The organism is Pseudoduganella sp. UC29_71, assembly GCF_042693265.1.
Classification (GTDB): Bacteria; Pseudomonadota; Gammaproteobacteria; order Burkholderiales; family Burkholderiaceae_D; genus Rugamonas.
In genome coordinates this window covers 2,732,878-2,790,548 of the sequence record NZ_CP170549.1, presented here as the reverse complement: position 1 = coordinate 2,790,548, position 57,671 = coordinate 2,732,878, and the positions used below count along the sequence as shown (strand labels likewise).

Sequence of the window (57,671 nt, the reverse complement as noted above, 5' to 3'; positions counted from 1 at the left end):
CGACGGCCTGATCATCAACATCGCTTCCGTGCTCGGCCTGCACACCCTGCCGTTCAGCGCCGTCTACAGCGGCACCAAGGCCTTCGTCCTGGCGTTCAGCCGCGGCCTGCAGCAGGAACTGGCCGACACCGGCGTGAAGGTACAAGTGGTGCTCCCGGCCGCGACGGCCACCGAAGTGTGGGACCAGTCCGGCGTGCCGCTGTCCGCGCTCGATCCGGCAACCGTCATGACAACGGACGCCATGGTGGACGCCGCGCTGGCCGGCCTGGACCAGGGCGAGCAGCTGACCTGGCCGTCCGTGGCCGACGCGGAAACGATCGCGCGCTACGAAGCGGCGCGCCTGGCGCTGTTCTCCGCCACGCAAACCGGCCAGGCCGCAGCGCGCCTGTCGCCGCTCTGATGCCCTGACCGACACCACACAAGGACAAGCACCATGCTATTCGACACCTTCTCCCTGCGCGGCACCCGCCTTGCCAACCGCGCCGTGATGTCCCCGCTGACGCGCAGCCGCGCCGTCGAGAACAACACCCCCAACAGCCTGATGGCCACGTACTACGGCCAGCGCGCCTCGGCCGGCCTCATCATTACCGAAGGCACGTCGCCGTCGCCCAACGGCCTGGGCTACGCGCGCATCCCCGGCCTGTTCAACGAGGGCCACGTGCAAGGCTGGAAAGCGGTGACTGAAGCCGTCCACGCCAAGGGCGGCAAGATCGTGGTGCAGCTGATGCATACCGGCCGCGTGAGCCACCTGGCCAACTTGCCGGCCGGCGCGGAGGTGCTGGGGCCAAGCTCCGTGGTGTGCCCGGGGGAGATGTGGACCGACAGCCAGGGCAGCCAGCCGCATACGCCGCCGCGCGCCATGACACAGACCGACATCGCGGCAGCGGTTGACGAATACGCCATCTCCGCCCACCTTGCCATCAAGGCCGGTTTCGACGGTGTGGAGCTGCACGCGGCCAATGGCTACCTGCTCGAACAGTTCCTGAACGCGAACGTCAATACCCGCACCGACGGCTACGGCGGCACGCCGGAAGCGCGCAACCGCTTCGTGCTGGAGGTGGCGCGCGCCGTGGCGGAGGAAATCGGCGCCGGGCGTGTCGGCATCCGCCTGTCGCCGTACGGCGTGTTCAACGCCACCGGCGGCTTTGCGGACGCGGCGCAGCAGTACGTTGCGCTGGTGCAGGAACTGTCGGCGCTCGGCCTCATGTACGTGCACGTGCTGGACCACTCGCCGCTGGGCGCGCCGCCCGTCCCGGCGCAATTGAAGGCCGACTTGCGCGCCGCGTTCGACGGTCCCTTCATCCTGGCCGGCGGCTACGACAGGGCCAGCGCCCAGCAGGCGCTGGGCGCTGGCCAGGCCGACCTGATTGCCATGGGCCGGCCTTTCCTCGCCAACCCCGACCTGGTGGAGCGCATGCGCGCGGACCGGCCCCTGAACGCGCCCGACACCAGCACTTTCTACACGCCCGGCGCCAAGGGCTACACCGACTATCCGACCCTGGCGGCATAAGTCCGGCGCTCACGAAAACAAAGAAGACATATCAAAGAAGACATATGAAAGCACTTGTCCTGAAAAGCTACGGCGGGGCCGACGGCCTGGTCATGACCGACGTGGCCCGCCCGGTCATCAAGCCGGATGAAATCCTGGTGCGCGTGCACGCCGCCGGCCTCAATCCGGTCGACAACATGATCGCGAAGGGCGAGTTCAAGCCGCTCATCAAGCTGCGCCTGCCCGCCGTCATGGGTAGCGACCTGGCCGGCGTGGTGGTGGAAACCGGTAGCCGCGTGAGCCGCTTCAAGGTCGGCGACGCCGTCTTCGCCAGCGTATTCGACACGCCGGCCGGCTCGCTGGCCGAATTCGTCGCCGTGCCCGAGCACGTCGCCGCGCCCAAGCCCGCCAACCTGGACTTCGTGCAGGCCGCGTCGGTGCCCATGGTCGGGCTGACGTCCTGGCAGGCGCTGACGGAGCGCATCAAGGTCAGGCCCGGGCAGAAGGTGTTCGTGCCGGCCGGTTCCGGCGGCATCGGCACCTTCGCCATCCAGCTGGCCAAGCACCTCGGCGCCAGCGTGGGCACCACCACCAGCACCGGCAACGTGGAGCTGGTGCGCAGCCTGGGTGCCGACGAGATCATCGACTACAAGAAGGAAGCATTCGAGCAGGCGCTGCACGGCTACGATGCGGTGCTGGGCACCGTCCGGGGCGACGGGCTGGAAAAGGCCCTGCACATCGTCAAGCCGGACAGCGCCGTCGTATCGCTGGTTGGCCCGCCTGACGCCGCCTTCGCCCGCGCGCGCGGCATGAACTGGCTGATGCGCTTTGTGTTCAGCCTGTTGAGCCGCAAGATCATCGGCCTGGCCGGGAAGCGCGGCGCCAGCTATGCCTTCCTGTTCGTGCGCCCGGACGGCCGCCAGCTCGCCAGCATCGGCGCGCTGCTGGAAAGCGCGCGCATCCGGCCCGTGATCGACCGGGTATTCCCCTTCAGCCAGGCCAAGGAAGGCCTGGCTTACCTGGAACAGGGCAGGTCCAGGGGCAAGGTCGTGGTGCAGATGGTAACGGACAACCCTGACAACTAAGGAGACGATGCAATGCATGCTTTGCAACGACGCGGCGCCTCCACGGCGCTGCTAGGGACGTTGGCTATGGCGCTGGCCACGGCGCTGGCGGCGCCCGCCCGGGCCGACGACGGCTCGCCGGCCGGCCTATGGAAAAACATCGACGACAGCACCGGCAAGCCCCGGGCGCTGATCCGCATCACCGAGTCGAACGGCACCTTGCAGGGCACGATCGAAAAGGTGTTTCCCGGCCCGAACGAGAGCCAGAACCCGAAGTGCGAAAAGTGCGAAGGAGCCAACAGGGGCGCGCCCATCGTCGGCTTGGTGATCCTGAGCGGCCTGAGGAAGGACGGCGAGGACTACGCGGGCGGACAAATCCTCGATCCTGACAACGGCAAGACCTACTCCAGCAAAGTGCGCCTGACCGACGCCGGCAAGAAGCTCAGCGTGCGCGGCTACCTCGGCGTGCCCATGCTGGGGCGCTCGCAGACCTGGCTGCGCCAGGAGTAGGGGGAACGGGAGGCGGGGGCAGGGAGACGTGCTACTATAACGCTGTTATAGACCTCCCGTTCTCCCGATGACCGCCGACATCTCCCTGCAGGACCCGCGCACCCGCCTGGTCGAAGCCACCCTCCGGCTGCTGGCCAGGCACGGGCCTTCCGAAGTGAAAGCCCGTTCCGTGGCCACCGAAGCGCAGCTGTCCACCATGGGTGTGTACACCTACTTCGGCGGCGTGCCCGAGCTGCTGCAAGCGGTGGCCGACGAAGGCTTCAGCCGGCAGGCCGCCGTCTTCGGCAGCTTGCCGGACAGCGGAGATCCGATGGCGGACCTGTGCCTGATGGCGCTGGCCTGCCACGATTTCGCGCGCCGCAATCCCCATCTGTACGATCTCATGTTCGGCCTGTCCATCCACGGCCGCTACAGCCCTTCGCGCGGCACCGCCGAGCCCCTGCTGAGCGGCCAGTCGCCGTCCTTCCGTGCCGCCTACGGCTTCCTGCTGCAGGGCTGCGCGCGGCTGGTCGAAGGCAAATGCGTGCGCAAGGCCGATCCGGACCTGATTGCGCTGCAGTTCTGGAGCGCCCTGCACGGTTTCATCATGCTGGACCTGGCCAGCCACTTCGCGCACACGCTGTCGCCGGCCGTGGACGTGCTGGTGCCGATCTGCGTGAACATGGTGGCCGGTATGGGCGCTAGGCGTGAACGCGCCGAGGCTTCCTCGTCCGCCGCGGTAGCCACCTGGACCAGCGCCCAAAACAGCAAGTCCGCCACGCCTCGCAAAAAATAAGCACCGCCGTTCCGATCTTTTCTTGAAATCGGTAAATAACAGTGTTATGGTTTGGAATAACACTGTTATTTATCCGCGTTAAACCAAGAGGAGACGAAGCATGAAGAACACACGAATACGGCCGGGAGGACTGGAAGTGGAGGATTGCGGCCCGGTACTGATAGTGCGCCTGGACGGCGGCGCGCAGGGCGTGATGGGGCTGGCCATGGCGGACGCGCTGGCCGGCCTGGTGGGCGAGCTGGAAAGCGATCCTCGCGTCAAGGCGGTGGTGCTGACCGGCACCCACCCGGGCCGCTTCATCGGCCACGCCGACGTGCGCTGGCTGCAAGAGGGCGGCACCACCATACCGGCCATGGCGCGCGGCATGACGTCGGCCGTGGCGCACACCGCAGCCACGGTGCGGAACATGCCGCTGGTGGCGCCGGTGGCAGCCTTGACGCCGCTGGGCGGCGCCATGCAGCTCGACAAGCTGCATGCCACGTTCATGCGCATGAACCGCTGCGGCGTGCTGTTCATCGCTGCACTGAACGGTTCGGCGCTGGGCCTGGGCAGCGAGCTGGCGCAAGCGTGCGACGTGCGCCTGATGGCGGACGGCGACTTCTTCATCGGCCAGCCCGAGGTCCTGCTGGGCATTCCGCCCGGCGGCGGCGGCACGCAGCGGCTGACCCGCCTGGTCGGCGCCCACCGCGCGCTGATGATGATGCTGGAAGGGCGTCCGGCCACGCCGGCCAAGGCCCTCGAGATCGGCCTGGTGGACGAAGTGGTGGCGCCGGAACAGCTGATCGAGCGCGCGCTGGAGCTGGCCCGCTACCTGGGCGCCCGCCCGCGCGAAGCCATCCGCGCCATCAAGCGCGCGGTGTACGTGGGCGGCTCCATGCCGCTGGAAGACGGGCTGCACTTGGAGCGCACCGAATTCATGGCGGCGCTGTCGGGCGCTGCCTCGCAGGCGCTGATGATCCAATACATGGCGCGCACCGAGCGCGACGGCGACCTGCCGCTATACCAGCCCGGCGTGTTCGCCGACAGCCTGAGCAACGGCCACTTCCCCCTTAACGGCAACCGCACGGTGGGATAAGCTATGGCACAAACCCCCTACAAATTCCTCCGCCGCGACGTCAGTTTCCGCTCCGGCGAAGCGTTCTGCTCGGCGTGGCTGTACCTGCCGGTGGGCGTGCGGCGCCCGCCGGTGGTGGTGCTCGGGCATGGCCTGGGCGCGGTGCGCGAAATGGGCCTGGACGCCTATTCCGAGCGCTTCGCGGCAGCCGGCATGGCCACGCTGGCGTTCACCTACCGCTATTTCGGCGACAGCGGCGGCATGCCGCGCCAGCTGATGTCGGTGCGGCGCCAGCTGGCGGACTGGGAGGCGGCGCTCGGCTTCGTCCAGCAGCTGCCCGAAGTCGATGGCGGCCGCGTCGCCATCTGGGGCAGCTCCTTCGGCGGCGGCCATGCCATCGAGGTGGCCAGCCGCCATCCGGAACTGAAGGCGGCCGTCAGCCAGTGCCCCTTCACCGATGGCTGGGAGTCGGCCACCGCGCTGGGCGTGCGCGCCACCCTGCAGATCGCGCCGGTGGTGTTGCGCGACTTCGCCGCGCGCCTGTTCGGCAGGCCGCCTGTCATGGTGCCGATAGCGGCGCGACCCGGCCAGCCCGCGCTGATGAACGCGCACGACGCCTTGCCGGGCTACCTGGCGCTGATGCCCAAGGGGCTGGCCTTCGTCAACCGCGTGGCGGCGCGCGTGATACCCGAAATCGTCGGCTACCGGCCCGGCCGCAGCGCGGCCGGGGTCAAGCTGCCCATCCTGTTTTGCGTGAGCCGCACCGACACCGTCACGCCGCCGGAACGCACCATCGCCATGGCCGGGCGCGCCCCGCACGGCGAGATCAAGCTGTACGACTGCGGCCACTTCGATTTCTACCTGGGCCAGCACTTCGAACGGGCGGTATCGGACCAGACCAACTTCCTGGCGCGGCACCTGCTCGCTCCTTCTGCATTCCATTAAGAGACACATCATGCGATTTTCCAAACTTCCCGACCTGCGCGCCGCGCGGGCGCCTGAAGGCCCTTGCATCGCCGACGCTGAGGCGTCCCTGTCCAACAGCGAATTTTATTCCCGCGTGCTGGTGGCGGCCGGACTGTTCGACGAGCTGGGCATACGGCAGGGCGACGTGGTGGCCCTCATGCTGCCCAACCGCACCGAATTCGTGGTGGCCATGTTTGCCGCGTGGCGCCTGGGCGCGGCGGTCACGCCGCTCAACCCCAGCCTGACGCCGCAGGAGGCGATCCACCAGCTGGACGACTCCGGCGCCAGGTTGCTGGTCAACACGGGCGGCGAGGCGGTGAGCGCGCGCGTGCCGTCGCTGCCGGTGGCCGCGCTGCACGGCGGCGTGCAGTACGGGGCGCGCTATGCGGCGCCGCCGGCTGACGACCCGGCCGCACTGGCCCTGCTGATCTACACCAGCGGCACCACCGGCCTGCCCAAGGGCGTGATGCTGGACCACGCCAATATCGAAGCCATGGCCGCCATGTCGCGCCAGGCCATGCAGATGACGCGCGCGGACCACTGCCTGCTGGTGCTGCCGCTGTTCCACGTCAATGGCATCGTGGCCAGCATCCTCACGCCGCTGTCGGCCGGCAGCCGGGTGACCATCCGCGCCCGCTTCGACATCGACACCTTCTTTGCCGATGTCGAAGCCCTGCGGCCGAGCTATTTTTCGGCCGTGCCCACCATCTACGCCATGCTGAACGCCTTGCCGCCGCAGGTGCAGCCGGACACCTCCAGCCTGCGCTTCGGCGTGTGCGGCGCCGCGCCCGCGCCGGCCGACCTGCTGGCCAGCTTCGAGGCGCGCTACGGCTTTGCGCTGATCGAGGGCTACGGCCTGTCGGAGGGCACCTGCGCCTCCACCCTCAACCCGCTCGGCGGCCCGCGCAAGGCCGGCACGGTGGGCTTGCCGCTGCCCGGCCAGCGCATCGCGATCGCCGACGCCGCCGGGCGCCACCTGGCGGCGGGCGAAACCGGCGAGGTGCTGGTGCAGGGGCCGACCGTGATGCGCGGCTACCTGGGCAAGCCGGAGGAGACCGCCCGCACCATCGTCAACGGCTGGCTGCGCACGGGCGACCTGGGGCGCATCGACGCCGACGGCTACCTCTCCATTGTCGGCCGGCTCAAGGAAATGATCATACGCGGCGGCGAGAACATCTACCCCAAGGAGATTGAAGACGCGCTGTCCTCCTTCCCGGCCGTGCTGGAGGCGGCCGTGGTCGGCGCGCCGCATGCAACGCTGGGCGAGATCGTCGTCGCCTATGTGGCCTGCCGCCCCGGCCAGAGCGCCGCGCCGGAACAGCTCGACGCGCACTGCGCGGCGCGGCTCACGCGCTACAAGCGGCCCGCGGCCATCCATGTGCTGGCCAGCCTGCCCAAGAACGCAGTCGGCAAGATCGACAAGCTCAAGCTGCGGGCACTGGAGAACCGGCATGCATGAGGCGCCGCAGGGCAGACCGGCCATTTTCATCACCGGCGCCGCATCGGGAATCGGCAGGGCCTGCGCCGAGCTGTTCGCGCAGCGCGGCTGGTACGTCGGCCTGTACGACGTGGACGCGGCCGGCGCGGCAGCGGCCGCCGCCGCGCTGGGGCAGGGCAATGCCGTCAGCGGCGCGCTTGACGTCGGCAACCCCGACGCGTGGCAGCCGGCGCTGGCGCACTTCTGGGCGCACAGCGGGCAGCGGCTCGACGTGCTGCTCAATAACGCCGGCATCCTGACGGCGGGGCCGTTCGAGACCGTGCCGCTGGCCCGGCACCGCGCCATGCTCGATGTGAACGTGGCGGGCGTCGTCATCGGCTGCCACCAGGCCTTCCGCTACCTGCGGCGTACGCCGGGCGCGCGCGTGATCAACATGGCGTCGGCCACCGCGATCTACGGCCAACCCGAACTGGTGACCTATTCGGCAAGCAAATTCGCGGTGCGCGGATTCACCGAGGGGCTGGACCTGGAGTGGAGCGGCTTCGGCATCCGCGTGAGCGCCGTCTGGCCGAGCTTTGTCAGCAGCGCCATGGCTGCCGGCTTCGAACGCATCGCCAGCGCCAGGTCGCTCGGCATCCGCCTGGCGCCGGCCGACGTGGCGGCCACCGTCTGGCGCTGCGCGACGACGCGGCGGCGCTTCCACAGGACGCACTGGACGGTGGGACAGCAGGCCGGCCTGCTGTCGCTTGGGACACGCCTCGCGCCGGCGCCGCTCACGCGCTGGATCGTGCGCAAGCTGGCGCGGTAGGCACATAAAAAACTACATAAAGAACTACACAAGGAGACAGAAATGAAAACCAAACAACGCGCCGGCACCATGGCCTTTGCCTTGCCGCTAGCCTTGCCGCTGGCCTGCATGCTGCCCCGCGCCGCCCATGCCGAGGAGCTTCCGGGCAACGTCGTCAGGGTGGGCTACGCCAAGATCCGCTTCCATCTCCAGTCCGGAGACCTGACCGGGCCACCCGGCACCACGCCGCCCGGCCTGCAAATCGACGCCAGGGACCAGGGCCTGCTGGCCATCAGCTATGAGCGCCGGCTTTCCGCCAACTGGGCGGCGCAATTCCAGGGCGGCATTCCGCCCACGCTCACCGCCGTGGGCGCCGGGCTGGCCGCGCCCGTGGGCACGGTCGCCAGGGCGCGCATCTGGTTCCCCACCGCCCTGATGCAATATACCTTCGACGGCTTCCACGGCTTCCGTCCGCACGCCGGTCTCGGCGTGGTGTATACCTTCTTCACCAACCAGGAAGTGAGCAGCACCTATACCAGCCTGCTCCAGGGCAGCAGCAGCGCCATTGACCTGAACAGTTCCTGGTCCCCCTACGGCAGGCTGGGCTTCTCCTACGCGATAGACAAGCAATGGGGCGTGAGCATGGAGGCCGGCCTGTTCCGCCTGAAGACCTCGGCCTCGGTGGTCACGCACACGCCCGGCTTCGGCGCCATTCCGCGCAGCGTGTCGCTGAAAGACAGGCCGCAGATCTTCGGCCTCACCCTTGGCTACACGTTCTGACATGGGCGCCGCAGCTTTCGACTTCGACTGGCTGGTGGTCGGTTCGGGCTTCGGCGGCAGCGTTTCGGCGCTGCGCCTGGCCGAGAAGGGCTACCGGGTGGGCGTGCTGGAGCGCGGCCGGCGCTACCGGGACGACGACCTGCCCAAATCGGCCTGGCAGCTGAACCGCTTCCTGTGGGCGCCCGCCATCGGCCTTCAGGGCGTGATGCGCATGAAGGTGTTCCGCCACGTGTTCTTCCCCAGCCAGTCGGGCGTCGGCGGCGGCAGCACGGTGTATGGCGGGGTGCTGTACCGCGCCCGCCCCGAATTCTTCAGCCATGAGCAATGGCGCGGCCTGGCCGACTGGCGCGCACTGCTCCTGCCGCACTACCAGACCGCCGAACGCATGCTGGGCGTGAGTACCGTGCCGTTCGACTCGGCCAACCAGCGGCTGGCGCGCGAAATGGCCAGGCACTTCGGCGGGGAAGACCGCTTCACCCGCTCGCCCACCGGCGTGTTTTTCGGCGAACCGGGCAAGACGGTGCCCGATCCCTACTTCGGCGGCGCGGGGCCGGCGCGCACCGGCTGCACGCGCTGCGGCGCCTGCATGGTAGGCTGCCGCGTCGGCGCCGTCAATTCGCTGTCCAAGAACTACCTGTGGTTCGCCGAGCAGCGCGGAGCGGCGATCCTGGCCGGGCGCGAAGTGGTGGAGGTACGTCCGATCGGCGCCGCCGACGGCGCGGACGGCTACGTCGTGACCACGCAGCGCCCCGGCGCGTGGTTCGCCAGGGACCGCCGGCGTCACACCGCGCGCGGCGTGGTGTTCGCCGGCGGCGCGCTGGGCACCAACGAGCTGCTGGCCAACTGCCGGCTGGCGGGTGCGCTGCCGCGCCTGAGCAGCCGGCTCGGTGAACTGGTGCGCACCAACAGCGAATCGGTGCTGAACGTGCGCCTGCCCAGGGACATGGAAACCTGGAAGGATGTGACCGCCAGCAGCAGCGTGCACGTCGACCGGAACACCCACATCGAATTCCTTACCTACGGCCGCCACGCCGATGCCATGGGCCTGATGTACACGGTGCTGGTGGGCGCCGGCAGCCGCTGGACCCGGCCCCTGAAATGGCTGGCGCGCATCGCGCTGCACCCGCTGGACTGGCTCAAGACCCTCTGGCCGGCGGGCTGGAGCAGGCGCATGGTGACGCTGCTGGTGATGCAGACGTTGGACAATGCCATCGCGCTGCGGCCGCGCAAGCGCTGGCTGGGCCGGGGCTACCGCCTGGTGACGGAGCAGGACCGCGACAAGCCGAATCCCACCTACATCGAGGTGGCGAACCAGGCCGCGCAGTGGCTGGCGCAGCGCACCGGCGGCATTGCGCAAAGCAATGTGCTGGAAGCGCTGGCCGACATTCCGACCACCGCCCATGTGCTGGGCGGCGCCGTCATCGGCACCGATGCGGCAAGCGGCGTGATCGACCGCCACCTGCGCGTGTTCGGCTACCGCAACATGCTGGTTTGTGACGGCGCCGCCATGCCCGCCAATCCGGGCGTGAACCCGGCGCTGACGATTACCGCCCTGGCGGAATACGCCATGGCGCACATCCCGCAAGCCGGCTGAACGGCCCGGTGCGTCGTTGCGGTGGCGCACCAGGTATAGAATAGGCTGATCCGTAGTGCGCGGAGCCCAGCAAATGGACCATCCAACTGACCCTTCCGGCGGCGGCACGGGAACTGGCGCGTATCAACCGTGCGCTGCGCACGCTGAGCGCCGGCAACCGGACCTTGCTGCGGGCGGCCGACGACGCGACGCTATTGCACGATATGTGCCGGGTGATCGTGGAGCTGGGCGGCTTTCGGCTCGCTGCGGTCGGCTACGCCGGGCACGACGACGAGAAGAGCATGCGCTGGATGACCAGCGTGGGCGCCGACCTGGACTTTCTTCGCGCGCAGCGGCTCGCCTGGGCCGACCATGGTACAGGCATGGGCAATGGCACGCTCGCCACGGCCATCCGTTCGGGCCGGCCCAGCGTCGCCCGCAACCTGCTCACCGATCCCGGCTATGCCGGGCCGGAATACGCCTGGCAGGAGGCGGGGCTGGAGCGCGTGCTGGCGGTCAACCTGTCGGCCCACGACTTGTACGACCCCGGCTCTATCGACCGCATCGGCGGCATGTATTCAACCTGGGGCATCGCGCCGGGGCGAATCGAGTTCGAGCTGACCGAAAGCGGCCTGATGGAAGACCCGGCCGCCGCGCTGGCGACCTTGCGGCGCCTGAAGGAATTCGATGTCGAGCTGTATATCGACGACTACGGCACCGGCTACTCAAGCTTGAGTTACCTGCAGAAACTGCCGGTGGACGCGCTGAAGATAGACCAGTCCTTCGTGCTGCCCCTGCGGCGCGACAGCGCCCCAGCCCAGCCGCGCTCGTGCGGCGGCCAATGAGCGGGCCAGGCCTGCTCAGGTTCCGGCGGCCCTGGTGCCGCGACAGCGCGCCCGGCCGGCGGGCGTAGCAACGCCGGTTTGGCGGCGGAACGGGGATGGGCATCACCAGCCCTGGAGGCGCGGCCATACGGCCTGGATGCGCGAGTCGGCGCCATTGATTACGACATACTTGTCGTGCCGGGCGGCCGTGGCGCAGGCATGGTTGTGCAAGATGCGCACGAGCGCGCCGACCGGCAGGCGCGGCATGCGGCCGGGGGCGCCGGAGCGGTGGGCGACGATGCCGTGTTCCTGGTTGGCGTCGATCACGATAATGTCGTCCAGCGGCTCGCCGAGCGCGTCGCAAACCATGCCGTAGCCCTGGTCCAGTGCTTGCCGGGCGGTGCCGCGGTCGCGCGACAGCGCCATCCAGCCGGCGTCGATGATGGTCCATCCCTTGTCGTGCTGGTGTCCCACCACGGTGGCCAGCACCGAGAGGGCGATCCGGCCGGGCTGCGTCACGCCGATGCCGCTCATCACCAGGTCGCCGAAGGCGAACACGCCGGCGCGCACCTCCGTCACGCCGCCCAGGTCCTCGGCGAACTGGGCGGTGGGGGTGGAACCGACCGACACTTCCGGACAAACGTGGCCCAGCGCCCGCAGTTGCAGCGCACATTCCACGGCCGCGTCGCGTTCCTGCCGTGCCACGCGGACAATCTCTTCCGGCGAGCGGCAGTCATAGGAACTGCCGGCGTGCGTGGGCACGCCCCTGAGCGCAATGCCACCGCCGCGCAGGCGGCCGGCGATGCCGCCCAGCGCCGGCGAGCCAGGCGGCACGCCGGAACGGTGGCCGTCCGAATCGATCTCGATCATGGCGGAGGGCAGGGCGGCCTGATCGGCCCGCGCGGCGCGTCCAGCATCCGGCGCACGACGTCGACCGACTTGCTGGTTTTGTCGTGAGGCCTGAACGTCACGCGGTGCCTGCCCAACTGGGCGCGCATGCGGGCGATGTTGGCCTCCATTTTGTTCGCGTCCAGGATCAGCGCCGGGGTTTCCAACGCGGTCCCGGCGGCGGTCGCTGTCGATTGCATCATGAGACTGCTCCTTGTCTGGATGGCTTGTGTTTTCTGCGGAGAATTATGGCGTTTCAAGTGTTTAATATGGTTAAATAGGACTAAGACTTAATTTAAGCTGCACTTAATGATTGATCTGGATGACATCCGCTTTGTCCAGCACCTCGTAAAGGCCGGCAGCATGGCGGCCACGGCGCGCGGCATGAACGTCACGCCTTCGGCGGTGACCCAGCGCCTGCAGCAGATGGAGAAGCGCTACGGCGTGGTGCTGGTGGACCGCTCCTACCGCCAGTTGCGGCTGACCGGCGAGGGCGAGCTGCTGCACGAGAAAGGCGCTGCCATCTGCGCCGACACCGACGAGTTATTCGACCTGCTGAAAGCGCGCAGCGGGCAGATTGCCGGCCATTTGCAGGTGGAGGCGCCTTTTGGATTCGGGCGGCGTTACCTGGCGCCGCTGATCGGCGAGTTCCATGCGGCCCATCCGGGCCTGAAGGTATCCTTGTCCTTGTTCGACAGGCTGCAGGCGCAAGGCCGCAATGCCTCGGACATCGTGTTCTTCATTGGCGAGCTGCGCGATTCGAGCATGGTCAGGCATCCGATTGCGTCCAACCGCAGGCTGCTGTGCGCATCGCCGGCATACCTGCGCGCACGCGGCGTCCCCGCCGATCCGGATGATCTTGCCCATCACGACTGCATTACGCTGAACGAAAGCAATGAGGACGTCAGCCTTTGGCGGCTAACGCGCGGCAAGGCGGCGCGCTGCGTGCGGATTGCACCGGCGCTCAGTTGCAACGACGGCGAGGTGGTGCGCGATTGGGCCATAGGCGGCAAGGGGATCGCCATGCGCTCGGAGTGGGATGTCGCCGATTTCATTCGGTCCGGCAAACTGGTCCAGGTATTGCCCGCGTGGTCGATGCCGCCGGCCGACATCGTGGCCCTGGTGCCGCAGCGCAAGCGTGTGCCGGCGCGGGCGCGCGCCTTCCTCGACTTTGTCCGGGCGCGCTTCGCCCCGCTCCCGCCCTGGCGCGCCGACCGCGGCGCTGGCGTGTCTCCCGGGCCCGCGTAAGCGAGGCCGAACACCAATGGAATCGAAGAATTGAAACGCCCAATTTGCTCGCTTATAGTGTCTCTATAAGGGGCGCATGGATGCGCGAGTGTACTGTCGAGAGCAAAAGGAGGTGATATGCAGACGCCTGCAAGCATTGCCAAGCATCCGGTTCATCCGATGCTCGTTACAATCCCGATCGGTCTGTGGATCTTTTCATTGATTTGCGACTTGGTTTACGTTTTCGGCGGGCAGGGAGAGACCTGGTCCGTCGTGGCGTTCTACACCTTGGCGGGCGGCCTGGCGGGCGCCCTGGTGGCGGCCATTCCCGGGTTTATCGATCTGCTGTCGCTGCCCCCGGCCTTGAAGCGCTTGGCGATTACGCATATGAGCATCAACCTGTGCGTGCTGGTGGTGTTTGGCGTGAGCCTGTGGCTGCGCACGCGCTCGACCGCTGACTTCACGCCACAGTGGCTGTCCGTCGTGGCGGTGGGCTTGCTCGGCGTGTCCGGCTGGCTGGGCGGAAAAATGGTGCACGTGCATGGGGTAGGGGTGGTGAATCCGCCTGAACCCGTGACCGCCCCGACGCGCTCGCCGGAACGGCGCCATGCGGAACGCCGCGTGAGCGTTTAGGAGGCGCGTACCATGAGGTAGCGAAAAACGTAAGCCGGGATGGTATTTTTTATTATCGGATTGGACTGTTCCAGGGATGAAAATGCGGCACACTTCTTCCTCGCGAATATTCTTTGATCCGGTACGCAATGAAAACTTCCTCTCCCGGCCCGCTTGCCGGCATGGCAGCCTTGCTGTTTGCCTCGTCTTTCCCCGCGCCGGTGCTCGCGCAGCCGGCGGCGCCGGCTTTTGCGGCCATCTTCAGCGACCATGCCGTCCTGCAGCGCGGCGAGCCGCTGAGCGTGTGGGGCACTGCCAGCCCCGGTCAGGTCGTGACGGTGCGCCTGGCCGGCAAGGCGGTCGAGGGCCGCGCCGATGCCGATGGCCGATGGCGCGCGGCGCTGCCCGCGATGGCGGCCGGCGGGCCGCATACCTTGTCCGTTGCCGCTGCCGGCAGCGGCGCCGCAGCGGAAAGCACGCGCAGCGACATCATGATCGGCGACGTCTACCTGTGCAGCGGCCAGTCGAACATGGCCTACCCGGCCCGGCTCTCGACCGGCGCCTGGTCCGACTTCCCCGCCAATCCGGACCTGCGCTTCGTCAATGTGCAGCTTGTCAGCGAGGCGGCCGTCCAGCACGACCTGAAGCGCCCGGTGGAATGGAAAGTGATCTCGCCGAAGACCGCCGGCGAAGCGTCGGCGGCCTGCTACTACATGGCGCGCGCGCTGCAGCAGCGCCAGAAGGTGGCGGTCGGCTTCATCAGCTCGAGCTGGGGCGGCACCACCATACAGGGCTGGATCGGCGCTTCGTCGCTGAAAACGCTGCCCGCCTACGCCAAGGGCATCGCGGCGCTGGCGGACATGGCGTCCACGCCGTCCCGGGCGATGGCGGACGAAGCGCGCCGCCACGAACAGTGGTGGGACGCGCACGATCCGCAGGCCAAGGCGCAGCGCGCCTGGAGTTCACCGGCGTTCGACGACTCGGCATGGCCAAGCATGACACCGAAGGGATCGTGGAAAGACGCCGGCATCGCCGCGCTGGCGGACTTCGACGGCGCCGCCTGGTTCCGCACCAGCGTCGTGCTGGGCGAGGCGCAGGCGCAGGCAGCCAATGCGGTCCAGCTCGGCCCCATCGACACGTATGACAGCACATGGGTCAACGGCGTGCGCGTCGGCGGCGGCAGCACCGCCTGGGTGTGGCGGGACTACGCCGTGCCGCGCGGCGTGTTCAAGGCCGGCCGCAATGTCATCGCCGTGCATGTGCTTGGCGGCGGCGCCGGCGGCGGGCTCACCGGCCAGCCGGAGCAGCGCGGCATCAGGACCGCCGACGGCCAGGTCATCGCCTTGTCCGGACCATGGAAGTACCAGCCGGGCCTGCGCGCCAGGGGCTTGTCGATTCTGCCGGCGCCATGGGACGTTCCGACCAGCCTGGCTAACCTCCACAACGCAATGATCGCGCCGCTGGCCGGCTACAAATTCAAGCTGGCGGCGTGGTACCAGGGCGAGTCCAACACCGGCGCGCCGCAAGAGTACGAGACGCTGCTGGCGCTGCTGATGGCGGACTGGCGCAAGACCTTCGGGCAGCCGGAATTGCCTTTCCTGGTAGTGCAGCTGTCCGCGTTCGGATCGGTCGCCACCAATCCCGGTCCGTCCAACTGGGCGCAGCTGCGGGAAGCACAGGCCAGGGTCGTGCGCAACGACCGTCACGCGGCGCTGGTGGTCTCCATCGACGTGGGCGACCGCACCGACGTCCACCCCGCCCAGAAGGCGGTGGTCGGCGAGCGGCTGGCCCGCGCGGCCCGCGCGCTGGCCTACGGCGAAGCGATTGCGCCAGGCGGGCCGGAGGCTGCGGAGGTGACGCGCGCGGGGGACGACCTGGTGGTCAAGTTCAGGAATGCCGGCGGCGGCTTGCGCAGCTATAGCGCCGGCCAGGCGATCGGTTTTGAAACCTGCACCGGCGCGCTTTGCCAGTACGCGCCGGCGCTGGCGCAAGGCGACACGGTGACGCTGAAGGGCGCCAACCAGCCCGGCGCCACGCATGTGCGTTATGCCTGGGCGGACGCGCCCTACGTGAACCTCTTCAGCGCCGAAGACCTGCCTGCGGCACCGTTCGAGATGGCCATCAAATAGGCTGGCGCTACGAGGCTGGCGTGCTACGGCGGCGTTGGTGCGTTTCAGGCACCATAGTGAGCCCCTGCGCATGCCTACCGCCTCGCCCCCTTCATCTCTACGATGAGACCTACCACTTGCTGCCAGTCGCCCGACTGGTTCGGCCCGGGCGACCGGGCAGTCTTTTTTGGAGGTCTCAATATGTTTGCCATCGATAACACCCTGGCCCAGGGTACGCAGAAGCCCAGCGAACTGGTGCCGTCCCGGTACGCCCTGCAGCTCGGCGAGCTCGACGTGCTGGTCGTCAGCGACGGCGTGCTGCCGCTGCCTACCTCGACCATGGCCACCAATGCCGCGCCGGCCGACTTGTCGGCCTGGCTGGACCATATGTTCATGCCGCAGGAAGCATTCGACTGGCCGCTGAACGTGCTGGTGGTGCGCAGCGGCGAGCAGACCATCCTGGTGGACGCAGGCCTGGGCGGACAGTACGCCGGCTTCCCCCGCGCCGGCCAGTTCCCGCAGCGCCTGGAGTCGGCCGGCATCAGCCTGGCCTCGGTGACCGACGTGATCATCACCCACATGCACATGGACCATGTGGGCGGGCTGCTGGTGGAGGACGTGAAGCAGCGCCTCAATCCCAACGTGCGCATCCACGTGGCCGCTGCCGAAGTCGAGTTCTGGGGCACGCCCGACTTCTCCCGCACGACCATGCCTACGCCGGTACCGAACGTGCTGCGCACCACGGCCACGCGCTTCCTGGAGGAATACCGCGACAAGCTGCGCATCTTCAAGGACAAGTATGAGGTTGCGCCGGGCGTGGTGGTCCGCCTCACCGGCGGCCACACCCCGGGCCATAGCGTGGTGGACCTGGCATCCGGAGGCGAGCGCCTGATGTTCGCCGGCGACGCCATGTTCCCGGTCGGCTTCGACCATCCCGACTGGCACAACGGTTTCGAGCACGACCCGGTGGAATCGGCCAAGGTGCGCCTGGGCCTGTTCCGCGAACTGGCGGAGACCGGCGGCTTGCTGGTCGCCAGCCACCTGCCGTTCCCCTCGGTCGGCCGCGTGGCAGCCGACGGCGACGCCTTCCGCTGGGTGCCGGTCATCTGGGATTTCTGACCGCCATTCCGCAAGTTGGGCCATGGCTCCGTTAGGGAGCCATGGCCCTTTGGAGCGTGAGAAAAAAGGCCTACTCCTGACAGGTCAGGCCTGGCGGTCCACGATGACGTAATGCTTCTTCACCGGTTCGAGCACCTCGAACACGCCCTGGAAGCCGGCCGGTATCACCAGCGCCGAGCCGGGGCCGGCTTCGACCGCGTGGCCGTGCTCGTCGATCAGGCGGCAGCGGCCTTCCGTGACGAAGAAGAACTCGTCCTTGCCCTCGCTGAAGGCGATGCGCCAGCTGCCCACTTCGCAGGCCCAGACGCCGGCGCACATGTCGCCGCCCGCGCTGGTGAAGTGGTTCCAGGTGGTGCGCGCGGGGTTGCCGTTCAGGCGGCGCTCCGCGCGCGGGTGGTCGTATTCGGGCAGCGGGCTCTGGGCGCTGAAGTCGGTAATGGCAGGCTTGGCGGGCGTGGCAGGCATGGCGGACAGGCGGAAATTGGGAGGATGCATGATTTTACATGCGCAGCCCGGCCCGCGCCTCAGGAGGCCGGGCTGGCGACCCGGATCTCGTTCCCGTCTACCTTTACGTTCAGTCCAAAGCCGGCGTGCAGCAGGCGCGTGAAGGCTTCCACATTGTCCGCGTCGAACACCCCGCCGATCACGATGCGCGCGGCGGCGTCGTCCTCGATCACCAGCTGCTTGCGGCCATAGCGGTTGAACTGCCGCGCCGCCTCGGCCAGGCTCACCTGGTCGAATACCAGTTTGCCCTGCAGCCAGCCCAGGCTGGCGTTCAGCTGCTGCGGGGACTTCTTCGTCACCAGCACGTTGCCGGCGTCCGCCAAAGCGGCGTCGTCGCGGGTCAGCACGGTCGGGGTGCCGCGCGGGGCCTTTACCTGCACCCGGCCTTCCAGCACGGCCACGCGCAGCTTGTCGCCTTCGCGGTACAGCGAAAACTTGGTACCCAGTACCGTCACCGTCTGCCGTCCGGCGTGCACCACGAAAGGCCGCCGCGCGTCGTGGGCGATGTCGAAAAACGCCTCGCCCTGGTCCAGCCATACTTCGCGCGCCTGCGGCGTGACGGCCGTGCGCAGCTGGGTGGCGGTGTTGAGCGTCAGGCGCGAGCCGTCGGCCAGGGCCACCATCTCGCGCTGGCCGCGCGCGGTGGCGTGGTTCTGCGTCGCTTGCGGCTGCCGGAAATCCGTCACCAGTACCGCCGCCAGCACGGCCAGGCTGATGCCGGCGGCCGCACGGTAGACTGCGGGGCGCGCCAGCCACGCCAGGCAGCTGCGCCGTGGCGGCTGCGGCGCCTGGGCGGCGCGCGGGACGTGCAGCGCCTGCAGGCGGTCGGCACGGCGCCAGGCGTTATCCAGGCGCAGGAAGGCGACGCGGTGCGCGGTCGAGGCGTCCAGCCACGCGTCCAGCGCTTGCTGGCGCTCGGGGGGCAGAGTGCCGTCGCTGCGGTCGCGTTCGGCGATCCAGTCGGCAGCCAGTGCTTCGGTATGCGTCAATTCATTTCTCTTCATTGTAAAGTTCCTCCCTTGCGCGGGCCGCTGCCGGCGCGCGGCGCGGCGGCAGTGCCGCCCAGTCCGGCCGCCTGCAGCGCCAGCGCCAGCGCGCGCACGCCCTTGGAGACCTGGCGCTCCACCGTGTCTTCGGTAATGCCCATGCGCGAGGCCACCTCGCGCTGCGACAGGCCCTCGATCTTGCGCAGCTCCACCACCTCCCGGCAGCGGGCGGGCAGCAGGTTCAGGGCCAGCTGCAGCAGGCGCAGTTCGCTGCGCGCGCTCAGGTGGCGTTCGGGACTCAGTTCGTCGATGGTGGGGGCCAGCGTGTCCATGTCGGCGAAGGTTTCGATCGACACGATCTGCGCGCGGCGGGCGCGGTCGATCAGCAGGTTGCGCGCCGTCGACAGCACGAAGGCCTGCGCCGATTCGGGGCGGCGCTGGGCGCAGCCGTCGTACACGCGCGCATAGACCTCCTGCCGCAGGTCCGCGATCTCGCCCGCATCGCGCCAATTGCGGCGCAGATAGCGTTCCAGCACGCCTTCCAGCGGAAGGACCTGCTCCACGAACCAGGCGCTCAATTCATCGTCATGTCTCAATCGGACCCCTCGTCTATTACTTCTCAGCCAACTCCCTATATCGTAAGACGAAGCCGCGCGGCAAATCCGGTATGCGCAGGAAAAAAATATTTTCGTGATAAAAAACGGCATTCCCGTACCGGATCGGCCTACCGCCTTCGTCTTAGTTTGGCAGAGACACCAAAAACCAGAAAGAGAACAATGAACCCGAAAACCAGTCTGAAAGTTTTGGCCGTGGGGATGGCGATGGCATGGAGCGCCGGCGTGCAGGCCCAGGTCCGCAGTTTCGATATTGCCGGCGGCGAGCTGAAAGGCGCGCTGGATGCCTACGCCGCGCAGTCCGGCACGCAGCTGATCTACAAGGTGGACGACGTGAAGGGCCGCAGCACCAAGGGACTCAAGCGCGCCGCGTCCTCCGAAGAGGCCTTGCGCCAGCTGCTGGATGGCACGCCGCTGTCGGTGCGGCGCGACGTGTCCGGCGCACTGGTGATTTTTATCGAGACGCCGCCCCCGCCGCCCAAGCCGGACAAAAGCGCCGACAATGAGGCACCGGCCATGGGCACCGTGGTGGTGAGCGCCACCCGGCGCCGCGAGCCGGCGCGCGAAGTGCCGATGCAGGTGGCCAGCCTGCCGACCGAGAAGCTGAGCCGCGCCGGAGCCAAGACCTTGCAGGACTACCTGGGCAACGAGGCCGGGGTCGACGTGAAAAGCACCGGCGGCCCCGGCATCGGCACGCTCACCATACGGGGCGTGAGCACGGGCACGCAGACCATCTCCACCGTCGGCGTCTACATCGACGAGGTGGCCTTCGGCTCCAGCACGGCCACGGCCAACGGCGCGCAGATGGCGCTGGACATGGCCCTGCTGGACCTGAACCGCATCGAGCTGCTGCGCGGGCCGCAGGGTACGCTGTACGGCGCCAGCGCCATGGGCGGCCTGCTCAAATACGTCACCAATGAACCGGACACCCACGAGTTTTCCGGCAAGGTGGCCTTCAATGGCGCCGGCACGCGGGGCGGCGCTGCCAGCCACACCGTCAGCGGCGTGGTGAACGTGCCCCTGAGCGAGGACGTGGCAGGCTTGCGCTTCTCCGGCTTCAGCGACCGCACCGGCGGCAGCGTCGACAGCGTCGGCCCCGCCGCGGGGCGCGACACGGACGGCGGCAAGACCAACGGCGCCCGCATGGCGCTGCTGCTCACGCCGGGCCACCAGCTCCGGCTGCGGCTGACCGGTACCGCCCAGGAAATCGCCCGCAAGGGCACCGACTTTGTGGACTACAGCGCGGCCAGCGGCCAGCCGCTCGAAGGCGGGACGGGCCGCCGCTTGTATGCGGCCGAACCCTACAGCGTCAGGATAGGGCTGCTGTCGGCCGACCTGGAATACGATTTCGGCTGGGCGCGGCTCAATGCCATCGCCTCGCGCCAGCGGGTGCGCTCCAGCGCCGTCACGGACGCCACTGCCGGCTACGTGCCGCTGCTGGCGGACTTCGGCATGGACATCGGCAGCACGGCCGGCACGGTCAGGGTGTCGCTGGACAAGAGCACCCAGGAGCTGCGCCTGACCTCGAAGGCGGACCGGCAGTTCGAATGGCTGGCCGGCGTGTACGTCAACCGGGAAAAGAGCAACAACCGCCAGCTGCTGGCCAGCACCTTGCCGGCCGGCGGCCCCGGCCCGGACCTGCTGACCACGGCCATCCCCGCCGAGTACCGCGAGGCGGCCGCCTTCGGCGACCTGACCTGGAAGCTGGCCAAGCACTTGTCCCTCACCGGCGGCCTGCGCGTGGCGCACAACAAGCAGCACTACGCGCAGCAGTCCGACGGGCTGCTGGCGGGCGGCCCGCAAGTGATCGACGCGCGTTCCAGCGACACCAGCCGCACCTGGCTGCTCACGGCGCGCTACAACCTGACGCCGGCCAGCGCCGTCTACCTGCGCGGCGCCACCGGCTACCGGCCCGGCGGACCGAACGCGGTGCTGCGCGACCCGAACGGCGGCGCGCCCGTCGCCCCGCCGTCGTTCCGGCCCGATACGCTCACCAGCTATGAGCTCGGCTACAAGGCCGACCTGCTGGGCAAGCGCTTTTCCATCCAGACCGCCGCGTTCCACCTGAACTGGAAGGACCTGCAGCAGTACCGTCCCGTCAACGGCATCTCGGCCATCGTCAACGCGGGCGCGGCGCGCGTGCGCGGCGCCGAACTGACGCTCGGCTACCGGCCGGACGCGCACTGGACCTTAGGCGGCAACGCCGCCTATATCGACGCCGCCCTTACCGAGGACGCGCCCGGCCTGGGCGCCGCCGCCGGCGCGCGCCTGCCCAGCAGCGCGCGCCTGTCGGGCAGCGTCAGCGCCAGCTATGCCTTCGAGCTGGCCGGCTACGCCAGCTACGCGGGCCTGACGCAGCGCTACGTCGGCGCGCGCAACGCCGGCTTCGCGGGCAGCGCAGCGCTGCCGCTGTATCGCCTGCCGGCCTACGCGCTGACCGATCTCCAGGCCGGCATCGACTTCAAGTACGCGAGCCTGGCGCTGTTCGCGCGCAATCTGTTCGACCGGCGCGCCCAGCTCGCGGCCGACAGCACCGTGCAGGCGCTGGGCGGGCCGGTCTGGGTGTCCCTGGCGCGCTCGCGCACGCTGGGCGCCACGCTGACCGTGCCGTTCTAGGCCGGGCCCCGCACCGGCCGGCGCGCCGCCATCCGCGCGTCCGGCGGCCAGCGCGCCGCCGGCTCCATTTTCCATTTCTTCTAAGGGCTACGCTCATGGACACTCACGTCTTGCATTTCGCTGCGCCGCCGCAGCCCAAGGCCACCTCCGCACACAGCCTGCTGGCCGGCTACGGCCTGCTGGTGCTGGTGGTCGCCACCATTTTCAGCGCATTGGACCGGCAGATCCTGACCCTGCTGGCCGAACCCATGCGGCACAGCCTGGGGCTGTCCGACACCAGGCTGGGCCTGTTGCAGGGCGTCGGCATCACGCTGTTCGCCGGGGTGGCCGCCGTGCCCCTGGGCTGGCTGGCGGACCGCTACGGCCGCCGCACCTTGCTGGCCGTGTGCGTGCTGGTCTGGACGGCGGCCACCGCCGCCTGTGGCCTGGCTACCGACTTCACGGCCCTGTTCCTGGCCGCCATCGGCCTGGGCATAGGCGAGGCCGGGCTGGCCCCCATCGTCTACGGCCTGATACCCGAAATCGTGCCGGAACGCCGCCGCGTGCTCGCCAACGGCATCTACACGCTGGCCGCCATCCTGGGCTCTGGCTTGGGCATGTCGCTCAGCGGCGCGCTGGTGGAGGCGCTGGACAGCGTGCGGCCGGTGCTGCCGCCCGTGCTGCAGGCCATGGAGTCCTGGCGCCTGGCCTTCCTCGCCGTGGCCGTGCCAGGCCCGCTGGTGGCGCTGGCGGTGCTGCTGATACGCCTGCACCCGCAGCGCGGCGGCGCCGATGCGCCGGCGGCGCAAGGGGAGGCCGCGCTGTCGTCCTATTTCCAGGCCCACGGCCGCACCATGCTGTGCGTGTTCGGCGGCTCCGGCCTGATGGCGCTGGGCATCGCCGCCAGCGTCAACTGGGCGCCCATCGTGGCGGCGCGCGTGTTCGGCGCCAGCACGGCGGAGGTGGGGCAGGGCATCGGCCTGGCCTATTTGCTGGGCACGGCGGCCGGCGCGGTGCTGGGCGCGGCCGGCGTGAAGGCCCTGCGCCGCCGCGCCGGCATGGCCACGCCGGTGCGCGTGGTCGGCATCGGCGCCGTGCTGGCCGCGCTGGCCTCGCTGCTCATGCTCACCGCCCACAGCGCCAACGCCCTGTATCTGTTGTTCGGCATGCAGGTGGTGGCGCTGATCGCCGGCAGCGTGCTGATGCCGACGCTGCTGCAGGACATGACGCCGGCGCTGCTGCGTTCCAGGCTGATCGCCGTCGGCACCGGCGTCACCGTGGGCCTGTCCGCACTCAGCCCGGTGCTGGTGGGGGCGCTGTCCGACCTGCTGCACGGCAGCGCCCATGGCTTGCTGGCATCCATGGCCGGCGTGGGCGCCGCGGCGTTCGCACTGTCCGCCGTGGTGATGCGCTGGGCCGAAAAGCCCTTTGTGCACACCGTCCGCCACATTCACCCCGGCCTCGCCCAGCGCGAGGCCTGATACACCACAGGAGATAGATATGAACCAAGCAAATGCCGCTGAAGAACCGGCCGGCGCCGCCGCGCTGGACGCATTGTTCCAGCCCTTTAACCGCAGCGACGCCCCCGGCCTGGTGGTGGGCGTGGCGCAGCACGGCCGCCCCTTGTACCGGCGCGGCTTCGGCCTGGCCAGCATCGAACTGGGCGTGGCCAACACGCCATGGACCCGCATGCGCATCGGCTCCACCAGCAAGCATTTCACCTGCCTGGCGGCGCTGCTGCTTGCCGAGGAGGGCAAACTGGACATCGACACCGGCGTGCGGCGCTACTTCCCCGGCCTGCAAACGCCGCTCGGCGAGCCCACGCTGCGCCAGTTCATGACGCATACCAGCGGCTACCGCTGCTATATGGACATCGCGTCGCTGGCCGACGGCATGGCTATCCAGCCGCCGGGGCAGGCCTTGTCCGCGCAGCTGCGCCAGGGCTCGGCCAATTTCGCGCCCGGCGAGAAAATGATCTACTGTAACGGCGGCTACCACCTGCTGTCGCTGGCGATAGAGCAGGCGGCCGGCATGCCGTTCGAGCAGTTCCTCAAGGAGCGCATCTTCGCGCCGCTGGGCATGAACGACACGGCCTCGGTGCCGAACGACTTCGAAATCCATCCCGGCATGGCCACCCTGCACGTGCCGGCCCCGCCCGGGCAAGGCAGCGGCTGGCGGCGCGGCATTTTCCCGACCGAGGAGATACGCGGCGAAGGCGCCATGATTTCCACGCTGGCCGACATGCTGGCCTGGCTGGCGCATCTGCGTTCACCCGGCAAGGTAGTGGGCAGCGAAGCGGCGTGGCGCCAGATGCTCACGCCGGCCACGCTGAACAACGGCATGGTCAATCCCTACGGGCTGGGGCTGATGCTGCACGGCTATCGTGGCGTGGACGTGGTGCACCATGCGGGCGGCGTGGTCGGCGGCACCTGCCAGATGATCACCGTGCCAAGCCAAGCGCTGGACATCGTCATCATCACCAACGGCGCGCCGGCCAATCCCATCGAGCTGGGGTACAGGATCATCGACGCCATGCTGGGCGACGAGGTGCTGGGCGCGGCCAGCGAGAAGCCGGCTGCGGAGCGCTACCGGCCCTTGCTGGGGGCACGCTACCACGCGGGCGGCTCGGGGCTGGTGTTCGGCTTTGCCGAGGCGGCCGAGGGCCGGCTGGGACTGAGCTTCCTGGACAGCGCGCCGGTGGCGCTGACCGAGCAGGACGGCCTGCTGCGGCTCGGCTTTGAGGACATGGCGGTGGGGCCGCTGGAACTGCCGCTGGCCGAGCTGGCTGGCGTGCCGGCCGGCGCATCTTCCGGCGCAGGCGCTGCCGGCACGTCCACGCGAGCGGCTGCGGAGGCGGACGCGGACGCGCAAGCGGAACCGGCTGCGGCTGCGGAAGCGCCGCCCGCGCTGACGCTGAGCGAAGCGGGCCATGCCGAGCGCTACGAGCGCCTGCCCGCCACGCCGCCGTCCCTGGCGGAAGCGGGCCAGACCCTGCTGGGCCGCTACCGCGCCGCCGACCTGGACGCGGATGCCGTGATGCACTTCGAGGGCGAGCAGCTGCTGCTGGAGGTGTTCGGCCCGTACGGCCGCGACGTCATGACCCTGGAAGCGTTCTCGGACCGCGTGTTCGGCCTGCGCTTCGGCGGCGAGCATCCGCCCATGCGCGGCGTGCTCAGCGCCGCGCAGCCGGACGGACCGGTGACCGCCTTCCGCATCAACACGCCGCGCACCCGCAACTTGCGCTTCGAGCGCGTGGCGCAGTGAGGGAGCTCCAATGAGATTCTTTATCGCCCAAATTGCCACCGAAACCAACACCTTCGCCGCCACGCCCACCGGGCTGGGTGCCTTCGAGGAATGCGGCATCTTCGACGGCGACGGCAGCCTGAAGGCGCCGGACACCACCGGCGCCGTGATGCTGGCCTACCGCCGGATGATGGAGGCCGACGGCCACGAGGTGGTGGAAGGCCTGTGCGCGCTGGCCGAGCCCTCGGGCCGCACCGTGCGCACGGTCTACGAAGCGCTGCGCGAGCGGCTGCTAGCCGGCCTGCGCGCGGCCATGCCGGTGGACGCCGTGCAGCTGATGCTGCACGGCGCCATGGTGGCCGACGGCTACGACGACTGCGAAGGCGACATCCTGGCGCGGGTGCGCGAGATTGTCGGCCCCGGCGTGCCGGTGGGCGCGGAGCTGGACCTGCACTGCCACTTCACCGAACAGATGCGGGCCTCGGCGGACGCCATCATCGCCTTCAAGGAATATCCGCACACCGACATCGTGAAGCGGGGGCGCGAACTGTACCGCATCCTGGCCGACACGCATGCAGGGCGGGTGCGCCCCGTCACCGCCGTCTTCGACTGCAAGATGGTCGGCACCTGGCAGACCACGCGCGAGCCGATGGCTGGCTTCGTCCGGCGCATGCAAGCGCTGGAAGGGCGCGACGGCGTGCTGTCGGTATCGCTCGGCCACGGCTTCCCGTGGGGCGACGTGCGCGGCTCGGGCGCCAGGCTGTGGGTGGTCACCGACAACAACCCGGCGCTGGCCGCGAAGCTGGCGGGCCAGCTGGCGCGCGAGTTCTGGGAGCTGCGCGAACGGGCCGGCTCGCCGGTGCAGCAGCTGGACGCGGCGTTGGACCAGGCGCTGGAGCTGGCGCGCAGCGACGGCGGCCCCGTGGTGCTGGCCGACGTGGCAGACAATCCGGGCGGCGGCGCGCCCGGCGACGCCACCTTCATCCTGCGCCGGCTGTTCGAGCGCGGCATCGGCAACGCGGCCATCGGCGCCTTCTGGGACCTGGGTGCCATCCAGATCTGCCGCGACGCCGGCGCGGGCGCCGCGCTGGACCTGCGCGTGGGTGGCAAGTGCGGCCCCAGCTCGGGCCAGCCGCTGGATCTGCGCGTGACGGTGCGCGCCGTGGCCGAGCAGCACACGCAGAGCGCCGCCGCCATCGGCGGGCGCGCGCCGCTGGGCACCTGCGTGTGGCTGGAGGGGCCGAACAATGTGCACATCCTGCTGGCGTCCGTGCGCGGCCAGGTATTCGCGCCGGACGCCTTCACCGGCGTCGGCCTGAGCCTGGACGACAAGCAGCTGGTGGTGGTCAAGTCCGCCATCCACTTCCACGCCGAGTTCGCGCCCATTGCCAGCGCGGTGCTGTACGCGTCCACCCCGGGCGCCATCGCGCCCGACTTCGCGGACCTGCCGTACCAGGTGCGCACCCTCGACTACTGGCCGCGCGTGGCCCGCCCGCACGCCGACTGGCGCTGACCCCAACCTGAAAGAACGGATCGACCATGCTATCGCTACGCAAACCCTATCTCCTCTTTATCGGCGACGCCCGGAGCCCAGTGGACGCCAAGACCGCGCTCGGCGTGGCCCAGTGGTGCCCCGGCGACGTGACCGGCGAATTGCGCTTTCCCGGCGCCGCCGTCAGCACCGGCGCGCCGGCCATGAGCGTGGCGCAGGCCGCCGCAGCCGGCGCCGGTTCGCTGCTGATCGGCATCGCGCCGCCCGGCGGCAGGCTGCCGGCGCACTGGCTGCCCACGCTGGTGGAAGCGGCCAGCGCGGGCCTGGACATCGTCAGCGGCCTGCACACGCGGCTGGGCAGCTTCCGCGAGCTGGTGGCCGCAGCAGCAGCGGCCGGCGTGAACCTGCACGACGTGCGGCACGGCGACTGGCCGCGCGTCACCGGCACCGGCCGCAAGCGCACCGGCCAGCGGCTGCTCACCGTGGGCACCGACTGCGCGCTGGGGAAAAAATACACGGCGCTCGCGCTGGCCCGCTCGCTGCAGGCGCGCGGCGTGCCGGCCACGTTCCGCGCCACCGGGCAGACCGGCATCATGATTTCCGGTGCCGGCGTGGCCATCGACGCCGTGGTGGCGGACTTCCTGGCCGGCGTGGCCGAGCAGCTCTCGCCCGATAACGCGCCCGGGCACTGGGACGTGATCGAAGGCCAGGGTTCGCTGTTCCATCCGGCCTATGCCGGCGTCAGCCTCGGCCTCCTGCACGGTTCGCAGCCGGACGCGCTGGTGCTGTGCCACGACCCCAGCCGCACTCATCTCGACGCCTTGCCCGGCTTCCCCACGCCGCAGTTGGCCGATGCCATCGAGATGTACCTGCAGGCCGCGCGCCTGACCAATCCGGCCGTGCGCTGCATCGGCATCAGCGTGAACTCGTCGTCGCTGGACGGTGCCGCGTGGCGGGCCTACCGCGCGCGGCTGGAAGCGGAACTCGGCCTGCCGGTGGCCGACCCGATACGCGGCGGCGTCGAAGCGCTGACCGCAGCCATTACAACCAACAAGGAAAACCTGTCATGACATTGGAATGCACCACTGCGCTGGAGAACTGGCGCCTGCAAGAACCTTTCGAAATCGCGCGCGAAACCATGACGGACATCGGCGTGCTGGTCGTGCGCCTGCGCGACGGGCGCGGCCACACCGGCAGCGGCGAAGCAGCCGGCGTCTCTTACGACGGCGAGACGCCGCGGTCCATCGCCGCGCAGATCAACGCGGTGCTGCCGCTGCTGCATGCGGACATGTCCGGCGCTGAGCTGATGCAGTGGCTGCCGGCCGGCGGCGCGCGCAACGCACTCGATTGCGCGCTATGGGACCTGCGCGCCAAGCAGGCCGGCACGCGGGCCTGGCAGCTGGCCGGGCTGGCCGGCCCGCAGGCGCAGCCGGTGCTGACGGCCTACACCATAGGCCTGGGCAAGGAGGCGGACGTGCGCCGCAAGATCCGCGCGGCGCGCCACCTGCCGCTGCTCAAGCTGAAGGCCGACGCCACTCGCCATCTCGACATGGTGCGCTACGCGCGCGAAGAGCATCCGGCGGCCAGGCTGGTAATCGACGCCAACCAGGCGTGGGACCGCCAGCTGTTGGAGCATATCCTGCCGGAGCTGGCGGCCCAGCGCGTGGAACTGATCGAACAGCCGGTACCGCGCGGCACGGACGCGCAGCTGGACGGCCTGCGCTCGTCCATTCCGCTGGCTGCCGACGAATCCTGCACGGACCGGGGCTCGCTGGAGAACCTGCTTGGCCGCTACCAGTACGTGAACATTAAACTCGATAAGTGCGGCGGCCTCACCGAGGGCCTGGCCCTGGCCCGCAGGGCGCGCGAGCTGGGCTTTGGCCTCATGGTGGGCAATATGGGCGGCACGTCGCTGGCCATGGCGCCGGCCCACCTGGTGGCGCAGCAATGCACCTATGTGGACCTGGACGGCCCGATGCTGCTGTGCGAGGACAGGGCGCAGGCCATGCGCTACGACGGCGCGCTGCTGAGTGCCGCGCAGCCCGGCCTGTGGGGGTGACGGCATGACGGCACGCAAGGACTGCATCGCACGCGACGCGCAGGACCCGCTGGCGCCGCTGCGCGCGCATTTTGCGCTGCCCGGCGGCGTGATCTACCTGGACGGCAATTCGCTGGGCGCGGCGCCCGTCGCGGCCATGGCGCGCGCGCGGCAGGTGATCGCCGAAGAATGGGCGCAAGGCCTGATACGCAGCTGGAACACGGCGGGCTGGTTCGGTATGCCGAAGCGGCTGGGCGACCGCATCGCGCCCCTGATCGGCGCGGCCGAAGGTGAAGTGGTGGTCACCGACTCCACCTCCGTCAATTTGTTCAAGGCGCTGGCGGCCGCGCTGCACGTGCAGGCCAGCCGGGCGCACGACGCGCGGCGCGTCATCGTCACGGAGCGCAGCAACTTCCCGACCGACGTGTACATCGCGCAGGGCCTGGCGGCGTGGATGGCGCGCGGCTACTCGGTCCGGCTGGTCGATTCGGCCGCCGAGCTGTCCGGCGCCATCGACGGCGACACGGCCGTGGTGCTGCTGACGCACGTGAACTACCGTACCGGCTACCAGCACGACATGGCACGCATCAGCGCGCACGCCCGCGCGCAGGGCGCGCTGACGGTGTGGGACCTGGCCCATTCCGCCGGCGCCGTTCCGCTGGCCGTGAATGCGGACGGGGCCGATTTCGCCGTTGGCTGCACCTACAAATACCTGAACGGCGGCCCGGGCGCGCCCGCCTTCATCTGGGTGCCCCGCAGGCACCAGGCCGGATTCACGCAGCCGCTGTCGGGCTGGTGGGGACACGCCGCGCCGTTCGCCATGGCGCCCGGCTTTGCGCCCGCCGACGGCATCGGCCGCGCCCTGTGCGGCACCCAGCCCATGGTGTCGCTTGCCATGGTGGAGTGCGGGCTGGACGTGTTTGCGCTGACGACGATGGCGGCGGTGCGCGCCAAGTCGCTGGCGCTGACGGACCTGTTTATCGAACTGGTGGAGACGCGCTGCGCAGGGCACAGGCTGGAGCTCGTCACGCCGCGCGAGCATGCGCGGCGCGGCAGCCAGGTCAGCTTCACGCATCCGCACGGCTACGCGGTGATGGCCGCACTGATCGCGCGCGGCGTGGTAGGCGACTACCGCGAGCCTTCCATCATGCGCTTCGGCTTCACGCCCTTGTACAGCAGCTTTGCCGATGTGTGGGACGCGGTGGAGATCCTGAAGCAGATCCTGGACCGGCGCGACTACGACCCGGCCGCCGAGCGCGCAGCGGTCACCTGACACGGAGCAGCCATGAACGATACGAAAGACAAGCAGCCGGGCCTGTGCCCGGCGCAGTGGCACGGCCCGCAAATGGACTTCAGCGCGGCCATGAGCTACGGCGACTATCTTGCGCTGGACAGCATCCTCAACGCGCAGCGCCCGCTGTCGCCGGCGCACGACGAGATGCTGTTCATCGTGCAGCACCAGGCCAGCGAGCTGTGGATGAAGCTGATGCTGCATGAACTGCACGCCGTGCGTGCGGCATTGCGGGAAGGCGTGCTGGCGTCCGCATGCAAGATGCTGGCCCGCGTGGCGCGCATCATGGACCAGATGGTGCACGCCTGGGACGTGCTGGCGACCATGACCCCGCCGGAGTACACGGCGCTGCGGCCTTACCTGGGCGCCTCATCCGGGTTCCAGTCCTGCCAGTACCGCGAGATCGAGTTCATCCTTGGTAACAAGAATGCCGCCATGCTGGCCGTGCACGCCAGCGCCCCGGCGCGGCATGCGCGCCTGGAGGCCGAGCTGCGGGCACCGTCGCTGTACGACGAGGCGGTCCGGCTGCTGGCGCGCGAGGGCTTGGCGGTGGCGCCGCAGCGGCTGCATGGCGTGGCGAGCGGCCCCACGGCGGCGGACGCCTCGGTGCAGGCGGCGTGGCTGGAAGTCTACGGCAACACGGAACGGCACTGGGCGCTCTACGAGCTGGCCGAGAAGCTGGTGGACCTCGAGACGGCGATGCGCTTCTGGCGTTTCCGGCACGTCACGACGGTGGAACGCATCATCGGCTTCAAGCCGGGAACCGGCGGTACCGCCGGCGCCAGCTACCTGCGCAAGATGCTCGATACGGTGCTGTTCCCGGAGCTGTTCGGGCTGCGCACCCAGTTATAGACAACAAATAGAAAGAGGACATGGAATTCAGGATCAAGGAAGAGGAAGCGCGCAGCGGCTGCATCGCCGTGGGTGTGTATGAGCGGCGGCGCCTGACGGAGCAGGCGCGCGCGCTGGACGGCGAAGGCGCTGTCACGCAGGCCATGCGGTCGGGAGACATCAGCGGCAAGCCCGGCTCCACGCTGCTGCTGCGCGGCGTTGGCGGCATGGAGCGCGTGCTGCTGGTCGGGCTGGGCGAGCAAGGCGCCGTGGCCGAATCCGCGTTTGGCACTGCGGTGCGGGCCATGCTCGGTGTGTTCGCCACGCTGGGCGCGGCCCAGGCGACCGTCGCGCTGCCGCTGGACGCGGTGGCGGGACGCGGCCAGGCCTGGGCCATAGGCTGCGTGGTGGCCGCCGCGCGCGACAGCGCCTTCCGGCGCGACGGCCTGAAAAGCCGCAAGGAGGCGGCGCCGGGCGGCGTCCGGCGCATCGTGCTGGCGGCCAAGCCGGATGCGGCGGCCAAGGCGGCGCTGGCCGAGGCCGTGGCCACCGCCAACGGGGTTGAACTCTGCAAGGAGCTGGCCAACCTGCCGTCCAACATCTGCACCCCGGCCTATCTGGCGGAGGCTGCGCGCCGGCTGGGGCGCGACTGGGGCGTGGGCGTGCAGGTGCTGGAACGCAAACAGATCGAGCAGCTGGACATGCGCTGCCTGCTGGCGGTGGCCGACGGCAGCGATGTGCCGCCGCGCTTTATCGTACTGAAGCACATGGGCGGGAAGGCGAGGGAAGCGCCGGTGGTGCTGGCCGGGAAGGGCATCACCTTCGACTCGGGCGGCATCTCGCTCAAGCCCGGCGCGGGCATGGACGAGATGAAGTACGACATGTGCGGCGGCGCCGCCGTGCTGGGCGTGTTTCGCGCAGCCGCTGAAATGGGCTTGCCGCTGAACCTGATCGGCCTGGTGGCGGCATGCGAGAACATGCCTTCCGGGCGCGCCGTCAAGCCCGGCGACGTGGTCGCCTCGATGAGCGGCCTGACGGTTGAAGTGCAGAACACCGACGCGGAAGGGCGCATGGTGCTGTGCGATGCGCTCACCTATGCCGCGCGCTTCAAGCCGGCGGCGGTAATCGACATCGCCACGCTCACCGGTGCCTGCGTCAGCGCGCTGGGCCATCACCGTTCCGGCCTGTTCACCCGTTCCGACGCGGCGCACGACATGCTGGCCGCCGAACTGCTGGCCGCCGGGCGCAGCAGCGGCGACCTGGCGTGGCTGATGCCGCTCGACGAGGCATACCAGGAGCAGATCAAGTCCGCCAGCGCCGACCTGGCCAACCTCGGCACGCCGGGCGCGGGCAGCATCACGGCGGCGTGTTTTCTGGAGAATTTCACGCGCAGCTATACCTGGGCACACCTGGACATAGCCGGCAGCGCGTGGGAGCAAGGCGGGGCGAAGGGCGCGAGCGGGCGGCCGGTGCCGCTGCTGCTGGCCTATCTGCAGGCCCGCGCGCGGCGCTGAGTGCAAAAGCGGCGGACAAAAAAAGACGCGGGACCAGGCCCGCGTTAAAGACCGCCGTGAGATGCACGGCAGGCCGGAGTAATCGTCTTGCTCAGAACTTGTAGTTCGCTCCCAGCACGTAGGAACGTCCCGATTTACCGTACAACAGCGTGTCGTTGCGCTCGGTGTCCTTACCGTAGCGTAGCGGCTCGTCGGTGAGGTTCTGCGCTTCGAAGGACACGCGCAGCTGCGGCGTCACGTTGTAGGACATCGACAGGCCAACCTTGGTGGAAGGATCGGCGAAGGAGTGGTCGCTGCCGTTGGCGTTGCGCAGCACGTCGCGGATGAAGCTGGAGCGGTGCGTGGCCGACACGCGCGCGCTGAACTTCTTGTCCTCGTAGTACACCGTCAGGTTGTAGGCGTTGGGCGACAGGCCGATGAAGTTGGCTTCCTCGGTCAGCTGCTCGTTGGCCGGCGTGCGCGGATTGTCCACCCGTGTGATGTAGGTGATGCGCGACTTGACCTTGGTGTAGTTGGCCAGCGCGCCGAAATTGCTCCATGCGCCAGGCAGGAAAGTGAACGGCACCTGCCAGTTCACTTCCAGGCCGTCCAGCGGGCCGCCCTTGGTGTTGACCATGCGGCTGACGCTGACCTGCGTGTCCGGCTGGATCTGGCAGGCCGGCTGGGCGCCGGTGATGGAGCAGCCGGTGGCGGTCAGGTAGGAGTTGGACAGGCCCGTCTCCGCATACGTCATCAGCTCGTTGGTGCGCTGGATGAACGTCTTGATGTTCTTGTGGAAGGCGCCCACCGAGATCATCGCGTTCTTCGCGTAGTACCACTCGGCCTGCAGGTCGAAGGTGTTGGCGCGGATCGGGTCGAGCGTCGGATTGCCCACCGTGACCGACTGGCCGGTCAGGTTGATCGATGCCGAAGGCGCCAGGTCCACGTACTCGGCGCGCGACAGGGTTTTGCCGGCCGAGAAGCGCACCAGAAGGTCCTTCGGCAGCGTGGCCGTCACGTTGAAGGCCGGCAGCCAGTCGCGGTAAGTGTGCTCCACCACGCGCGGCACCAGCTGGCCGGCCGGGTCCTTGATCAGCTGCATGGCGGTGGTGGTGGTGTCCGCGCCGCGCACGCCCACGTTGCCGCGCAGCGGCAGGCCCCATGCGTTGACCTTGAAATCGCCGGACAGGTAGAGCGCGTCGATCTTCTCGTCCACCTGGCGCTTCACCTGGTTGGCCAGCACGTATTCGGACAGCGCCACCGAGGAGCAGTGGCATTCGGTGTTGTAGACGGCCTGGAACTTGTCCATGTCCACCGCTGCCCACGACGACGGCACGCCGGCGCCCAGCCCCTTGCCGAAGCCGGAGATCTGGCGCGTCAGGCTGGCCAGCGAAACGCCGGCCGGCAGGCCCTGTGTCGGGATGCCGCCCGATGCCACCTCGTAGTTGAACCAGCTGTTGCGTCGCGCCGACAGGCCGGTACGGATGGTGAGATGGTCGTTCACCTCGTAGCTGATGTTGGCCGTGTTGGTCTTCAGGCGGTTCGAGGTGCGCAGGTAGCGGCCCACGAAGTTGCCGTGCACCGTGCCGTTGGCTTCCTGCGGGCCGAAGGAGAAGTTGTTCGGATTGGTCACGTCCATGCCGAAGTCCAGCGCCGGCACACCGCCCTTGGAGAAGTCCCAGCTGAAGCCGTTCACGTTGGGCGCGTCGATCTGCACGGTGGCGCGGTGCGGATTGCTCAGCAGCGAATTGGACACGCCGAACAGCAGGTCCACGGTCAGGCGGTCGGTGATGTCGCGCTTGGCCGACAGCACGCCCTGCTTGAACAGCGTGCTGTACTCGTCCACCAGGCCTTCGCTGCGGATGTCCACGCCGTTGAATTTGCCGTAGGTCCAGCTGCCATTCTTGTCGAACTTGGCGTCCACGATGGAGGTCTGGCCCTTGCCGTTCTCGGTCATGTCGCGGCCGAAGGAAATCGCCTGGATGTAGTTGTCGTAGCGCTTGTTGCTGTATTTGCCGCCCATCAGGTCCAGATTCAGCTCGGTGGCGCGGTCCGGGCGCCATTGCAGCGTGCCGGTCAGGCCGGTGCGGTCGTATTCGGTTTGCGAGCGGCGGTAGCGCGGAATGCGCGGATGGAACGCGCCCGAGCTGCCGGGGCGGGTTGGCCACGGTGCCGCCGAAATCGTCCTTGCGGCCCATGATGTCGTTGTACACGGCCAGGTTGCCCGAGCGGGGCACGCCGAAGCCGCAATTCTGCGCATCGATGCCCTTGGCGGGATTGTTGGCCGGGTATTGCGTGGCGGCGCCGATGGGAGAGCAGAAGCCGCCGTTGACGGAACCGGCGATGTTGTCCACCGACTCGTAGCCTTCTTCGATGGCGCTGCGCTTGGCGTAGGCCACCGCCACCAGTGCGCCGATCTTGCCGATGGGCGTGTCCCAGCGGTTGGTGTACAGGCCGGTCACGCGCGGCTGCGTCTTTTCGGAGACCGTGTTGTACAAGCCCTGGATGCCGATGCTGCCGGTTTCGCCCTTGAAGTCGAAGGGGCGGGCGGTGCGCAGATCGACCGTGGCGCCCAGCGAGCCTTCTTCCACGCCGGCTTCGGACGTTTTGCGCACGGCCAGGCTGTTGAACAGCTCCGCCGCGAATACGCTGAAGTCGAACGCGCGGCCTCGGTTGGTGCTGCCGTTGATGTCGGAGGCGCCTGTGGCCGTGGTGCCTTCAATGCCGTTGATGCGCACGCGCGTGAAGCCCGCGTTCAGGCCGCGCACGGTGATCTGCTTGCCTTCGCCGCCGTCGCCCTGGGCCACGGACACGCCGGGCACGCGCTGCATGGATTCGGCCAGGTTCGCGTCCGGGAATTTGGAAATGTCCTCGGCCTTGATCACGTCGATGATGCCGTCCGAATTCTTCTTGATGTTCAGTGCGTTGTTCAGGCTTTCGCGGAAGCCGGTAACGACCACGGTGTTCGTCGCTGCCGCCTCTTCCGCGCTGGCGCGCTGGGCCTGGGCCTGGGCTTGCGTGGCCCCCGCCAGGGCGATCACGGCCAGCGCAATTTGCCGCAGCCGCGCGCGTGGAATGGGGTGGATTGCTTGATGCATCTTGTCTCCTCTTTGTTATAGTTGAATCAAATGCCGGTTTCCACGGCATAGACATGGTTCGCGCCGTGCATATTGGAGGCGAAAACCAGCCATTTGCCGTCCGGCGTGAAGCGCAGGTTGGGTTCAAGGCGGTAGTCGTGCGCCGACATGTCGACCAGCCGTGCCGACTTGAATTTCTCGATGGTGACCAGGCCTTCGTCATAGGACGGCAGGTCGGCGTCGACGATGGTGTCCGCCTGCAGCAGCGAGATCCATTTGCCATCCGGCGCGTGCGCCACCATGTCGGCGTCGCCGCCGTCGCTGGCGAAGGTCTTGTTGTCGGGGGCGATGTTGAAGTGGACGCCCCAGTCGTTCTGCTCCACGCGCTTCCATACGCGCTTGCCGGTGGCCAGTTCCAGGCCGGCTACCCAGAACACCTGGCCGCGCGGCGTTTGCAGGTCGTACCACAGCCATTTGCCGTCGTGGCTGAAGAATTCGTGGCCCCAGATTTCCATGTTCATGGTGCGCGTGTGGGCGCTGCGCAGCCCGGTGCCGTCGGCCTTGAGCAGCTTGATGCGGTCCACTCGGTGCCATGGGCCTTCCATGCAGAAGCGGATCAGGCCCGGATCGGTGGGCGAGAACTGGGCGTGGCCTATCCATTCCTCGGTGCGGTGCAGCACCTTGCGCGCGCCGGTCCGGATGTCGATGGTGAACAGCTCCGCAGGCACGCGCGCGGCCCAGCGTTCGAGCATGCGCACGCCCTTGGCTTTGGCGAAGTTGAGCGGCTTGCCGTCAGGGCCGAGGGCGGCGTATTCGGCGCTGCCAAACTTTGCCACGCTGGCCGCGTCCTTGGGTTGCAGCGGCTTGGCGCCGTAGGAGACGGTGCCGAGCAGCAGGGTGTCGTCCGCGTTGGCGCCGTTGACGCCGCCGGCTTCGAGGCGCGCCAGCTTGCGCACCTTTTTCGTGTCGACATGGATGGCGTAGATGGTTTTCGGTCGCTGGGCGGCATCGCCTTCGCCGGCGTCGGTGACCGAATACACCGCTTCACGCGTCTTGCGCAGCATGAACAGCAGTTCGTTCTCTTTGCCTTTGACCAGCAGCGTGGTGTTCCAGTCCTTCAGGCGCACGGCGGCGATGCCCGAGGGAGACTTGATGACCATGATGTCGCCTTCGGGCGTGTACGCGTGGCGGTAGAAATAGAGCACGCCCGAGCCTTCCTGGTCGGAGATGCGGACGATGCGGCGGCCGGTTTTCGGATCGGTCCAGGCCTTGGGCGCGGCGCCACCGGAGTCCGGCGGCGACGAAGGCACGGATGCCGGCGGCTGGGCCGAAGCTGATGGCGCCATGCCCTGGGCCGACGCCATCGCCAGCGGAAGCAGGGCGGACTTCAGTACTGTGCGGCGGCTCGTTCGCGTCATTGCGCGCTCCTTGCGGGCTGCGCCAGCGTGGACGGGTCGTAGGCGAGGGCGCGGGTGGCGCGCATCTCCTGCTCGCGGCGGGCCTTTTCGGCGTCGCCGACCACGGTCCGGGGCACCACGGGCTGCGGTGTGGTAGCCAGGATGGTAGCCTCGTCGTCGCGGGCCAGCGGGGGCTTGGGCAGGGCTTGCGCCGGACCGTTCAGTGCGATCACTTCCAGCCCGGCCAGCAGGTAGGCGCCGGTCGCGTAGGGGCCAACGTCGTCGGCTCTGGTCGGCACGGGACGGTCGCCGGTCTTCTGCGCCGCACCGATCAGGCCATTGGGCAGTACATGGCGGTTGAGCGCGGCCCAGCCCCTGGTCACTGTGGGCTGGTAGGCCTGGCGGTCCAGCAGGCCGTGGTTGATGCCCCATGCCAGCGCGTACACGAAGAAAGCGGAGCCCGAGGTTTCCGGCTCGGGAAAGCTGTTGGGGTCATTCAGGTCGCTGCGCCACAGGCCGTCCGCCTGCTGCAGCCCGGCCACGCGGCTGGCCATCTTGCGGAAGATGCCCGTGTAGAAATCGCGGCCAGCGAAATCGGCCGGCATGGCTTCCAGCGTGCGCGCCAGTCCACCCATCACCCAGCCGTTGCCGCGCGCCCAGTAGACCGGCTTGCCGCCGGCGCCGCGATGGTCCTGCTCCTTGAAGCGCTCGTCGCGCAGGAACAGGCCGTCCTGCTCGACCCACAGGCGGGCGGCGGTGCGGCGCCATTCCTTGTCCATGGCGCGCAGATAGCGGGGATCGCCGGTCAGGGCCGAATGGCGCGCCAGCACGGGCGGCGCCATGAACAGCGCGTCGCACCACCACCAGATCAGCGAGGCCGTCTCCTGGGAACGGTTCAGGTGCGGCAGCGTGAAGTCCAGCCGCTGCTGCAGCGGCATGATCACGCCTTGCTGGCCGCGCCGCGCGTACAGCTCCTGATACAGGTCGCCGATAGCCAGCTCGTCGGCGTTGAGCAGCGAGCGGTCCGCGCGCGCGCCGCGTAGCGCGTAGTTGTAATGCTCGGCGGTGGCGGTAAGGAAGCGCAGCGTATTCTGGTTGCCGGACACGCGCGCCAGGCGCGAGGCGCCCACGTAGAAGGTGGCGGCCACCCAGTTGGAGGAGATTTCGGACAGGTTGGAGCCGGTGGAAAGCTGGATCGGGTGGCGGCTCATGTCGGCGATCTGCGCGGCGGCCACGTAGTCCAGCACCGGCAGCACGGCGGCGCGGGAAGGCAGCCGGTCCGGTGCGAAGCTGATGTCAGGGCGCGCAGGCGGGGTGAGCCAGCCGGGTTCGATGCCCGCCACGCCGCTGGCCGAGGCAGGCGGGGACGCCGGCAGGCCGACGACGGACTGCGTGTCCTCCAGCGTGGCGGGAGCGCCGTTGCGGGCCACGATGCGGCTGCGCGTGAACTGCACGTTGCGCGCGTGGCGGATGGCGCCGACAGCCTCGGCTTCCAGGTCCACGTCGGCGATGGTGATATTGTTGAGCGGCGCGTCGGCATAGCCCTCCAGCTCCACGGCCGTCTTCAAGCCTTTGGCGGTGACGCGGCTGATGCGTATGTCGCGCACCTGCGGCAGGCCCTGTTCGCGCGGTACCTGTGCAGTCAGGGTCTTCCAGTAGGCGGGGACGTGCTTGACGTTGTCCGGGATTTTCGCGTAGCTATAGGCCGGGAACCAGTTCAGGTTGATGCGGATGCCGGTTTCAGCCTGTTGCACGTCGATGTCGTGGATATCGATGTCCGAAGCGCCGCCGCCGCGCGTGGCGGCGGACTTGAACAGGATGCCGTAGCGCACCGGGCCGACCACCTTCAGCCCGTGCACGCGCACCTTGCGGATGCCGCCGGAGGTCTCCGAGCCGAAGGTGACGCCGGCATAGGCGGCGCGCACGGTGGAGTTGCGGATGACGACATTCTCGGTGGGACGGTTCACGCGCAGGCCGTCGGCGTCGCGGCCGGCTTTCAGGCACAGGGCGTCGTCGTTGGCGTCGATGTCGGCGTTTTCCACCAGTACCGTGTGCGAGGAGTCGATATCGACGCCGTCGGTGGAAGGCCCCTTGCCGTCCACGTTGTTGCGTACCGTGATGCCGGATACCTTCACGTCGTGGGAATAGACCACCTGCACGGTCCAGAAACCGGAGCGCGTGAGCTTGAGCGGCTCGCCTTGCGGACCGTTGCCAAGTTCGATGCGCTGGGAGTTGTAGATCTGGATCAGGCGCGGACGCTGGGCGTCGTAGTCGGCGGCCCAGCGCAGGCCGCGTGCTTCGTAGTCCTGGCGAATGGACTGGAAGCGGTCCCAGAAGGCCTTGCCGTCGCCGTCGATGGTGCCTTCGCCGTAGATTTTGACGTCGCTCTGCTGGTACACATTAATCAGCGCGGAGGGCCAGGACAGCTCTATGCCTGCAATGCGCGTCGGCATCAGCGGATAGGCTTTGATGTTCTGCGCGCCGGTGAGTTTGACGCCCTTGTCAATGCGCAGCGCCATGCCGGACTTCAGGAACAGCGAGCCGGTAAGGTAGGTGCCGGGTTTGAGCACCAGCGTGGCCTTGCGCGATGCCGTGGCGTCGATGGCCTTCTGCAGCGCGGCCGTGTCGTTGGTGACGCCGTCGCCCTTTGCGCCGAAGGCTTCGGCGCGCACGATGACGCTGCCGAGGCCCTGCGGTGCGGCGATGGCGATGTCGTCGTAGCCTTGGCCGGTGGCGGGCGTGCTGGCCGCCGCGCCGGCCTTGCGCTGCATGCCGTCGTACACGTCAAGCGCCTTCTGCGGCGCGGCGTTGTACCACGAATAGCCGTTGCGGCGGCCTTTGGAGATGTTGTTCACGTCGTCCTGGATGGACTTGTCCCAGTCGCCGAAGATGGGCTTGGCGGTCTTGATGTCGTAGTTGCGCGACCAGATCGGCCCGGCGCCCGGCTTGTCGGTCAACTTGCGGCCTTCCTCGTCGCTGACCTTGGTGAAGGCCTTGCCGTAGATGGCGTGCGCCTTCAGCCAGGCGATGCCCGCGTCGATCGCAGCCTTGATTTCGGGCGACGGATTCGGCTGGCGCATCAGGAACAGCAGCACTTCGCTGCTCTCGGCGCTGGCCAGCGAGCGCATCTCGTAGTTGCGCGCCGAGATGGGCTGCAGCGTGATCGCATCCACCTGCTGCGGCCAGATGGTCTTCTTCCCGTCCACCACGACCTGCGCGTCCAGGATAGGCTTGATGGCGCGTGCGCTGGCGGCGCCGGCTTGCTGGCGCAGTTCGCCGGCCACGAACGCAAAGTCCGCGTGGCCCTCGGCGATGTCTTCGAGGATCATGGCGGCTTCCGCCACCGCGTTGTCGTTGAAGGTGATCCCGTCATGGAAGCCGCCTTCGAGCGGGTAGTTCTGCGGCCAGCCGCCGTTGGGGTACTGGGCCATCAGCAGGTATTTGACGCCCTTGACAATGCTGGCGCGGTAGGCGTCGCCGTCCTTGCCGGGCAATTGCGCCTGCACGCGGCCCAGAAAGCGCATTTCGGTGGTGGTGGCGCCGTTGTCCAGCGTGCCGACAAAAGTCCAGAAGCGGTCGTGCGGTGCATCGAAGCTGCCGGTGTTGAGCTCCATGGTCTCCGCGTTGTTGGCGTAGCGCTGTCCGCGCAGGCGCGGCGGCTTGGTGCGGTCCTGGTTCTTGCTCCAGCCGCCGGAAGGCGTCTGGAAGCTGATGATGGTGTCGGCAATGGCGCGGGCTTCGGCGGAGCCGTACCAGGCGGCGTCCTTATTCAGCGGCATCTTGCCGCTGCCTGCCACGGGCGGGGGCGGCGCGGCTTCGCCGGGCCGGAGTTCGGCGGCCAGGGTGTTGCGGTCAAACTGCTTCTGCTGCTGCGAGCGAGCGATATAGTCGGCCCACGCGGCGCGCTGCGCGGCGGGCAGTTCGCCCAGGCGCGCTGCGGTCACTTCCGGGGCGGGCGTGTTGGCGCCGATGACGGCGCTGAACGCCGGCGCCGCGAACGCGAGGCATATAGCGGCGATCACGCCCGTCCTGCTGGTCAATCTCATGCTGTCTCCCTCATCTTGTTTTGCCGGGAAAATGCTGTCCCGTTACTACTAAGACTATCGAAGCGAAACCTTCCTCAGGCAAAAGTGCAAACACGCAAAAACATGATTAATTGGACCGGGCCGGCGTATAAATCTTCACTTTGGGCGGGGCGCTATGGTTGAATGGCCAGCTCTGATCTGATGAGAAGGAAGGCTTACTGTCATGCGTCCGATACTGTTTTCCCGCCGCCGCCTGATGCTCACCGCCGCTGCGGCCGGCGTGGCGATGGCTTTGCCTGCGGCCGGCGCCGTCCTGCGCCGCAGCGAGCCTGGAGCGCGCATAGACCGCAAGGCGCTGGTAAGCCGCCACAATCCCGTGCTGACGGGAGTCGATCCTTCCGCGCCGCTCATGCTCGGCAACGGGAATATCGGCTTCACGGCGGATATCACCGGTTTGCAGACCTTCACTGAGCCGTACAGCAAAATCGCGCCGCTGCTGACCGAAGCGCAGTGGGCCTGGCATAGCTTCCCCAATCCCGAGGGCTATACGGTGCGCGATACGCAGGTCGAGATGGACGTGCGTGGCAGAGCGCGCCGCTACGGCTACATCAAGGATTGGGCGGACGCCGCGAAGAACCCGGCGGTGGCGTGGATACGCGAAAACCCGCACCGTTTCTCGCTCGGCCGGGTGTCGCTGGACTTGCGCGCCGGGGATGGCTCGCCTGCGCGCTTCGCCGACATCAGGGAGACGCGCCAGACGCTGGACATGTGGACGGGAACGCTGACTAGCCGCTTTGTCTATGACGGCGAGGAAGTGACGGTCGTCACGCGCGTGCTGCCGGAACAGGATACCGTGATGGCCGAGGTGACATCCGTATTGGTGGCCCAGGGCCGGCTTGGGGTCGCGGTGCGCTTTCCCGGGGTGTCCAGGGCGCTTAATCCCGACCCGTCGGACTGGACCAGCCCTGCCGCGCACAGTACCGCCGAGTTGTCCCGCAAGGCCGGCGAGGTGCGCTTGCAGCGGCGGATCGACGGCACAAGCTATCACGCGGCCATCGGCGCGCCGGGTGCGGAGATTGTGCAGGTGGGCGCGCATGCCTACCGGGCCGGGACCAGGGACCGCAGGCTGGCCGTGATGGTGCAGTTTTCGCAGGCTCCGGGCGCGGCGCTGCCCGCTGCGGCAGCTGCGGCGGACGCGACCCGGCGTCACTGGGCCGATTACTGGTCCCATGGCGGCATGGTGGACTTTTCAGCCTCCACCGATCCGCGCGCGCCGGAGCTGGAGCGGCGCGTGATCCTGTCCCAGTACCTGATGGCGGTGAACGCGGCGGGCAGCTTTGCGCCGCAGGAGGAAGGGCTGTTCTCCAACAGCTGGAACGGCAAGTCGCACCTCGAGATGCACCCGTGGCATTCGGCGCACTTTGCGCTGTGGGGCCGGCCGCAGCTGCTGGAAAAGAGCCTGGGCTGGTACGTCGGCTTCCTGCCGAAGGCGAAAACGCGCGCGCGGGAGCAGGGCCTGAAGGGGGCATGGTGGCCCAAGATGGTGGGGCCGGACGGCGCGGACAGTCCGTCCAAGGTGTCGCCTTTTATCATGTGGCAGCAGCCGCACCCTATCTACATGAGCGAGCTGCTGTACCGGGCCGGCGGCAGGACAGGCAGCGCACGCGTGCTGCGGGCCTACGGCGAGCTGGTTGAGGAGAGCGCTGCGCTGCTGGCGTCCTTTGCGCACCTGGATGAGCAAAGCGGCAAGTACCGGATCGGCGCGCCCATCATTCCCGTACAGGAGAACTTCCCGCCGCTGGAAACCTTCGATCCGGCCTTCGAGCTGGCCTACTACCGCTGGGGCATCGAGACGGCGCAGGCCTGGCGCGGGCGCGCAGGCAAGGCGCGCCGCGCTGACTGGGACGCCGTGCTGGCCAAGTGGCCGGACCTGCCGCAGAAGGATGGGCTGTATCTGCCGGTGCGTTCGGAGCCTGGCTTCTGGGATAAGGCGGCCGGTGCCTGCAAGTCGAACGCAGTGGACGAGCATTGCCAGAACCGCGATCACATGTCCTTCCTGATGCCGCTCGGCTGGCTGCCGGGGCGCGGCGTGGACAGGGCCGTTATGCGCCGCACTTTCGACCGCATGAAGCGGGACTGGGATTTGCGGCAGACCTGGGGCTGGGACTATCCGATGATGGCCATGACGGCCACGCGGCTGAACGCGCCGGACGAAGCGGTAGACTGGCTGTTCTTCGATGCGAAGAACAACCAGTTCGGCAGCAGCGGCATGACGCCGCGCGTGCACCTGGACGCGCACGCCGCCGCCTTCGTGCCGGCGGCCACCGGTGCCGGCGCCGGCAGCGCACCCACAGCGGCGGCGGCGGGGCCGGACGGGCCGGGCTACCAGCGTGCGGCGGAGACGTATTTCCCGTCGAACGGCGGACTGCTGATGGCGGTGGCGCTGATGGCGGGCGGCTGGGACGGGCAGGGCGGCGCCGCGCCCGGCTTTCCCAGGACAGGCTGGCAAGTCCGGGCGGAAGGCATCCTGCCGTCGCTATGAGAGCTGTTGCGTGACGGTCTTGCCGCTGATCGTCACGTTCTTCAGCATGACGTTCTGCGCGTTGTGCAGGAACACCGGCTGGCCCGCATTGCGCACCGTTCCGAAGTCGCAATCGGTGATGGCAACGTTCGTCACCGGCAGGATGGCGATGCCGGCCGGCCCGTTGTAGCTGGCCGCCACCGGGCCGAGTATCACCACGGCCTGGTAGCACGAGTAGGTGCCGTCGGCCAGCTTCACCGAGCCCGCCCGCAGGTTGGAAATGTGCACGTCCGATACGCTTGGCGGCCGGGTGCGCACGGCGTCGTCGCCGGCGGCGTAGTTGCAGTCTATGGTGACGATGGCGCCGCCCCCCGTGGCTGCCGCCTTGCCGCTGCGGTCGCGCGCGTCCACGCCGTTCGGCAGCGTCACGTCGCGCACGTGCAGGTGGCGCAGGAAGCCGCCCCGGTTCATATTGGTCTTCAGCCGGATCGCCGTGCCGAGCGGATCGGTGGCCCAGTGGGCGTTGCGGAATTCGATGCGCTGCGCGTACACGTGCTCGATCCCGCCCGCCATCTCGCTGCCCAGGGTCACGCCGCCATGGCCGCTGTTCATGATGCAGTCCTGGATGACGACATTGCGTGTCGGCCCGAACTGCGTGTCCCTGTTCTTGCCGGACTTGATGGCGATGCAGTCGTCGCCCGTGTTGAAGGTGCAGTGCTCCACCAGCACGGTGTCGCAGGACTCGGGGTCGAAGCCGTCGTTGTTCGGGCCTACGCTGTCCATGTTCACCTTGCTGATGCGGACATTGCGGCAGTCGACCGGATGGTGCAGCCAGAACGGGGAGGCGGTGGCCTGGTAGCCCTCCATCACCACGTCCGTGCAGCCGACGAACTCCACCAGGCAGGGCCGCAGGTGGTGGCCGATGCCGAAGGCGCGCCGCGCCAGCGGCACGCCTGCTTCCGACAGCGCAGGCAGGTAGCGCGGGTCGCCGTTCCAGCGCGGGTGCTCGCCCTGGATCAGCTTGCGCTGCTCCGCGCTCAGGCCCGGCGCCACGGCCTCCAGCGGCAGGTTGAGCGGATTGGCCGTGGCGGCGTTCACCTGGTCGCCCTTGCGGTCCACCCAGCCCCACCAGGAGCCGTCGCCCGATTCGAAGGGCACGCCGGCCTGGCCATTGAGCACGCTGGTCCAGTCGGCGCCAGTGAGGGCGATGTTGCTCTGCTTGTACGCGTACACCAGCGGCGAGTAATTCAGCACGTCGTTGCCCTGCCAGCGCGAGACCACCAGTTTGCCGCGCTCGCCGCAGTCGATGTCGCCGTATTTGGCGTAGTCGGCCGGGTTGGCGCTGAAGTAGACCTGCGCACCCGAAGCCAGGTGCACGTGCACGTTCGAGCGCAGCACGATGGGGCCTTTGCAGTACCAGCTCCCGGCCGGGATCAGCACACGGCCGCCGCCCGCCTTGTGGCAGGCGGCAATGGCCGCTGCGATGGCCGGGTAGCAGTCGGGCGAGCCAGGCGCCGGGGTCTGCACGGTCCACTGCTTCTTGCGCCAGGCGGAGGTCGCGGCCACCAGCTGGCAGGACTGCGCGCCGTAGGCGGTAATGGGGAAGTCTTCCTTGCGGAAGTCCGGGGGCCGCGAGCAGCGCTGGGCGATCTCGCGGGCGTGCCGCCAGGGATCGGCGCCCGCCGCGGGGGCGGGCGTTGCGTCGGGGCCGGGGTCGTGCCGGGCGGCTGCGGCCGGGATGCCGGGGGCTGCTGCGGCGGCCGCGAAGGCGCCGGCGGTGCGCAGGAAGGCGCGGCGGGGGTATTTGCTTGCCTGGGTCATGGCGCTCACATGGTGCGGAAGTTGACACCGACCATGATACGGCGGCCGGAGTAGTTCAGGTCGAGCAGATTGGGCGTGCCGTCCGCGAAGGGCGCGAACTGGGCCTGGCTGTTCGACGTGGTGGCATTGGTCAGGTTGCGGCCTTCGATAAAGAACTCCACGTTCGGGTTCCAGCGGTACGAGAGCTTGGCGTCCACGAAGCGCGTGCCGTCCTTGAAGTTCGGCGAACCCGGGTTGTACGGGAAGCCCACGCGCACAGGAGCCGCGTTCGGGTAGTTGTTCACGCCGGCCGCGTTGCAGGAAGCGATGCAGTTGAAGTACGCGGCCACCGCCTGCACGGCCACGCGCGCGGCCAGCTTGCCGTCGTCGTACCAGATCGCCCAGTTGTAGGTGTACTTCGATTCACGCGCCGGCGGCAGCGGGGTGCCGGTCAGCAGGTCCACGATGTATTCATTGGTCGCCTTCGAGCGCTGCTTGCTGTAGTTGGCGTCCAGGCCGGTGTAGCGCAGCACGGAGGGCAGGAAGGTGAAGGCGGTCTTGGTGCTCAGTTCCAGGCCGTTGCGGCTGGTGGCGGCGCCGTTCATCCAGGTGGAATAGTCGAACAGCACGCCCGACAGCGGAATGCCGGTCGAAGGATCGACCAGGTCGGTGCCGGCGAACAGCGGCACCTGCGACACGCCTTGCGCAATGGCCGGCCCCACCTTGCCGCGCTGCCGGAAGGCGGCCACGCTGAACATGGTGTCGCGGTTCGGATAGTACTCGACCGAGAAGTTCTGGTTCACGTTCTGCTGCGCCTTCAGCAGCGGGTTGCCGATGGTGCCGGAGCAGCGCTGGAAGACTTCGTTCTCGTCCTCGCGGCGCTCGTCGAAGGTGCAGGTGCCCGAAGGCAGCAGGCGCGAGACTGGCGGCCGGGCCACGGTCTTGGCGGCGCTGTAGCGCGCCACCAGCTGGTCCGGCATCAGCCACATGGCCAGGTTCAGGCTGGGCAGGATGTCGTTCGCGGTCGCTTCGGTGCGCGTGGCCTGGGACACGCGCGTGGTGAGCGTGCCGCCCGGCACGTCCGGGTTGAAGGGATCGTAAGTGTCGGTCTTGGTGATGGCGACGAAGGTCATCATGCCGGTGCCGTCCACCCGCGTGCGCACGTAGCGCACGCCTACGTTGCCGTCCAGCTCCAGGCCGAAGGGCAGCGCGCGGTTGGTGAAGGGAACGCGGTCCACGCTGAAGTCGCCCATCAGGTAGAAGGCGGACGTGCGTTCCTTCAGTTGGGCGTAAGGCTGGTCGTACACCTTGCCGTCGCTGGCCTTGCAGCGCTTTACGCAGTCGAAGTTGGCGTTGGGGATGCCGGTCAGCGCGAACACCTTTTCCACGTCGATCTGGGTCCAGTTGTCCATCAGCCCTTCGGGGCGGTCCTTGGCGCCGTGGAAGAAGCTGGTGGGCGTGGCTTGCAGCACCATGGTTTGCTTGAGCAGGTCCAGGAACTGCGGCATGGTCATCACCGCCGAGCTGTCGAAGGCCTGGCGCGTGTTGTCCTTCATGATCAGGCCATACTGGCACTTGTTGCCGCCGGGCGCCAGCGAGCCGGGCGTGTCCTGGCAGCCGTACAGCGTGCTGCGCAGGGTGGGCGAGGGCAGCACCAGCGGCGCCACGTAGCCGGGCTGGCCGAAGGTGCCCACCGGGTCGCGCAAAATGTAGCCGCCGTTGTTGATGGTCCAGCTGTTGCTGCTGGTGTCGCGCAGGTTGAAGCCGGACTTGATGCGCTTCAGGAAGGGGACCGATTCCGGCATGGCATAGGCCACGTCCAGCTTGGCGGTGCGCTCGCCGCTTTCGCGGATTTGCGGTTCCCAGGTCACGTTGGGCGAGGACGTCACGGCCTGCTGCTGCGCCGCCGTGTAGGCGGGGATGGCGTTCGAATTGTAGGGGCCGGGCTTGACCGCCGCGCTGGCGCCGTTCGGGTACAGCTTGGCGAAACGGTCGAAACTCTGCTCCTTGATCGGATCGATTTCGGGGAAGGTGTAGCCCCACAGGCCATTGGACAGCAGGCGGGCGGTGGCCGGGCCGTAGTAGTCGATGAAGGACAGGCGCTTGGCGCCGCGCTGGAAGTCGGAGCCGGCATCGCCGACGAAGAATTCGGCGGTCAGGCCGCCGCGCTTGAAAGTGCCGCCCAGCTGCAGGTACTTGGCGGTGGTCAGGCCGATGTCGTGCAGCTGGTCGGTGCGGGCGGCGCCGCCCTGGAAGGTGTACTGCGTCAGGTGGTGGGCCGCGTCCACGCTCACCGAGCCGGGCACCGTGTTCGGCACGCCGTTGGCCACGGCCAGGTTGCCCAGGCTGTAGGCCAGCTGGTTGATGTCGTTGTGGCGCTTGTTGTAGCTGCCCTTGGCGTACACCGTCAGCTCGTCGCTGACCTTGAAGTCGGCCCGCAGGTCGAGGTTCTTGCGGCGGTCGATTTCACGCTTGACCAGGTAGCGCGGGCCGGACGGCGTGTAGTCGTTCCACTGGTTCAGGCAGGTGGTCAGTTCGTTGTTGCGCTGGGTCTGCGCCGCCGTTCGCGCCGTCGATGAAATGGCGTTGAGCTGGGCGGCGCTCAGCGCCGGGAAGGCGGCGGCGCAATCGGCCTTGGTTTTCGCCGCCGCCGAGCGGGTGACGATGTCGAGCGGGCTGCCCGAGTTGAAGAAGCCGCCTCCGGCCAGCGGCGACTGCAGCAGCGGGTTGGTGGCCGCCATGTCGGCCGTGTTGACGGTGCCGGGCTGGAAGGTGAAGGTCTTTTCCGGCGAGTTGTCGAAGTCGTACAGGCGAAAGTAGCCCTGGTTGCCGTTGCCGGCCGTTTGCGCCGAATGGCCTTCGTTGAGCAGCGTGGTGGTGGAGGCGTTGAGCAGCAGGCCGAGCCGGCCGTCCAGGAATTTGTCGGCCAGGATCAGGTTCGCGTCCGGCTCCCAGGTCCTGTTCAGCGAGTGCTGGGTGGCGCCGAGGCGCAGCGAGGCGAAGGGCTTCTTGAAATCGAGGCCGGTGCGGGTCTTGATGATGATGCTGCCGCCCAGCGCGCCCTCGGTCATGTCGGCCGTGGAGCCCTTGACCACGTCCACGCTCTTGATCAGGTCCGCCGACAGCTGGCGGAATTCCACGGCGCGGCCGTCGCCGCCGCCGTTCATGTCGGCGCCGCCGGCCGACTGCACGCCCTGGCCGTCCAGCTCCACGCGCGTCAGTTCCGGGCCGTTGCCGCGCACGGCCACGCTCACGCCTTCGCCGAACTCGCCCCGGTCCAGCGCAATGCCGGCCATGCGCGAGATGGCCTCGCCGATATTGCGGTCGGGGAGCGAACCGACGTCCTCGGCCACGATGGAGTCGATCGCCGTGGCGGCGTTCTTCTTGCGTTCAATGCTGGACTGCTGCGATGCGCGCGTGCCGACAACCAGCACTTGCTTCACTGGTTCGCCGGCGGCGGCGGGCGTGCTTGCCGGCGCGGGCGCGCCGTCCTGCGCCTGCGCCTGTGCGTCCGGCAGCGGTGCGCCCATCATCAGCACGGCGGCCGATACGGCGGCGCAGGTGGCCTTGCGCTGGCTGGGGGGAGTGTTTTTCGTCATGGTCTGATCCGATGCTTTCGAGTCGCTGGTTAGGGTTCCAGATGACATAGGCGTACGCCTTAAGATCACCACGGTGCCGCTCGTCCCGACTCTGCCTACCAGATCGGTACACATCAGCAGCCTGTCGACCGCTTCGGAAATGCCGTATGCGCCCGCCAGCGCATTGGTGTTCACGCCCTCAAGAATGTCGGCTGACGTCAATATATTGATGCCTGCCTGGCGCGCGAACTCCGGGATGGAGTCCGTCGCCACGCCGGCCGGTATATTGAACGGCCGCGCCGATTCCTGCGCAGTGGACGTGCCCGCATGAGCTGCCATGCTCACGGCCAGAACCACCCCGGCCGCGTGAGCGCATTGGTGCATGGACAACATGCACATCTCCTCTAATCTGGTTGGCGGAACTATGCTGCTCCGTTATGAATTAAGACTGCCGGCGAAAGCATTTCCTCACGCCGCCGCAAGGAAAAGGCTAAACAGTCAGCGACATGATCAGCGGCCGATAAAGATGGTGTCGGCGGTGATGGTGACCGGCACCGCCAGCACCGTGCTCACGTCCTTGGCGAACAGCTCGGGCGCGTCCAGCTTGTACTGGCCGAACAGGCGCTTGCTGCCCAGGGCTGCGTCCGCGATGACGATGGTCTTGGGGCTGTAGCGGTTGAAGTCTGCGACCGCGTCGCTCAGGGTTTGGTTCTTCAGTATCAATTGGCCCTCTCGCCATGCCAGCTTGCGGTTGACCTCGGACGGCTGGCGGGTGATGGAAATGGCGCTGGCTTCGGGCTCGAGGAAAGCGCGTTCGCCTGCTGTCAACTGGCGCCGTTGCGATGTGCGGCCCTTGCTCCAGACCTCGACCGTGCCTTCGGTCACCAGCACCTCCGCTCCTTGCGCAAAGCGCCGCACGGAAAAAGCGGTGCCCACGGCGCGGATGCGCGCGTCGCCTGCCGACACGATGAAGGGCTTGGACTTGTCCTTGGCCACCTCGAACCATGCTTCGCCCTTCTGCAGGTCGATCTTGCGTTCGCGGCTGGTGAATTCCACTTCGATCCGGCTGCCGCCGTTGATGGTGGCGATCGACTTGTCCTGCAGCGGCACCTTGCGGAACTCGCCCTTGGCGGTGACCAGCACCTTGTCCTCGAACAGGCCGGAAAAGTTCATGGCGCCTGCCGTGGCGGCCAGGCAGGCGGCCATGGCGGCGTACTTGACGAAGCCGCGCCTCGGCCGGTCCGCCTGCGGCGCGGCCGCTTGCGGCACCGTGGCCAGGTTGATGGCGTTGTAGATGGCCATGGCGCGCACGTACGCGCCCTGGTGGCGGGTATCGGCCGCGTACCATGCGTCGAACGCCGCGCTCTCCGCGCAGCCCAGGCCGCGCGCGTGCCTGCGCGCCACCCATTCGAAGGCTTCGTTGTCAATCTTGGACATTGCTTCTCTTTGCTGCACGTTTTCTTGCGATGAATTTGGTGTCGCCCGTTTCCTGATCCACGCCATGCCGGGCGATCATTTCCGACATCAGCCGCATTCCCTTCATCATTTCATGTTCCACCACGCCGTCGCTCAGGCCCAGCGTTTCGGCGGTTTCCTGCTGCGACAGGCCGTGGATGCGGCGCGCCCGGAAGACGGACTTGCAGCGGTCGGGCAGCTTGGCCACCAGCCCGATCACCCATTTCAGCTCCGAGCGCGCGAACACCACGCGCTCGGGCGAGGGCGTGCTGTCGGCGATATCGAGGTCGTCGAGATTGGCGATGGCTTCGATCTGCACCACTGCGTCACGCTTGATGCGGTCCAGGACGATGTTCTTGGCCGCGCGGAAGACAAAGGGCTTGGGATCGCGCACGTGGTCCAGGCTGGGCATGGACAGGATGCGGTAGCAGGTTTCCTGCACCACGTCGTCAATCTCGGCCGGGCCGGTGCAGACCCGGCGCAGCATCCTGCGCAGTTCCGCCTCGTGGGGCAGGAAGTGTATTGTCAGCCAGTCTACTACTTCGGTGTGCATAAGCTCGCTCATTCTAGCGTCCCCTGATACTTAAGACGAACACGCAAGCTTACTCCTCAAGGTTTTCGGGATGGCCCTTGAATCAATCAATCCGTTGAGCGTTTGCCGGTCTTCGGCGACGGCGGGCATGCATTCGGCAATAGGCGGTTGACAACGTACGGCCTCTCCGCTAGTTTGCGGCATCGGCCACTCATACTAAGCCCCATGAAGCACTACCTCACCGCCTTGCTGGCCTGCTGCGGCATTGCCGCCGCCAGCACCGCCTCCGCCGAACAGTTCAGCGTACTGGTGTTCTCGAAAACCGCCGGCTGGCACCACGATTCCATCCCGGCCGGCGTGGCGGCGCTGCAGGAACTGGGCAAGCTGCACGACTTCAAGGTGTTCTGGACGGAGGACGCCAACCGCGTCTTCAACGACAAGGAACTGGCCAAGTACCAGGCGGTCGTGTTCCTGCTGACCACCGGCGACATACTGGACGAGCCGCAGCAGGCCGCGTTCGAGCGCTACATCCAGGCCGGCGGCGGCTACGTGGGCGTGCACAGCGCGTCGGACACCGAGTACGGCTGGCCGTGGTACGGCAAGCTGGTGGGCCGCACGTTCTCCATGCATCCGGCCGTGCAGACGGCGGTGCTGAATGTGGAGGACCGCAACTTCCCCGGCATGGAGCGCTTCGCCGCGCGCTCGCTGGCCACCGATGAATGGTACGAGTTCGGCCCGCCGCGCTCGGACCAGCTGAAGTACCTGCTGACGGTGGACGAAAGCAGTTACAAGCCCGAGGCGCGCTGGGGCGAGCGGCACAGCAAGGGCATGGGCAGCTTCCACCCGGTCAGCTGGTACCAGTACTACGACAACGGACGCTCGTTCTACACGGCGCTGGGCCACCTGCCGGCGACCTACGGCGATCCGGTATTCCGCCATCACCTGTATGGCGGCATCTACTGGGCGGCCACCGGCAACACCTTCAAGGCCGAGTAGTGTGATCGCGGCGCGACAGGGCGGCTGGCCTGGCGAGCCATTTGATTGACCTGGGGAGCCGATGCGCGGGTAGTGCATTTCGTATTTTGTCATCTGGTTAAGATGAATCGTTTGCCAGCTTCGCCAAGAAGAGCTGCAAAAATCCATCTCGAAGACCATAGACAGGAGACTATTCATGCACGCTCGCTTTGCCAGTTCCTTGCTTGCCGCGATACTGCTCGCGGCGGGTGCGCAGGCCGCCGCCAGCACCCTGAACCAGAACGTTTCGTGGACCATAGACCGGGCGGGTACCACCAATAAATACCGCGTGGTGGCTTACGGCGACTCCATCTACGCCGGCTACAACGGTTCCACCACCAGCGCGGCCAAGTACTCGGCGCCGACGGTGGATGCGGAGTACCTGTCGGCACAGTGGAACGCGGATATCGAGAGCGTGCGCCGCACCAAGTCCGGCGCGGTTGCCGAGGACGTCTACAACAACAAGATCGTGGCCGAGCGCTCCTACATGCAGGCAAGCAGCACGCGTGTGGTGACCTTCGAAATGTGCGGCAACGACGGCTTGCAGGCGCGAACGGCCTACAAGAGCCAGACCGGCACCTGCAACGACGCCGTGCTGACGGCGGCGGAAAACAGCTGCAAGACCTATGTGACCGCCGCGATGGACTACATCAACGCGAATGCCTACGCTGGCGTGAAGCTGAAGGTGGTCTCCAACCTGCACTATCCGGGCTATGCGGCGGACAATACCCAAAGCTCCTGCAAGGACCCGAACACCGGCGCCACCGTGCGCATGCAGGACAAGTTCCTGCCGTCGCTGGCCCGCATCAACCACATGATGTGCGACGTGGCGCGCCAGAAGGGCTTTATGTGCGCGGACAACTTCGCCCAGTACATGGGCGCGGACCACGACAGCAACGGCGACGGCCAGATCGATTCCGAAGCGCTGCGCTACGTGCCGGGCGAGAGCCAGTCCAGCTACGTGAACCGCATCACCACCACGTTGCGCTCCACCATCCGCGACGCCAACACCCACTTCGTCTCCAGTAGCAGCAGCTACGACTACATCCAGTCCGACGACACCCACCCGACCTACACCGGCAGCACCGTCACCGCCGGCCTGTTCGGCGGCACCACCGGCAGCGGCGCGCCGCGCTATACCTCGTTCTCGGGCGGGAAGAATCCGATCTGGAACCAGTACGGCCACGAGCGCATGGGCTGGGCCGTATCGGTGTTCAACCTGCCGACGCCATAACGCGGGCATGCGGCCCAGCCGTGGCTATCTGGGCGCTGCGCTGATGCTCCTGGTTGGGGGCGTCAGCCTGGCGCTCTTCCTTTGGCTGTGGTCCGGCGGGGACGACGGTGCTGCGGCGCCCGTTCCCGTTGCGCTTCCGGCCGCCCCGGCGGCGGCCCCCGTCCAGCCCGCGCCGGCGCCCGGCGCGCCGCCCAGGCTCGCGCAAAGCCCGCCGCCGGCACCGGAAGGGGACGCCGATCCCACGCGCGACCTGAAAAGCTACGTCGTGCGCGGCGAGAACCCCAGCATGGGCGAAGTCATCAAGCGCCTCCATGAGCGCGGCGTCCATACCGGGCTGGGGGCGTTTTCGCCGCCGGGCACCAGCCCGCCGCTGGCGGGCCTGGCCGTCCCTGCCGACTTTGCGCTGCCCGAGGGCTATGTGCGCCACCACCAGTCCACCGACGACGGCCAGCCCATTGAAGCCATCCTGATGTTCGCTCCCGGTTTCCAGCTGCGCGACGCCGCGGGCCAGCCGGTGGCCATGCCCGAGGACCGCGTGGTGCCCCCGGAGCTGGCGCCGCCGGGGCTTCCGGTGCGGCGCGTCGTCATCCCGCCACCTTCCGATCCGGCCGCATTCGGCCGCTGAACCTCATGATGCAATCTATTTTCTCCCGCCATGCCCGGCTGCGCACGGCCGCCTGCATACTGGCGAGTGCGGCCCTGGCCGCACTGTATGTGCGCGGCGGCCCGGGCTGGATGCTCGGTTTCGCGTTCCTGGTACCGTGGCTGCGCGCGCTGGACGCCAGCCGGACACTGGCTGGCGCAATGCTGAGCGCTTATGCGATGTCGGTGGCCTTCACCGCAGCCGCCTTCGGGTGGTTCGGCACGGCGCTCGGGCGGTATGCGGACGTCGGCGGCGGCGCCGGGCTGGCCGTGCTTCTGCTGGCTGCGCCGCTGTTCCAGCCGCAGTTCCTCGTGTTCGCACTGGTGCGCCATGTGGGCGCGCGCTGCTACGGCCCGGCGCCGCGCGCGCTGGCTGCTGCTGCCGCTTGGGTGGCGGCGGAGTGGCTGCTGCCACGGCTGCTCGGCGACACGCTGGGCTATGGCCTGTATCCCTCCCGCCTGCTGCGCCAGGCCGCCGGCGTTGGCGGCGCTGCGGGGCTGACGCTGCTGCTGTTGCTGGCCAACGAGGCCGTGGCGGCGGCGCTTGCGCGGCGCGCGGAAGGGTGGCGCGGCGCGGTGCGGCCGCTGGCGCTGGCGGCCCTGGCGCCGGCTCTGCTGGCAGGCTATGGCCTGGTTGCGCTGTCCGGCGAAGCTGCGCCGGCCGGCAAGCCGCTGCGCATGGGGCTTATCCAGGCCAACCTGGTGGATTACGAAGGGCAGCGCGAGCGCAAGGGTGCGTACGCCGTGGTGCGCGAGGTGCTTGATACGCATTTCGCAATGAGTTACGACGCGGTGGTGCGGCAGCGGGCGGACGCGGTGCTGTGGTCGGAGACGGCTTATCCCACTACCTTCGGCCGGCCCAAGAGCGAGGCCGGGGCGGAGTTCGACCGCGAAATCCTTGCCAACGTGGATGCGGCCGGGGTGCCTTTCGTGTTCGGTACCTATGAGCGGGACAGCGCCGGCGAATACAACGCGGCCGCCTTCGTGCAGCCGGGCAACGGATTGCTGGGCTTCTACCGCAAGACGCGCCTGTTTCCGCTCACGGAGTACGTGCCGGCCTGGCTGGGCGGCCCTGCGCTGCGGCGCCGGCTGCCGTGGGCGGGCGCCTGGCAGGCCGGTAGCGGCGCGCGCGTGTTTCCGCTGAGGCTGGCGGATGGCCGCGAGGTGCCGGTGCTGCCGCTGATATGCCTGGACGATGTGGACACCGGCCTGGCGATCAGCGGGGCGCGGCTGGGGGCGCAGGCGATACTCACCTTGTCGAATGATTCCTGGTTCAGCGCGGACCAGCAGGGGGCGCAGCTGCACCAGGCGGTGGCGGCGTTCCGCAGCATTGAGACGCGGCTGCCGCAGTTCCGCGTTACCACCAACGGCTATAGCGCGGTGATCGACGCCACCGGCGCCGTTCTGGCGGGCACGCGCATGGGGGAACCTGCGCTGCTGATCGCGGACGTGCCGCTGCGCCATCCGGCGCCTACCTTGATGGTGCTGTGGGGGGACTGGGTCGGGCTTGCCGCCAGCGTCTTCCTGCTGGTGCTGGCGGCGGCGCGGGCGCAGCGATCGTGGCGCGGCGCGCCGCAGCCGCAACCGCTGCCGTTGGCCGCATATGCCGCGTCGTCGGCGCCGCGTCCGATGGCGTTTCCAGCCAGGGTGGTGCTGCTGCCGCCGGGCGCGCGATTAGCCGCAGGCTTGCTGCGCACAGTGGCGCGCATCGGCTTGCTGGGCATGTGCGCGGCGCTGCTGCTCAATGAACCCCTGCGCGCCAACACGCTTGCGCAGATGCGCATGTTTGCCGTGCTGTTCCTGGTCCCCGAGGCGGCCGCGTGGTGCCTGCTGCGCGCCTTTGCCGCACAAGCCACGCTGGAGAAGGGCAGTCTTCAGGCGCGCAGCTCGGGCCATCGCGGCCCGCAAGGCGGCCAACAGGGCGGCCAACAGGGCGGCCAACAGGGCGGCGCGCTGGTGCTGACGCGCGGCACGCAGCGCCTTGAACTGGCGCTGGCCGAGATCGCTGCAGTCGAGCCATGGCGCCTGCCGATCCCCGGCTCGGGCGCCGCGCTGCGGCTCGTGTCCGGCCAGCGCTGGCGCTATGCCCTCGGGCTGCCCGACCCCGCCGCCCTGGCCGCAGCCCTCGCCGCCGCCACGCCCAACGCGCCCGTCACAGGCACTAGTGCCACCGCCGGCGCCATCGCTACCTCTGCAACCTTCGCCGCAGGTGCCGCCGGCGGCACCGTCATTGCTGCTGCCGCTGCGGCGACGCGCGGCACGCATCGCGCACACTCGGTGCTGGCTGTGTATACGCAGGCACGGGCGGCGCTGGGGCGCTGGCGGCTTGACCATCCCGTGTGCAAGTTCCTGCTGCTCCCCCTGGCGCTGGCTATCCCGGCGTTCCACCTGCACCAGCACATCGCCTACGGCAGCGCGCTGGGCGAGTACTACACCTTCGGCCTGAAGGCCTATCTCAGCGCATTCGCGCTGTGGTGGGCGGCATGGTCTATCGGCGTGGTGCTGTGTGCTGCGCTGCTGCGCGCCGTGATCGAGGCGGGGGCGCTGCTGGCGGTCGCGCTGCATCCCCCGGGAGCGGTCGCCGTCCGGCATGGCTTGGAGCGGGCAGGGCACGCGGCGCTGTATGCTGGCCTGCCGGCATGGCTGCTGCTGAACCTTCATGGCTCGTGATGCAGCCAGCCGGTGCAGGCGGCGACGGCCGGCGCGCATGATTGCCGCGCTGGCCGCCCGCCCATCGGGCCGTCGCCCGTCCGCCCGGCTTAGCTGCGGCTGCTGGTGCTGCTGCGGCGGCGCGCAAGCATGGCCAGCGGCATGGCCGCCAGCAGGATCAGCCATACCGTGCCCGGCTCAGGCACCACTTGCACATCGCTGATCGCGCTGGCGTTGGCCAACAGGTAGACGCCGCCCGGCGCTGCGCCCGGCTGCAGCGATACCGTGCCCAAGTCGCCGTCCGCGCCGAGGTAGCTGGTGTCGTTGAACAGCGCCCAGCCGAAGGTGGTGCCGACGTCGCCCGCGCCCATCATGAACGTGACGTCGAAGGAGAAGACGCCGCCCAGCGTGATGGCCTGCACCAGTTCACTGCCGCCGCCGGCGTTGCTGAACTCCAGCGGTCCGGGCAGGGTGCCGGTAATGGCGCCCGTCACATCGGCCGGCCCGGCCAGCGCGCCGGCCAGGTTGCTGACGGTGGCGCTGGCTTGCGCGGCGTCGGCCAGGCCGATGAAGTACAGGCCCAGGTAGGCCGGGCCGCCGCCCAGCGTGGCCGTGTCGATGCGCACGCTGTAGATCGGGCCGGCCGTCGCCGCTCCGGCGCCGCACAGCAGGGAGAAGGCCAGCATCAGCCTGGCCAGGAAGTCTTTCAGGTTGCTCATGTCGTTCATCCTTAATATTTGACGCTGACAAGTTTGCGCGTGTAGTTGATGGCTGCTTTCGCCGGATTGTTGAACACCGTGGTCACCGTGGCGCTCTGGCCGGGCGCCAGCTCGCCTACCGGCAGTGTGATGTAGGGCACGCCGTCCTTGGCGCCGGTGGCGTTGTCCAGCGTGACGCCGGCCGTCAGCCCTTGCAGGTGCAGGTGCAGCGGCCCGGTGATGGGGGCCTGCGTGGTGTTGGTGAAGGACACCGTGCCGGTGTACTTCTGCGTAAAGCGGTTCACCGTCAGGCCCGATTGCAGCATCTTCACGCTGGCGCTCACGTCCACCGGCGACAACAGGTCGTAGCGGGTGCCGTGGAAGCGCAACTCACCGTAGGAGGAAATGCCGGGGTAAGCCGGATCGGTGGGCGGGCCGGGATGGTCGACGCGCACCATGAAGTAGCGGTAGCGCTGGTTTTCCAGGCCTTCCAGAACCGGGATCACCTCCATTTCGAAGTTGCGGTTGGCAGTGTCGGTGGTTTCGCGGCTGGTCAGCAGCGTCCAGCTGGACTTGTCGTTCGAGCCGTACACATTGATGCCCTGCGAGCGGTTGCCGAACATGAAGCGCGCCTGGATGCCGAACGCTTCCACCGACACGCGGTAGTTTTCGCCGAAGTCGATGGTGGCCACGTCGCGCAGGTCGCCCGAGTAGCTGTTGTAGTCGCCGTCCACCAGCAGCGGGGCGC

General features: G+C 68.4%; 42 protein-coding genes and 2 pseudogenes (2 of these 44 only partly in view). 30 read left to right on the top strand and 14 right to left on the bottom strand.

Annotation, left to right across the window (positions count from 1 at the left end):
• The 12 genes from ACFJI2_RS12120 to ACFJI2_RS12065 form a co-directional block, all read left to right on the top strand.
• Positions 1 to 400, top strand: the 3' portion of a protein-coding gene (locus tag ACFJI2_RS12120) for an SDR family NAD(P)-dependent oxidoreductase (protein ID WP_377705240.1). 398 nt of this gene lie to the left of the window's left edge; only the last 400 of its 798 coding nucleotides appear in the window; its start codon lies off the left edge, out of view; its stop codon occupies positions 398 to 400.
• A 33-nt stretch (positions 401 to 433) separates the two neighbouring features.
• Positions 434 to 1,510: an alkene reductase gene (locus ACFJI2_RS12115; RefSeq protein ID WP_377705239.1), complete on the top strand. Its 1,077-nt coding sequence runs from the start codon at positions 434 to 436 to the stop codon at positions 1,508 to 1,510.
• A gap of 44 nt (positions 1,511 to 1,554) precedes the next feature.
• Positions 1,555 to 2,574, top strand: coding sequence for an NADP-dependent oxidoreductase (locus tag ACFJI2_RS12110; RefSeq protein ID WP_377705238.1), 1,020 nt, complete (start codon positions 1,555 to 1,557; stop codon positions 2,572 to 2,574).
• A gap of 12 nt (positions 2,575 to 2,586) precedes the next feature.
• On the top strand, positions 2,587 to 3,063 hold the full coding sequence (locus tag ACFJI2_RS12105; RefSeq protein ID WP_377705237.1) for a DUF2147 domain-containing protein: 477 nt from the start codon (positions 2,587 to 2,589) through the stop codon (positions 3,061 to 3,063).
• Positions 3,064 to 3,130: 67 nt separating this feature from the next.
• The gene (locus tag ACFJI2_RS12100) at positions 3,131 to 3,838 is read left to right on the top strand and encodes a TetR/AcrR family transcriptional regulator (protein WP_377705236.1); all 708 of its coding nucleotides are present in this window, start codon (positions 3,131 to 3,133) and stop codon (positions 3,836 to 3,838) included.
• A gap of 100 nt (positions 3,839 to 3,938) precedes the next feature.
• Positions 3,939 to 4,913 carry an enoyl-CoA hydratase/isomerase family protein gene (locus ACFJI2_RS12095; protein ID WP_377705235.1) on the top strand — a complete coding sequence of 325 codons (975 nt, stop codon included), beginning with the start codon at positions 3,939 to 3,941 and terminating at the stop codon, positions 4,911 to 4,913.
• A 3-nt stretch (positions 4,914 to 4,916) separates the two neighbouring features.
• Positions 4,917 to 5,837 carry an alpha/beta hydrolase gene (locus tag ACFJI2_RS12090; protein WP_377705234.1) on the top strand — a complete coding sequence of 307 codons (921 nt, stop codon included), beginning with the start codon at positions 4,917 to 4,919 and terminating at the stop codon, positions 5,835 to 5,837.
• 10 nt (positions 5,838 to 5,847) lie between these two features.
• Positions 5,848 to 7,317 (top strand): class I adenylate-forming enzyme family protein, encoded by a 1,470-nt coding sequence (locus ACFJI2_RS12085; RefSeq protein ID WP_377705233.1) that lies wholly within the window; start codon positions 5,848 to 5,850, stop codon positions 7,315 to 7,317.
• Positions 7,310 to 8,104 (top strand): SDR family oxidoreductase, encoded by a 795-nt coding sequence (locus ACFJI2_RS12080; RefSeq protein ID WP_377705232.1) that lies wholly within the window; start codon positions 7,310 to 7,312, stop codon positions 8,102 to 8,104. Before ACFJI2_RS12085 ends, ACFJI2_RS12080 begins: the two co-directional genes overlap by 8 nt.
• A 42-nt stretch (positions 8,105 to 8,146) precedes the next feature.
• The gene (locus tag ACFJI2_RS12075) at positions 8,147 to 8,863 is read left to right on the top strand and encodes an OmpW family protein (protein WP_377705231.1); all 717 of its coding nucleotides are present in this window, start codon (positions 8,147 to 8,149) and stop codon (positions 8,861 to 8,863) included.
• Positions 8,847 to 10,457 (top strand): GMC oxidoreductase, encoded by a 1,611-nt coding sequence (locus ACFJI2_RS12070; protein ID WP_377705230.1) that lies wholly within the window; start codon positions 8,847 to 8,849, stop codon positions 10,455 to 10,457. Before ACFJI2_RS12075 ends, ACFJI2_RS12070 begins: the two co-directional genes overlap by 17 nt.
• Positions 10,458 to 10,660: 203 nt before the next feature.
• Positions 10,661 to 11,281 carry an EAL domain-containing protein gene (locus ACFJI2_RS12065; RefSeq protein ID WP_377705826.1) on the top strand — a complete coding sequence of 207 codons (621 nt, stop codon included), beginning with the start codon at positions 10,661 to 10,663 and terminating at the stop codon, positions 11,279 to 11,281.
• 102 nt (positions 11,282 to 11,383) lie between these two features.
• Here ACFJI2_RS12065 and ACFJI2_RS12060 read toward each other — a convergent pair.
• Positions 11,384 to 12,351, bottom strand: a pseudogene (locus ACFJI2_RS12060) (alanine racemase).
• Between the two features lie 106 nt (positions 12,352 to 12,457).
• Between ACFJI2_RS12060 and ACFJI2_RS12055 the strand changes: the two are divergent.
• From ACFJI2_RS12055 to ACFJI2_RS12040, 4 genes are all read left to right on the top strand, one after another.
• Entirely contained in the window at positions 12,458 to 13,396 is a 939-nt protein-coding gene (locus tag ACFJI2_RS12055) for a LysR family transcriptional regulator (protein ID WP_377705229.1), read from the top strand.
• Between the two features lie 117 nt (positions 13,397 to 13,513).
• Positions 13,514 to 14,008: a DUF2231 domain-containing protein gene (locus tag ACFJI2_RS12050; protein ID WP_377705228.1), complete on the top strand. Its 495-nt coding sequence runs from the start codon at positions 13,514 to 13,516 to the stop codon at positions 14,006 to 14,008.
• Positions 14,009 to 14,136: 128 nt separating this feature from the next.
• A complete protein-coding gene (locus tag ACFJI2_RS12045) occupies positions 14,137 to 16,116 on the top strand; it encodes a sialate O-acetylesterase (protein WP_377705227.1) in 1,980 nt (659 codons plus the stop codon).
• Between the two features lie 180 nt (positions 16,117 to 16,296).
• Complete coding sequence (locus ACFJI2_RS12040; RefSeq protein WP_377705226.1) at positions 16,297 to 17,214, top strand: MBL fold metallo-hydrolase; 918 nt, start codon at positions 16,297 to 16,299, stop codon at positions 17,212 to 17,214.
• A gap of 84 nt (positions 17,215 to 17,298) precedes the next feature.
• On the opposite strand, the gene ACFJI2_RS12035 is transcribed toward ACFJI2_RS12040, so the two are convergent.
• From ACFJI2_RS12035 to ACFJI2_RS12025, 3 genes are read right to left on the bottom strand one after another with little or no spacing between them, the layout of a single operon-like run.
• A complete protein-coding gene (locus ACFJI2_RS12035) occupies positions 17,299 to 17,709 on the bottom strand; it encodes a cupin domain-containing protein (RefSeq protein WP_377705225.1) in 411 nt (136 codons plus the stop codon).
• A 29-nt stretch (positions 17,710 to 17,738) separates the two neighbouring features.
• Entirely contained in the window at positions 17,739 to 18,707 is a 969-nt protein-coding gene (locus ACFJI2_RS12030; RefSeq protein ID WP_377705224.1) for a FecR family protein, read from the bottom strand.
• Positions 18,708 to 18,718: 11 nt separating this feature from the next.
• Positions 18,719 to 19,300 carry an RNA polymerase sigma factor gene (locus ACFJI2_RS12025; protein ID WP_377705223.1) on the bottom strand — a complete coding sequence of 194 codons (582 nt, stop codon included), beginning with the start codon at positions 19,298 to 19,300 and terminating at the stop codon, positions 18,719 to 18,721.
• A gap of 180 nt (positions 19,301 to 19,480) precedes the next feature.
• Here ACFJI2_RS12025 and ACFJI2_RS12020 point away from each other — a divergent pair, with 180 nt between their 5' ends.
• The 9 genes from ACFJI2_RS12020 (at position 19,481) to ACFJI2_RS11980 (ending at position 32,322) form a co-directional block, all read left to right on the top strand.
• The gene (locus ACFJI2_RS12020) at positions 19,481 to 21,934 is read left to right on the top strand and encodes a TonB-dependent receptor domain-containing protein (RefSeq protein ID WP_377705222.1); all 2,454 of its coding nucleotides are present in this window, start codon (positions 19,481 to 19,483) and stop codon (positions 21,932 to 21,934) included.
• Positions 21,935 to 22,029: 95 nt separating this feature from the next.
• Entirely contained in the window at positions 22,030 to 23,394 is a 1,365-nt protein-coding gene (locus ACFJI2_RS12015) for an MFS transporter (RefSeq protein ID WP_377705221.1), read from the top strand.
• Positions 23,395 to 23,413: 19 nt separating this feature from the next.
• Positions 23,414 to 25,177: a serine hydrolase domain-containing protein gene (locus tag ACFJI2_RS12010; protein WP_377705220.1), complete on the top strand. Its 1,764-nt coding sequence runs from the start codon at positions 23,414 to 23,416 to the stop codon at positions 25,175 to 25,177.
• A 10-nt stretch (positions 25,178 to 25,187) separates the two neighbouring features.
• A complete protein-coding gene (locus ACFJI2_RS12005) occupies positions 25,188 to 26,669 on the top strand; it encodes a M81 family metallopeptidase (protein WP_377705219.1) in 1,482 nt (493 codons plus the stop codon).
• A gap of 80 nt (positions 26,670 to 26,749) precedes the next feature.
• Entirely contained in the window at positions 26,750 to 27,718 is a 969-nt protein-coding gene (locus ACFJI2_RS12000; protein WP_377705218.1) for a DUF1611 domain-containing protein, read from the top strand.
• The gene (gene dgcA / locus ACFJI2_RS11995; RefSeq protein WP_377705217.1) at positions 27,715 to 28,707 is read left to right on the top strand and encodes an N-acetyl-D-Glu racemase DgcA; all 993 of its coding nucleotides are present in this window, start codon (positions 27,715 to 27,717) and stop codon (positions 28,705 to 28,707) included. The genes ACFJI2_RS12000 and dgcA overlap by 4 nt, the downstream gene beginning before the upstream one ends.
• Before the next feature lie 4 nt (positions 28,708 to 28,711).
• On the top strand, positions 28,712 to 29,959 hold the full coding sequence (kynU, locus tag ACFJI2_RS11990; protein WP_377705216.1) for a kynureninase: 1,248 nt from the start codon (positions 28,712 to 28,714) through the stop codon (positions 29,957 to 29,959).
• A 12-nt stretch (positions 29,960 to 29,971) separates the two neighbouring features.
• A complete protein-coding gene (kynA, locus tag ACFJI2_RS11985; RefSeq protein ID WP_377705215.1) occupies positions 29,972 to 30,829 on the top strand; it encodes a tryptophan 2,3-dioxygenase in 858 nt (285 codons plus the stop codon).
• A gap of 20 nt (positions 30,830 to 30,849) precedes the next feature.
• Positions 30,850 to 32,322, top strand: coding sequence for a leucyl aminopeptidase (locus tag ACFJI2_RS11980; protein WP_377705214.1), 1,473 nt, complete (start codon positions 30,850 to 30,852; stop codon positions 32,320 to 32,322).
• Between the two features lie 91 nt (positions 32,323 to 32,413).
• Here the strand turns inward: ACFJI2_RS11980 and ACFJI2_RS11975 are convergent, their stop codons facing one another.
• The 4 genes and pseudogenes from ACFJI2_RS11975 to pelA form a co-directional block, all read right to left on the bottom strand.
• The gene (locus ACFJI2_RS11975) at positions 32,414 to 34,561 is read right to left on the bottom strand and encodes a TonB-dependent receptor (RefSeq protein ID WP_377705213.1); all 2,148 of its coding nucleotides are present in this window, start codon (positions 34,559 to 34,561) and stop codon (positions 32,414 to 32,416) included.
• A 385-nt stretch (positions 34,562 to 34,946) separates the two neighbouring features.
• A pseudogene (locus tag ACFJI2_RS11970) lies at positions 34,947 to 35,399 on the bottom strand (TonB-dependent receptor plug domain-containing protein); the annotation flags it as partial.
• 26 nt (positions 35,400 to 35,425) lie between these two features.
• Complete coding sequence (locus ACFJI2_RS11965; protein ID WP_377705212.1) at positions 35,426 to 36,796, bottom strand: oligogalacturonate lyase family protein; 1,371 nt, start codon at positions 36,794 to 36,796, stop codon at positions 35,426 to 35,428.
• Positions 36,793 to 40,821 carry a pectate lyase gene (gene pelA / locus ACFJI2_RS11960; RefSeq protein WP_377705211.1) on the bottom strand — a complete coding sequence of 1,343 codons (4,029 nt, stop codon included), beginning with the start codon at positions 40,819 to 40,821 and terminating at the stop codon, positions 36,793 to 36,795. Before pelA ends, ACFJI2_RS11965 begins: the two co-directional genes overlap by 4 nt.
• Before the next feature lie 202 nt (positions 40,822 to 41,023).
• Between pelA and ACFJI2_RS11955 the strand changes: the two genes are divergently transcribed.
• Positions 41,024 to 43,342: a hypothetical protein gene (locus ACFJI2_RS11955; protein WP_377705209.1), complete on the top strand. Its 2,319-nt coding sequence runs from the start codon at positions 41,024 to 41,026 to the stop codon at positions 43,340 to 43,342.
• Here the strand turns inward: ACFJI2_RS11955 and ACFJI2_RS11950 are convergent.
• The 4 genes from ACFJI2_RS11950 to ACFJI2_RS11935 form a co-directional block, all read right to left on the bottom strand.
• Positions 43,337 to 45,142: a glycoside hydrolase family 28 protein gene (locus ACFJI2_RS11950; protein WP_377705208.1), complete on the bottom strand. Its 1,806-nt coding sequence runs from the start codon at positions 45,140 to 45,142 to the stop codon at positions 43,337 to 43,339. The two genes, ACFJI2_RS11955 and ACFJI2_RS11950, sit on opposite strands and share 6 nt — an antisense overlap.
• 5 nt (positions 45,143 to 45,147) lie before the next feature.
• Positions 45,148 to 48,720 carry a TonB-dependent receptor gene (locus ACFJI2_RS11945; RefSeq protein WP_377705207.1) on the bottom strand — a complete coding sequence of 1,191 codons (3,573 nt, stop codon included), beginning with the start codon at positions 48,718 to 48,720 and terminating at the stop codon, positions 45,148 to 45,150.
• A gap of 489 nt (positions 48,721 to 49,209) precedes the next feature.
• Positions 49,210 to 50,136 carry a FecR family protein gene (locus ACFJI2_RS11940; RefSeq protein WP_377705206.1) on the bottom strand — a complete coding sequence of 309 codons (927 nt, stop codon included), beginning with the start codon at positions 50,134 to 50,136 and terminating at the stop codon, positions 49,210 to 49,212.
• Positions 50,123 to 50,719, bottom strand: coding sequence for an RNA polymerase sigma factor (locus tag ACFJI2_RS11935; protein ID WP_377705205.1), 597 nt, complete (start codon positions 50,717 to 50,719; stop codon positions 50,123 to 50,125). Before ACFJI2_RS11935 ends, ACFJI2_RS11940 begins: the two co-directional genes overlap by 14 nt.
• 192 nt (positions 50,720 to 50,911) lie before the next feature.
• Here ACFJI2_RS11935 and ACFJI2_RS11930 point away from each other — a divergent pair, with 192 nt between their 5' ends.
• The 4 genes from ACFJI2_RS11930 (at position 50,912) to lnt (ending at position 56,246) form a co-directional block, all read left to right on the top strand.
• Positions 50,912 to 51,682, top strand: a complete 771-nt coding sequence (locus tag ACFJI2_RS11930; protein ID WP_377705204.1) for a ThuA domain-containing protein — start codon at positions 50,912 to 50,914, stop codon at positions 51,680 to 51,682.
• Between the two features lie 175 nt (positions 51,683 to 51,857).
• Complete coding sequence (locus ACFJI2_RS11925; RefSeq protein ID WP_377705203.1) at positions 51,858 to 52,934, top strand: SGNH/GDSL hydrolase family protein; 1,077 nt, start codon at positions 51,858 to 51,860, stop codon at positions 52,932 to 52,934.
• A gap of 43 nt (positions 52,935 to 52,977) precedes the next feature.
• A complete protein-coding gene (locus tag ACFJI2_RS11920; RefSeq protein ID WP_377705202.1) occupies positions 52,978 to 53,559 on the top strand; it encodes a hypothetical protein in 582 nt (193 codons plus the stop codon).
• A gap of 5 nt (positions 53,560 to 53,564) precedes the next feature.
• A complete protein-coding gene (gene lnt / locus ACFJI2_RS11915) occupies positions 53,565 to 56,246 on the top strand; it encodes an apolipoprotein N-acyltransferase (protein WP_377705201.1) in 2,682 nt (893 codons plus the stop codon).
• Positions 56,247 to 56,335: 89 nt separating this feature from the next.
• Here the strand turns inward: lnt and ACFJI2_RS11910 are convergent, their stop codons facing one another.
• Together ACFJI2_RS11910 and ACFJI2_RS11905 are read right to left on the bottom strand one after the other, a co-directional pair.
• A complete protein-coding gene (locus ACFJI2_RS11910; protein ID WP_377705199.1) occupies positions 56,336 to 56,944 on the bottom strand; it encodes an NF038129 family PEP-CTERM protein in 609 nt (202 codons plus the stop codon).
• Between the two features lie 11 nt (positions 56,945 to 56,955).
• On the bottom strand, positions 56,956 to 57,671 hold the end of the coding sequence (locus tag ACFJI2_RS11905; protein WP_377705197.1) for a putative Ig domain-containing protein. It continues 2,299 nt past the right edge of the window; 716 of the gene's 3,015 nt are visible here — the last part of the coding sequence; its start codon lies off the right edge, out of view; the stop codon is at positions 56,956 to 56,958.

What these genes read in the sequence shown, in the direction of transcription:
- ACFJI2_RS12005 (WP_377705219.1), top strand. Translation starts at nt 25,188, where the DNA reads ATGAGATTCTTTATCGCCCAAATTGCCACCGAAACCAACACCTTCGCC.
- ACFJI2_RS11925 (WP_377705203.1), top strand. Translation starts at nt 51,858, where the DNA reads ATGCACGCTCGCTTTGCCAGTTCCTTGCTTGCCGCGATACTGCTCGCG.
- ACFJI2_RS12090 (WP_377705234.1), top strand. Translation starts at nt 4,917, where the DNA reads ATGGCACAAACCCCCTACAAATTCCTCCGCCGCGACGTCAGTTTCCGC.
- ACFJI2_RS12095 (WP_377705235.1), top strand. Translation starts at nt 3,939, where the DNA reads ATGAAGAACACACGAATACGGCCGGGAGGACTGGAAGTGGAGGATTGC.
- ACFJI2_RS11920 (WP_377705202.1), top strand. Translation starts at nt 52,978, where the DNA reads ATGCTCCTGGTTGGGGGCGTCAGCCTGGCGCTCTTCCTTTGGCTGTGG.
- ACFJI2_RS11980 (WP_377705214.1), top strand. Translation starts at nt 30,850, where the DNA reads ATGGAATTCAGGATCAAGGAAGAGGAAGCGCGCAGCGGCTGCATCGCC.
- ACFJI2_RS11940 (WP_377705206.1), bottom strand. Translation starts at nt 50,136, where the DNA reads ATGTCCAAGATTGACAACGAAGCCTTCGAATGGGTGGCGCGCAGGCAC.
- ACFJI2_RS12035 (WP_377705225.1), bottom strand. Translation starts at nt 17,709, where the DNA reads ATGCATCCTCCCAATTTCCGCCTGTCCGCCATGCCTGCCACGCCCGCC.
- ACFJI2_RS11945 (WP_377705207.1), bottom strand. Translation starts at nt 48,720, where the DNA reads ATGACGAAAAACACTCCCCCCAGCCAGCGCAAGGCCACCTGCGCCGCC.
- ACFJI2_RS12015 (WP_377705221.1), top strand. Translation starts at nt 22,030, where the DNA reads ATGGACACTCACGTCTTGCATTTCGCTGCGCCGCCGCAGCCCAAGGCC.
- kynU (WP_377705216.1), top strand. Translation starts at nt 28,712, where the DNA reads ATGACGGCACGCAAGGACTGCATCGCACGCGACGCGCAGGACCCGCTG.
- ACFJI2_RS12080 (WP_377705232.1), top strand. Translation starts at nt 7,310, where the DNA reads ATGCATGAGGCGCCGCAGGGCAGACCGGCCATTTTCATCACCGGCGCC.
- ACFJI2_RS11910 (WP_377705199.1), bottom strand. Translation starts at nt 56,944, where the DNA reads ATGAGCAACCTGAAAGACTTCCTGGCCAGGCTGATGCTGGCCTTCTCC.
- ACFJI2_RS11975 (WP_377705213.1), bottom strand. Translation starts at nt 34,561, where the DNA reads ATGCGCAGAATTGCGGCTTCGGCGTGCCCCGCTCGGGCAACCTGGCCG.
- ACFJI2_RS12100 (WP_377705236.1), top strand. Translation starts at nt 3,131, where the DNA reads ATGACCGCCGACATCTCCCTGCAGGACCCGCGCACCCGCCTGGTCGAA.
- ACFJI2_RS11965 (WP_377705212.1), bottom strand. Translation starts at nt 36,796, where the DNA reads ATGACGCGAACGAGCCGCCGCACAGTACTGAAGTCCGCCCTGCTTCCG.
- ACFJI2_RS12020 (WP_377705222.1), top strand. Translation starts at nt 19,481, where the DNA reads ATGAACCCGAAAACCAGTCTGAAAGTTTTGGCCGTGGGGATGGCGATG.
- ACFJI2_RS12040 (WP_377705226.1), top strand. Translation starts at nt 16,297, where the DNA reads ATGTTTGCCATCGATAACACCCTGGCCCAGGGTACGCAGAAGCCCAGC.
- ACFJI2_RS12010 (WP_377705220.1), top strand. Translation starts at nt 23,414, where the DNA reads ATGAACCAAGCAAATGCCGCTGAAGAACCGGCCGGCGCCGCCGCGCTG.
- lnt (WP_377705201.1), top strand. Translation starts at nt 53,565, where the DNA reads ATGATGCAATCTATTTTCTCCCGCCATGCCCGGCTGCGCACGGCCGCC.
- ACFJI2_RS12055 (WP_377705229.1), top strand. Translation starts at nt 12,458, where the DNA reads ATGATTGATCTGGATGACATCCGCTTTGTCCAGCACCTCGTAAAGGCC.
- ACFJI2_RS12075 (WP_377705231.1), top strand. Translation starts at nt 8,147, where the DNA reads ATGAAAACCAAACAACGCGCCGGCACCATGGCCTTTGCCTTGCCGCTA.
- ACFJI2_RS12115 (WP_377705239.1), top strand. Translation starts at nt 434, where the DNA reads ATGCTATTCGACACCTTCTCCCTGCGCGGCACCCGCCTTGCCAACCGC.
- ACFJI2_RS12085 (WP_377705233.1), top strand. Translation starts at nt 5,848, where the DNA reads ATGCGATTTTCCAAACTTCCCGACCTGCGCGCCGCGCGGGCGCCTGAA.
- ACFJI2_RS12045 (WP_377705227.1), top strand. Translation starts at nt 14,137, where the DNA reads ATGAAAACTTCCTCTCCCGGCCCGCTTGCCGGCATGGCAGCCTTGCTG.
- ACFJI2_RS11935 (WP_377705205.1), bottom strand. Translation starts at nt 50,719, where the DNA reads ATGAGCGAGCTTATGCACACCGAAGTAGTAGACTGGCTGACAATACAC.
- pelA (WP_377705211.1), bottom strand. Translation starts at nt 40,821, where the DNA reads ATGAGATTGACCAGCAGGACGGGCGTGATCGCCGCTATATGCCTCGCG.
- ACFJI2_RS12110 (WP_377705238.1), top strand. Translation starts at nt 1,555, where the DNA reads ATGAAAGCACTTGTCCTGAAAAGCTACGGCGGGGCCGACGGCCTGGTC.
- dgcA (WP_377705217.1), top strand. Translation starts at nt 27,715, where the DNA reads ATGACATTGGAATGCACCACTGCGCTGGAGAACTGGCGCCTGCAAGAA.
- ACFJI2_RS11950 (WP_377705208.1), bottom strand. Translation starts at nt 45,142, where the DNA reads ATGACCCAGGCAAGCAAATACCCCCGCCGCGCCTTCCTGCGCACCGCC.
- ACFJI2_RS11955 (WP_377705209.1), top strand. Translation starts at nt 41,024, where the DNA reads ATGCGTCCGATACTGTTTTCCCGCCGCCGCCTGATGCTCACCGCCGCT.
- ACFJI2_RS12050 (WP_377705228.1), top strand. Translation starts at nt 13,514, where the DNA reads ATGCAGACGCCTGCAAGCATTGCCAAGCATCCGGTTCATCCGATGCTC.
- ACFJI2_RS12065 (WP_377705826.1), top strand. Translation starts at nt 10,661, where the DNA reads ATGTGCCGGGTGATCGTGGAGCTGGGCGGCTTTCGGCTCGCTGCGGTC.
- ACFJI2_RS11930 (WP_377705204.1), top strand. Translation starts at nt 50,912, where the DNA reads ATGAAGCACTACCTCACCGCCTTGCTGGCCTGCTGCGGCATTGCCGCC.
- ACFJI2_RS12105 (WP_377705237.1), top strand. Translation starts at nt 2,587, where the DNA reads ATGCATGCTTTGCAACGACGCGGCGCCTCCACGGCGCTGCTAGGGACG.
- kynA (WP_377705215.1), top strand. Translation starts at nt 29,972, where the DNA reads ATGAACGATACGAAAGACAAGCAGCCGGGCCTGTGCCCGGCGCAGTGG.